Origin of the sequence: Synechococcus sp. PH41509, assembly GCF_020514285.1 — a bacterium.
Lineage (GTDB): Bacteria > Cyanobacteriota > Cyanobacteriia > PCC-6307 > Cyanobiaceae > Parasynechococcus.
In genome coordinates this window covers 1-46,880 of record NZ_VTLD01000026.1, presented here as the reverse complement: position 1 = coordinate 46,880, position 46,880 = coordinate 1, and the positions used below count along the sequence as shown (strand labels likewise).

Sequence of the window (46,880 nt, the reverse complement as noted above, 5' to 3'; positions counted from 1 at the left end):
GCGTCGGGAGAGGTGTCGGTGCAGTCACGCACGATGTCGGCCACCGCACCACCGAAGCGTTCGGCGATCGAACCATGGCTTTGGCCGGCGTCTTCGATGGCGTCGTGCAGCAACGCTGCGATCGCTTGATCTTCAGTGCCGCCGTCTTCCCACACCAAAGCGCTGACGCTGATCAAGTGGGAGATGTAGGGGATCGGTTTGCCTTTGCGGCGTTGGTTGCGATGCAGCGCGTCGGCCCACTGCAGGGCTTCGCCGTAGCGGGGGGTGATGGTCATCACTTCATCCCCAAAACGGTTTTCAACATGGCCACCAGTTGCTTCTTGCTGAAGCTCTCCAAGGGTGGCGGTGGTGATTGAACACCTCTGGCCTCCAGGGCTTGGCAAAGCTCCGCCTTCTTCAACTTGGAATAGCCAGTGATGCCATTGACTTTGCAGAGGCGCTTGAGATTCGCGACCGTTTGTTGGTGGAAGCTGCCTTCTCCGAGCAACGCTTTGGCATCCACCTGTCCTGGAAGCGACGGCGACGTTGGTTGCTCTGCATCAGAAACACGGCGCAACTCCTGATCGAGGTCGCGCAGCGCCCGAGCATCTGATTCGGCAACGGTCTTGAGGGTGGCCCGGAGGGCGTCAGTGATCCGTCCCATCGGCTCCTTCCGTGAGGGTTGCTTGCATGGCTTGCTGTTTATCGACCATCGCCGTCAGTTGCTGTTTGGTCGACGTCCAGCGGTTGATGAAGCGAATCACGGCCTTGATCAATCTGCCGATGAAGGCACCCCCTTGATAGCCGCGGCGGCCGAGTTGATAAGCGCCGAATTCATTCACCAGGGAATCGCCGGCATCCTCCAGTTCGCCCACCACATTGGTCACGATTTCGAGCATTTCATAGGCCTCTTGGCGGACGCTGGCTTCGCGTTCGGCAATTGCTCGCAGCTTGCTTTCCAGTTCCCGCATCGCCGCACGGTTCTGATCGGCTTTGCTTCGGAAGACGCCGCGGCTGATCATCACCGACTTGTAGCTGTTCCTTAGCTCGCAATAGGTCTGGTTCAGGTCGTCTCGATCCAGAGCAACCGGATCAACTGGGAAATGGCCTGTTGGCAAGAGTTCTGGCATCGATGCTTTGCAACACCACAACCTTCTTTCGATTGCTCTGGCATCACCTCCCGCATCTCAGGGATGGTTTGGTTGGGGTGTCTCCCTCAACTGAGGGATGGAAGAAGCATTGGCTTCGGTAAACCTGAAGAAGGCCTTCGCGGCTTTCGTTGCCCGGATTGAGGCCTTGCTGGATACCCCGAATCTGTTGGTCAGACCCCACATGGGCTGGAGTTCCCGCCGGGCCCGCAGCCGTTTGGTGCAGACCCTGGCGAGGCATCTGAAGGCCTACGTCTCCTACTGAGTGGCTTCAGCCTGACCCTCAGCTCGGCATAGCCAGAGGCGGATGAACAATCCCTGATAGAGCTGCAGAGGTGAACGCCAACCGGCTTGCTCCAGCACAGCCGCGACCCGGCTGGCATCAAGGGAGAACACCACCTTGTTGCGGCTGTCCCTGATTTTTTCAAGCCGGTCTTCAGGAACGCCCCGGTCGACAAGCCGTTGCCACGCCACATTGAACACTTCGCGTTGGCTCTCGCCCTCCTCCGCTTCGCTGTAGGCGCTCAGCAACAACACGCCACCATCAGCGGTGCACTGCGTCAGTTCGCGCAACATCGCGTTCTGCTCGTCGCTGGGCAGCAGGTGAAGCACGTTGTGGCACACCACCAGATCAAACCGGGCGCCGTTCAGTTCGCCCTCGAGCGCCGCGTTCAGGGTGCAGGGCATCAACCGGCAGCGGCTGCTGCCGGGTTGATCCGAAAGGGTTTTGCGGCATTGCTCCAGCATCAGCTCACTGGGCTCGAGCACCGTCAGCTCAGCATCAGCGCAGGCGTTGAGAAGGTTTGGAAGTTCATCACCGGGGCCTGGGCCCACCACCAGCACCTGCTTGGCATCGCTTGCTGTGGCCTTGATCGCTGCTCTGGCGATCTCGTGCAGAACGTCGTGGCCGGGAATGGAGTCTTGAATGCTCTTGCGATAGGTGCGGCCGTACTCGCCATCGAAATCAAGGGAGGGCATGGGCCATCGCGATGGAGCTTTCCCAATCTTGGTTGCTTTGTGCGATTCAGCCCTGGAGGTTGCCGATGCCTTTGTGCACCCCATCGGCTCCCAACCTGACAGCAGTCTTGGCAGCCAGCGCCCTCGTGTCAGCCAGCAACGGTGCCTGCTGGCGCTATCCCTCGTCTGAGGGATGGTCTCGCTGCGATTTCTCCCCCAACTGAGGGATGTGATTCTTCTACTGTTGGGGCTCAATAAGGAAGCTTGCCATTGCTTCCTATGCCCCCGGTTTACGACTTGATCCTTCAGCGCAAGGGCGAGCTGCAGACCGAAACGGTGCAGGTGGCCGATGCCGCCCAGGCCTGGCGATTGGGGCGTGAGCGCTATCCCCAATGCATTCGTGGCGTTGTCCGTCGGGATAGCTGCAGTGATGGCTCTGCAGCTGAGCCATCCAAACGCCGCTAAAAGGAGGGTATCTAAAGGTCTTGGAATGGAGCTGCGGCTCGAGTCGCGTGCGTTGCATGAAGCCATCGAAGCGACGGCGCAGTTCTTTCAGAACCAGCGGGTGGTGGTCTGCTGCGGTGACCGCCTCACCCTCACCTGTCTCTGCCTGGCGGAGCCGATTCGCCGTGCCGTGGTGGGCGCCGCCACCACCGAGGAGGAGGGCTTCGAGTTGGTGCTGCGCACCCGGCCGAGCCTGCTGATCTGCAGTGCGGATCTGGAGACCGGCTACGGCATGAACCTGCTGCGGCGCGTGAAGGCGGAGCTACCCACCTGTCAGCTCCTGATCGTGCTGGTGCGCGAAACCCAGGCTGTGGTGCAGGAGGCGATGGAGGCCTATGCCGACGCCGTGATCTTCAAATCAAGCCTCGGCACGGGCAAGGGTGATTTCGTTCAGGCCCTCCACACCCTCGCTGAAGGAGGCGTGTATTTCCCCGAGGAGATTCGTAGCCTTGGCGCGGCCCAGGCGCCGAACCCAAATCTGCCCGCGTTGATTGAAGACCTCACCGAGCGGGAGCTGGAGGTGGTGGCGGGGGTGGCCCGAGGTCTCACCAACCAGGGGGTTGGCAGCAGCCTTGGCATCTCCGTGGAAACGGTGAAGACCCATGTGATGAATGCCAAAGACAAACTTGGTGCTGCTGATCGCACCCAGCTCGCGGTGATGGCCCTGCTTTATGGCTTGATCGATCCCCTCGGCTGAACCACACGGCCGAATCCTTGTTCGGAGATCACGTCCGCGATGGCTCCCCAGACGCCATTGCCTGATCCATAGGCTCCCGACAACGAGCTTTGTTTCATGGCCGACGAATCCAGCAACCAGCAGTCCTGCGGCGGCAAGAAGCGGGCGATGCTCGCCTATGGCGTGATTCAGATTTCAGCGACGGTCGTTTCTGCCTTGTCGTTGGCCGCCATCGCCATCGGTTTGTGTGCCGTGAAGCAGGAGAGCAAGCTTTTCAATGGCTGCGTTGAAACCGTTGTGGCTGAGGGCAGGTCTCAGTCTGAAGCTGTTCGTTACTGCAACGGCGGTTGAGATTCAATTTCAACCATTGGCTGCGGTTGATCAAGAGCCCTTGGCGACGCTGCGTTTTGAGCGAGACCAGGCCTTCGTTGTGGGGTGAGTCAGCCAACGCCATTGGGGCGAGCAACCCAGCTTTTAACTATTACTAAGTTCATCTCCAACAATTAAGAGATCGCCATATCTTTGATCTGATTTCACTGTTTCCTCGGATGCCAGCCCTGAAGTACAAGCGGGATTTCACCCACGAACAGCGGGTGTCCTTCGCCTTTGCGAACTCCGTGGACGCAGCCAAAAGTGCCAGCTCCAACAAGGGCAAGGCGGCATCCACACCTGCTGAGTACAAGCAAAACCAATGCGCCGCTATGGGCATTGGCATGGGCCCTCGGATCCATGAGGAGTGCCCCTTCTCGGCGATTAACCACTCCTATGCCTCAACGGGCAGCCAGGCTCTGGAAGCTGCCATCACCGCGGGTTATAAGCAGGTGTTCGGCAACATCGGCATCTCCTCCAACCAGCGTCTCGTCTCACTGGAGGCCTTCCTTTGTGATGGCCGCATCAATGTGCAGGGCTTCATGGCCGGCCTGGTCAAATCTGAGCTCTACAAGCAGAAGTTTTTCCACGCCGTGTCTCCCATGCGCGGCATCGAGCTCACCACCAAGCACCTGCTGGGGCGTCCTCCCATCAATCAGAAGGAAGTGAGTGCTGGCATTCAGCTGATCGCTGAAGAGGGCTTCGACGCTTTCGTCGACAGCCTCGTCCGCTCTGAGGAGTATCTCGAAACCTTCGGAACTGACACGGTTCCCTACCTGCGTGGTTTTAAGTCGGAAGCACGGGCTTCCTGCTCCACCTTTGTTGGCATGGCCGAAATCACTCCGGCAAATGCCAGCTCTGAAAACGCCATGTACACCGGTCCTTCTTTGGTGAAGCGTTTCAGCATGGATCTCGGTTCCTTTGCTGCTGCTGCCGTCTACGCAGACGACAGCGATCGTGGTGGCTTCTCCTACACGAATGCAGTCAGCAACCCCCGCAACGCTGCTTACCGTCGGATGTATGGCGGCAAGTTCAACTACGGCCGCTTCTGATTCATTGCTGCTTGCAGCACTGAGCTGAGAAATAAGGGCAGGAGAGCTAACTCTCTTGCCCTTTTTTAATGGCGGCGCTGCTGAGCCGCTGGCGTGGCCTCAGGCCCATTGGGCCGCTCCTGGGTATGAATACTCATTGAAAATGATCCACGCTTCCGTAAGATCTCGTCGCTCTTGAATCGTTTGATGCATTACTTCGGGCTCTTGGTGCACGAGAGTGGCCAGGTGACTGCTCTCTTTGAAACACAATTGCTCGAAGTTGCGGTGACTAAATTTTTTCAACAATGCCTGCAGAATGGCTATGCGCCTGTTGATGTTCATCTGCGATTGATCAAGTATTCGTCGCCAAAATTTCCATTTGAGACCTGTCTTGATAAAAGTCTTTTGGTTTCTGGATATAACTTGCAAGTGGAAAATTATCAGTAGTGGATCTGTTCTCGCTCCGATGGCATGCGTTCGCCATCGGAGTTGGTGATGTTGGGCTGTTGCTTGATTCTTGAGTGGATTTCTTGCCCAGGCTTGCTTTCGGCAGTCGCTCCCTTTCTCTTTCCCGTCAGCGCCTGAAGCGGAGATGAGATCTTGGTTAATGCCCCTGCCTGATGCTCCTTGGCCAGCCCAGCCGACGCCGACGCCAATCTCAAGCGCGCTCTTGAGCAGCTCAGCGGCAATGAGGCTGCGGTCGCCGAAGCCATCAATGAAGTGCGGGCCGAGCACGCCCGAAGTGAACCGCCGCTCACTGGGCCTGCCCTGCTTGAGCGCATTGATCAGTTGGCAACCCAGCGGACTCTCGACAGTCAGGACGCCGCGATCCTCTGCCATTGGCCCGATGCCGCTTCCATTGGCCAGGCCTGGTTCGAGCTCAAGCACCCCGGCAGAAGTGTGCCCAGCCCGATGCTCGTGCTCGATGCTTATCTCGTCGGTGCTCCGCCGTTCCTCAGCAAGGCCCAGCGTGATCAGGTGGGTGACTGGTACCGCAGCAAGGTGAGTGCCAATCCTGAGTACACCGATGCCGTCACCGGGGCGGCCAAGGCTTTTGTGCTGATCGGCGATCTCAATGCCAGTGCCGCTGGCATGGCCTGGCAAACGATCATTCCCGATCTGCTCGAGCAGGGTCACGATCTTGAGTTCAGCGTCACCAAGGAACAGGTGACAGCTGCAGCGGCCCGCTGGATTGTTGCGGTAGCTGACACTTTCGCGGCACCATCGCTGGATTAACGCGAGGGATTGATGGGTCTTCAGCTGGTTTCCGCCGACTTCCTCCACGAGGACGGCATCACCTATCGGATCCGCCGCGACAGCCTCGAGCAGGACTTCACCATTGAGGAGAAGAGCGATGGTTCCTGGGTCGACTGCGGCCTCGATCAGGCGGTGAAGGATGTGAACTTCGCTGAGTTCAAGCGCCTCGGTCTCCTGATCAAGAAGGTGATGGATGCCGACCAGTGGCTGGCTTGAGCTGATCGGAGTCGCGACTCCTGGCCGGGCGCGCCAGGATGTAACGAATTCGTTACACGACTCTCATGACTGTCGGAGAAATTTTCCTCGAGAGCCTTTCCACCGGGGTGATCACCGAGCATGAGGTGAGCTGGCTGACCTCGCACCAGAGCAGTTTTGACCGTCCGGAGGAGGCCGCTGCCATTCGGCTGGGTCGCCTGATGGATCAAGGAGAGATCAACCTCGGTTGCCGTCTGCCGGAACCGATGCTGCGCCACCAGGAGGTGTTGGTGGATTGGATCGAGCCTCTGGGCCGCCGTCGTCACCGCGCTGCCGCCTGAACCAGCAGGCCGTCCTTCGGGCTGGGGCTGGGAATCAGCTGCAGCGCCAGGTCTTGATCTGGCTGCAGCTGCAGCTCCACCGCCTGGAGCAAGCCAACCGCCATTAGGCGGATCTCCAGTTCAGCGAGGGCCTTGCCAAGGCAGACCCGCTCGCCGCCGCCGAAGGGCAACAACGTTTGCCCAAAAGATCCATCCAGGTGCCGTTGCGGCCGGAATGCCGCAAGGTCGGCGTCGTCGTTGTCGGATGCCGGGCTCAGCACCACCTGAACCACGCTGCCCTGCGGAATGGCGACCCCCGCCAGGGCGATCGGCGCCAGGCTGCGCCGGAAGAACCCTCCCACCGGAGGCGTCAGCCGCATCACTTCCAGCACCGTGGCATCCAGCCGCGGCGACGTCACGCTTTCAGCTAGTCCCTCCCGCAACCAGGTTTCGATTTCCGGGTTCAGCAGCAGCGCTCGAAACAGGCAGCTCAGTGACGATGCGGTGGTTTCGTAGCCGGCGAACAGCAGCAGCAGCAGTTGCTCGGCCAGGTCGTCATCGTCCAGGGGGATGCCTGCTTCATCCAGTCCGCCACTCAGGAGATCAAGGCCCCCTGCCTTGCTGTCCCGTTGCAGCTCAGCCTTGATCCGCTGCAACAGACGCTGACGTGCGGCCACGGCTTTGGCGAAGGGTGTTCCCGGGATCGCCAGCGGAATCGAGAACAGGGCCCGAGTCCAGATCTCGAAGTCGGCGAACAGGGCATCGCGGCTAGCGCCATCCAGCCCCAGCACCGTGGTGGCAATCACCGCAAAGGCGAAGCGGCGCATCCGTGCCGCCAGCGGCAAAGGTTTCTCGGCGGTGACCAGCTCCTGGCACAGCTCTTCCACCAACTGCTGAATCGAAGGGGTGTAGCGCGCCAGAGCAGCGCTGGAGAACAGTTGCCCCACCACCCGCCGGCGCGCTTTGTGGCCTGTGCCATTGCGGTTCGCCAGCGACTTGCTGCCCAGCAGTTGCTGCACACTGTCGGGCCACCAACCCTCCAGGGCATCGCCCTGGCCCAGCAGGTCGGCGATGGCCCGTTCACCACGGATGAACACCATGCGCTGGGCCAGCAGCTTGGTTTCGAACACATCGCCGTAGGCCTGGAACCGCCGTTGGGCAAAGTCGGCTTGAGTGAAGAACGCCAGGGTTTCCCCCAGTCCGCTCATGGCGCCCGTGCTGGGGAGGGGAATGGTCGTCATCGCAGCAGTGGGGGAATGGCTGTTTTAGGGCTGACAGTGCTTCAGGTGCTGGCTACCTGAAGGTGTGTGCTGAGCCAACTACGTGGATCTCAAGTTCCTGGTCATGGTGCTGGTCTCCCATTTGATCAGCGCTGGTTTGTCCAAAACTGTTGCCGCCCAGAAGGCACGCAACAGCAACCGCTGGTTGTTGGCTGGCCTGTTGTTTGGTCCGTTGGGTCTGATTGCCGCCGTCGGGATGCCGGATCGTCATCAGATCGTCTATCTCCGTTATCTGGCCGAACAGCAGGGATACCAACCTCGCCATGTCTGTGGCGGGCAGAAAGGTGACACGGAGACTTGAAAGCTGTGATTTAGGGCGTCAGCGGCAGCGTTGAAAGCGAACAATGCTGCGGGTCAGCCCTTTTTCGGGCCAGTTGGGCATCACCCTCCAAGGGGTGCGCACTGTGAGCAGATCACCGTCTATTGAGAAAAAGCGGGTCTGTTCGGTGCCAACCCACTCGGGGTTCCAGGCCACATCCACCTGGGTGATCCAGCGATCACCCTCCAGGCGGTAAATGCCGGTGTAGGCAATCATGCTGCTCAGTAGAGACGAGCGCTCCTCGGCGCTGGAGCCTGGTTGCCGTCCTTCGGCCGAGAGCATGAAGGAGAGACGTCCTTCCGGTGTGAAGATCACATATCCGCTGGGGTGATCGCCCATTGGCGCAAAGGTGTTGCCATTGGATTGCTCTTCGACGCAGTAGCTCAACAGCTGCCAGGCGCCATGAACTGTGGGTGAAGTGATGGTTTGGGCGGGTTGAACCGAACTGACGCTCACAACTGAACCTGTTCCTGAGGAGCAACCTATCGATCGCCATCCAGCTTCTACAGACCGCATCACAGGATTCCTGTGAAATTGAAGCCATGGAATGCCAATCCAGTAACAACAACCACGAAAATGCTCGGGTTTTGATGGCGTCGTCCTTCGGTGCGCGTCGATGGCTGACTGGTGCAAGCGGACGTGGAGGTTCATGGTGATCCGTCCTGATCAACAGCCAGCAAGCATTTTCTGGGCTTGGATCTGGTCTGAAACTCATAACCTGATGTCGGTTCGTGTTGACCAACCAATCGAAGCCCACCTGATCAGGATCTGATTGGAACTGAGAGTCGGTGTCTGTCAGCTCGTTGAATCTTCGATGCCATCAGTTGGCATCTGATGGCTGTGTCAAACCATCCACCCACGGCGATCGAGGTTGTCGCTTGATTCTTGCTCGCAATCCGTTGCATCGATCGGGTTTATCGATCGGTTTTATCGATTGAGCCTGCGGTGTTGAAAGACTTCCGAGCAAAACAACTGAAATTAGCTTTTTTATCCCCTTGTGATCTTGCAAATATGGGGTCTAATACGTGGGTCTCGTTCTCACAGTCCCATGCTTACCGGAGCTGAATTGCTCAACCGCGTCAAGGAACTTGGCGATTGCGCCAAAACAGATCTGGCCAAAGGTTGTGGCTATGTCGTCACCAAGAAAGACGGCTCTGAACAGGTGAAATTCACGGCGTTCTACGAGGCTCTGCTGGAAGCCAAGGGCCTCTCCTTTTCCACCGGTGGATCCGGTGTTGGTAAGGGTGGTCGCAAGTTGTCTTACAAAGCTGTGGTTCAGGGCAATGGCAATCTGCTGATCGGTAAGGCCTACACCGCCATCCTTGAACTGCAGCCTGGTGATGAATACGAAATCAAGCTGGGACGTAAGCAGATCCGCCTGATTCCCGTCGGTGGTTCTGAAGAAGAGGATTGATTTCATTTCTGGTTCAGCAGAAACAACATTTCTCCCTGTGGCCTCTTAGGTTCCACGGGGAATTTTTTTGCTCCAATGCCCTACCAACCCACCAAGGAGCATTTGGACCATCACATTCCAGACACCTTCAAGAGCATCAACAACATGATGCGGCAGCTGAAGCAAGACATCGGCATGGATGACCGCTACATCGCTCTGATGCTTGATGCTTTGTCGCGGGAATATTCAGCCAAGCAGCCGATTGGTGATGGTTTCGGCTTCCGCTGAACGTTGAAGGGCTGTTCCAATCAATCTGTTCCAATCAACCTGTTGCTACCAACCGGTGGAATGGCGCCTCAGTTCACCGATGAAACGACTCCTGCTTGTCCACAACCTGGTGCATGGTCAGAGCGTTGTGCATGAACTGGAGGACAAAGATTTCGCCGTGGAGTTGGTGGAGGGCGATCCCGAGGTCGATGAGCAGGGGGAGATGGACGTGGAAAGTCGTTTTTTCATCCGGGTCGACACCGAATGATTCCGGTGAGCAGCTCAGCACAGAGGTGATTGGTTGCACTTGATCAGCGCTATCTCGAAGACATCAGTTGGTGGATCGTTATGTCGACGCGCTACGTGCTTCGGACGGGAGAAATCATTCTCTCCAATCGCAACCCTGAGGGGCTTGATGTCTACTGCTACCGAACGGGCTACAACCACCACACCTGTCTATTGCTCTCCGAGCAATCCGAGGCGGATTTCCTGCTCCGCTATGGATCGGAGGAGTTGAACGTGGCCTACCCAGGTTGACTGCTGCCTTGGCCCTTCCCCCAGGCCCTTGACGCTGCTCAGATCGTGGCCTGAATGGGTTGGCATCAAGGCAATTCCATGGATGACGTCAGGCTGCAACTGCTGCTTCAGGAAGCTGAGGACCATCTCCGTTCCCGCAGCTGTCGTCAGCGTTATGAGCGCGCCGTCGTTCGTCTGCCCGACAGCCGCCGGGGCATCTGGTTCGGTGATGACAAGCGTGCTGCCTGATCCTCGGTATCGGTGCTGAGCGGCTGCACATCCCGCTTGATCTTGGGGCGATCGCCCTCAGCTGACGGCTGACGGTATTCCGGCTGATGCGTTGCGGGCCGACTCCAGGGGGGCATGCAGCAAGTCGAAGACCGAATCGATGCGTTCAGCTTCCACTTGCGAAATGGAGAGCATCAAGGCCAACAGATCGAGATGGCGACGTTCTTCTGCGGAATAGGCACCATCGGAGCGCATCAGTTCCGAGGCCATGGCGTAGGCCGTGAGGGCCTGATCTGCGCTGAGCACCTTGGCCGCTTCAAGCATTAGAGCCTTATTTCCCCGCTCCATCCGCAGCGCGAGCACGGCATCCATCAAGAGCACCAGCTCGTTGTCACTCATCCGGCAGTAAGGCTCGCGGTAGTCGAGGGCGTGCCGGAATGCCCTTGCTCCGGCGCGGCTGAGGGTGTCGTCCCACGACACCGCAGTGAGGCCAACGGCCGCAAAGGCTGTGACGACATTCATCTGGGATGACGCAGGCGTTGCCCAACTGTCAACGCAATCCGCGGTTCGTGATTGTCTAAAGCGTCACAGAGCGACCCAGATGAGTTGTTTGGCCTATCTGGGGGATGGCCTCACTCCGGAAGACGCTCCACGGCCACATGCATGAACCGTTTCACCATGGCGATCGGCCAGCCTTCCCGCTGCAGCTCTTCAGCGATCTGATCAATCTGATAGACGATCTCCTCGGCGACGAGCTCTTCCAGCAGATGGTTGGAGTGTTGCGTGGTGGTCATGGCTCGATTGCACTGCTTCGGGGCTAACCCATCCAGGCTGTGTTGCGCCACTTCGATTTCGTGGCGATCGGTTGCAGGCTGGTGCCGCTGTTGCCAGCTTGAGGGCATGAAACAGCCCTCCCTGCTCCGACGCGTCGGCACCTACCTGCTCGGTCTGGTGGATGAGTATTGGGCGATGCGTCGCCCTTGGCAGTACGGCGCCAAGCAACCCCAATGCGGATTGCAATGCGATGGCGATCATTGCGAACGGATCGACTGAGTCACTCGCAAAAATGCGCCTTTACACGGGTTGCCGTTGCTCTGTGCCCTCACAACAGTGAGGTCAGCATCTGGAGATTGGATGGAGTTCAAAAGCCGCATTTTTGCCACCTCGCGAGGCTCCACCATTGATGCCATCGGTGAAGGGCGTTATCTGGTCTGCAATCCGGCTTACTGCTTCATGGTGCATGGCCTGCGTCAGGCCCATGAAGCCGTTCAACGCCAGGAGAAGTCTGCGCTTTGAGCCATGGCTGAGTACCGAATTCACTGCAAGCACTGTGGCTACGAGGGGAAGGACAACTCCCGCTGGATCCCTTTCGTGCAGGTGGAAAAGCGGGGGCAGGATTGTCCCCATTGCGGTCGCCCGACGCTGCTTGAGCCCTGGTGCACGCTGCGATCTGAGTCGTCCATGCCGGATTACTAAATTCGCTTCTGCGACGCAGCTTCCGGGTTAAAAGTTTTGCCAGGTGCTGGTCAGCCACTGGGGAGCCAAGCTCCACCAGATGGCGGTTGCCACGAAGATGGCGGCCAGGCCGATCAGGCTGGTGATCAGCTCCTCCTGCCTGCTGTCGGAGCGAAGTTTTTTGGCTTTTCCCATCGTTCCTTTGGATGCTTCCCTCGGTGTAAGGCCTCTGCTCAGAGTTGGCCATCGGTCAAAACACCCGGCCACACTCCTGGCGATGATGGAGTCAGATTCAAGGCCCGATGAGCACCGCCACGTTTGCTGAGTTCGCCGAGCGGGCCGACTATTCCCTGCTGGAAGCCCTGACTCCTGATCCGGAGGCGACAGCTGATGGGCAGGACCACCGCCCTCGCCAGGTCCTCTCCGGTCATTACGTGCCGGTGACACCCACCCCGTTGCCTGAACCCGAATACGTCGCGCATAGCCGAACGTTGTTCAAGGAGCTTGGCCTGAGTGACGACCTTGCCCAGGACGATCAGTTCCGCAGGATGTTCTCAGGCGATCTCCTTGTGGCCACCGGTCCAATGCGGCCTTGGGGCTGGGCAACGGGCTATGCCCTGTCGATCTACGGCACGGAATACACCCAGCAGTGCCCCTTTGGAAATGGCAATGGCTACGGCGATGGCCGAGCCATGTCGGTGTTTGAAGGGGTGTTTGAGGGGCGCCGCTGGGAGATGCAGCTCAAAGGGGGTGGTCCGACGCCCTATTGCCGTGGTGCCGATGGTCGAGCGGTGCTCCGCTCCAGTGTTCGTGAGTTTCTGTCGCAGGAGTTCATGCACGCCCTCGGTGTTCCCACCTCCCGTTCTCTGACCCTCTACGTCTCCCATGCTGAGACGGTGCGTCGCCCCTGGTATTCAGAGAACTCACGCTCCATGGACCCGGACGTGATGGTCGACAACCCTGCGGCCATCAGCACCCGGGTGGCGCCATCGTTTCTGCGGGTGGGTCAGCTGGAGTTGTTCGCCCGCCGTGCCCGCAGTGATACCCATCCCAAGGCGCACCAGGAGCTGTACCTGATCGTGGCGCACCTGATCGAACGCAATTACCGCCAGGAGATCGATCCCCGCCTGCCCTTCAGCGATCAGGTTGTGCTGTTGGCGCAGGTGTTCCGTGATCGCCTCACGGCCTTGGTCGCCAACTGGATCCGCGTTGGCTACTGCCAGGGCAACTTCAACAGCGACAACTGCGCCGCCGGTGGCTTCACTCTCGATTACGGCCCGTTCGGATTCTGTGAGCTGTTCGATCCGCGCTTTCAGCCCTGGACCGGTGGCGGCGCTCATTTCTGCTTTTTCAACCAGCCGGTTGCAGCTGAGGCCAACTACCGCATGTTCTGGAAATCCCTGCGCACGCTGATGGAGGGCCAGGCGGAGGCTCAGGCACAACTCGACCAGTTGCTGGAGGGTTTCCCTGTTGCCATGCAGGACGCCATGCAACGGATGTGGAGCAGCAAACTCGGCTTGTCCGGCACCGCTGAAACACTGGTGCAGGAGTTGCTGCAGCTCCTGGTGGAGTCGAGCGCCGATTATTCGATGTTCTTCCGCCGCTTGTCGGATCTGCCCGATCAGATTGATCCGCTGCGGGACTGTTTCTATCTGCCCCTCTCGGCGACCCTCGAATCCCAGTGGCAGGACTGGTTGCAACGCTGGCGTGCCCAGTGGCCCCATGGCGTCGATCCGTCCCTGATCTCCTCGGGTATGCGGCGGGTCAATCCGGCGATCACCTGGCGTGAGTGGTTGATCGCTCCGGCTTACCAGCAGGCAGCCGAAGGCAGTACCTCCCTGATGGCTGAACTTCAGCAGCTGTTCAGCGCGCCCTACGACACCCCTTCCCCCGAGCTGGCGGCCCGATACGACCGCTTGAAGCCCCGGGAGTTCTTCAGCGCTGGAGGGGTGTCCCACTACAGCTGTTCGTCTTGACCGCTGATGACGTTCTGCACTTCTGGTTTCAGCAGTGCCGTCCCTGGCAGTGGTTTCGCCGCCGCGACAGCTTCGATGCTTTGGTGCGCGATCGTTTTGGTGCTTTGGTTGAGCGTGCTCTTGCCGGTGATCTTCAGGAGTGGGCGGATCAGCCCTGCAGCGCTCTGGCTCTGGTGTTGTTGCTGGATCAATTCAGCCGTCAGATCTGGCGCGGGGAGGCCAGGGCCTTCTCAGGAGATCGACAGGCGTTGGCTGTTGCCCTGATGGGCCTCCAACAAGGATGGGTAGCGGCTGAACCGCAGCGACCGCGACGTCAGTTTTGGCTGATGCCTCTGCTGCACAGCGAAGAGGAAGGCGTGGTGGCGAAGGCCATTCCCTTGCTGGAGCAATGGGCGGATGCCGCCACAGCCGATGTGGCTCGCCGCAATTTGATGCAGCTGCAGCGCTTCAGTCGTTATCCCCAGCGCAATGCTGCCCTCGGACGCAGCAGTTCACGGGCAGAAGTCTTGTTTCTGGAAGGATGATCCCGTTGCGCGTGTGTCTCGCTCTATCTCCGCAATCGGTCCTCAGCACTCGTTGGTCTCAACGTAAAAAGTATCTCGTTAACGCTCTGTGTTTCAGGAATTCATTTCTGTTTCAAACGGTAGATCAACGAGTCAAATCTTGTTCCAGTCTCCCGATGGGCAAAATGACAAAGGCGTTGAGGTGAATGCACACCAACGCAATCATTTTTCCTCCTAACAGCATCTCTGCTTTGTTTTACAACTCTGCTTACTTCTGTTCCCCTTCATCAGCCATCAATCGAAGCGCCGCATTCATGACGGCAACTTTTACCTCCCGTCGCTCCAATCCTTGACGTTCGAAGTGACGGACGATGCGCGACAGGTCCCACCAGACAGCGACTTCGACTTCATCCATTTCATTGGCGACGTGGAGAGCCATGACTGCGCTTAGACCTATTTCAGCTGTAGCCCGCTGCCAGCTCTTCGCGAAGCTCCTCCTGAATGACTGCTGAATTCAGTTGCGATTTAGCGTTGATTGCGGCATTCCGTGGCTACGAATCAGTTGATTGCACCCTTCACCTTGCAGCACTATCTGATTGTTTGGACGTTCCCGACTGTGGAGGGGGCGTGGGAGTCATCTCCAGGCTTTGCTGAGTACATCAATGCTGGAGCCCCTGGAGATGTCTTTGATGGCTTCGCACTCAAATATCGCGTCTGCGAGCCGATCAGCGGTAGTGGTGTGGCAATTGCCGTTGCCAGTGATATCGGCAAGGTCTGGGCGCACCTCGGCCCTTGGATCAAGGATTTCGGTATTCAGTTTGATGTCACCGCTGTGGTTTCGGATGCCGAATTTGCTGCCATGTGGCCGATGGTGGAAGCTGCAGCATCCGTCGACTGAGACGGCTCTCCTTCACACCGATGTCTGGCCGTGACGCTCGCCCTGCTTGAGCCTGTGCTGCTTCTCGCTACGGCCACAGCAGCTTCAGCGGGATTGTTGATCCTTCAGTTGGGTCTGCGACGGGTGTTTGCTGTTGCACCGCGATTGAAGCCGGCCCAGGAGGTTTCCGCCCCAGACACCTCCCTGACGGTGGTCATCCCCGCCTTCAACGAAGCCCACAACATCGCTGACTGCCTGGGCAGCGTGCTGGCCAGTGCGCCCCCTTGCCGGGATTGGTCAGTGGTGGTGGTGGACGACGAGTCAACAGATGCGACCGTCGAGAACGCCATCCGGGCCGGTTCTACCGCTTCACGATTCCGCCTGATCAAGGCGGGCCCCCGACCTGCCGACGAGCGCTGGGTCGGCAAGAACTGGGCCTGCAGTAAGGCCGTCGAGCAGGTCTCCAGCGACTGGCTTTTGTTTATCGATGCAGACGTTCGACTGAAGCCGGATGCGCTTCAACGGGCCCTGGCGCAAGCTGTTGATGAGCACGCCGATCTGCTGAGCCTGGCACCGCGGCTGAGCTGCGGATGCCTGGCGGAGTGGATGGTTCAGCCGATCATGGCCAGCCTGCTGGGCCTTGGCTTCCCCATCCTTGAAACCAATAATCCGGAATCGCCGGTGGCGTTTGCGGCAGGTCCGTTCATGTTGTTTAAGGCATCCACCTACGAGTGCATTGGTGGTCACCGGGCTCTCGCGGGAGAGGTGGTGGAGGATCTCGCCCTCGCCCGGGCCATCAAGGCCGGCGGCTATCGACTTAGTTATTTGCTGGGCCTCGATGCGGTCGACCTTCGGATGTATGCCGACCTCGCTGCACTCTGGGAAGGGTGGACCAAGAATTGGTTCCTCGGGTTGGACAGGGATCCAGCCAAAGCCATCGGTGCCGCCTTGGTGGTGGTCCTGATGTTCACAGTTCCGTGGCTGTTGTTGCCGACATCGCTCGTTCTGCTCTGGCTTCAGCCCGTGCTGTCAGTCGCTTGGTTGTGGCTCATGGCTTCGGCGGGTCTAGCCATCGTTCAGCAGCTGCTGCTGCGGCTCTGGACGCGCAGCACCTTTGATGTGCCCATCAGGTACTGGTACCTGATGGGTGTGGGTGGTTTGCTGGTGGGTGCGATCGGTCCCGTTTCGATCTGGCGCACACGCACGGGTCGTGGCTGGACCTGGAAAGGACGCGCTCTCGGCTAAGGGGGTTTGGTCCTTTCAGACCATTACGAGTGGCGAGCCTGTTTATGTGCATCTTCAGCTCGACGCCGCAGCGCTGCATGCCGGAATGCCGTTTCCAGCTTGGTCAATCTGGGCTGTTTGTCTTTTAAAGCAGCCTCTCCGCGCGCTTTGGCTGCGTTGATGAAATCGTCTGATTTTGTGCCGCTGAGTCCAGTCATCTCAAGGTCCTAACTGCTTCAAGCCTGCTTTCGTTAAGGCTGAACTCGCCTCGAATAAAAGGCCTTCTATGGAATTCACGCTTGAACGATGCGTTCTGTTCTCTCTGGACCACGCCATTGCGCTGACCCATTCAGAGCCTCTTCTTGGGCCCCGCTGAGCCGATGCTGTTCCATGCGAAAAAGGAACGTTGATCGGCTTCGGTGCGCTGTGTGCGAAGGTAATCAGTGTTGAGCCAGTCTTTTTTTTGACGATCTTTATTGGAAATCTCTCCTGGGACGCTGAGCGGGAGGATTTGGTACACCTGTTCGGACAGTACGGCGAAGTGAGCAAGTGCTCCTTGCCGCTGGACCGGGAGACAGGCCGCAAGCGTGGTTTCGCTTTTGTGGATCTCAGCAATGAAGCCGATGAGCAATCGGCGATTGATGATCTTCAGAACGTCGAGTGGATGGGGCGTGCCATCTCGGTTCGTAAGGCCGAACCTCGCCGCTGATCCTCGGGATCAATCAACGGGTGATGGGGCGGTGATTGATCACCGCCCCATCACCCTTTTGTTCGCCAAGGCGTTCTGTTAATGGGATTGCTTGCCTCAACTTCCGAAGCCTCGCTCGGTAGATGAGGGTGATCCCTCCGTTTGTGCTGCGCCTGTGTTGATCTGTTGGTTTTGAGAGGCCTTGCTGAACCGGCTATCGATCAAACGCGAGACCACATAAATCCCAATGAACATGGGGATATAGATCTGGTAGGCACTCTGCTGCTCAAGCTGCAGCTGATTGACGACGGTGACGGCTGCTGTGCTGAGCACGAGGTAAATCCCGACGCGGCGAAATAGGGGGGACTTGAACAACGATTTGGAAGGCCGGGGTCTTCATCATGCTCACCCCGTTGAAATCCCTCAGCTGGGGGATGTGCCAAACGAGCTCTGGCACCTGAATGGAGAGGCCATGCAACGAATCCGATGCCTATCAACGCAGGCTTAAGATTCTTGTAAGAGTTGGGCCAGTGCTGTGATCGGTTTGATCGCCTCAGGTTTGTTCCTCATGTTTCCATCGATGCCCGGGGCAGATCTCTCTCTGTTCCGCCAGCTGAACAGCGAGCTCGGAGCCCTCTGTCAGGAACCTCCCGTTCAGGCGCTCAGGGTTTGTCGCCTGCATTCGCGGTTGGTGAACCGTTAATCGGGCGGGCCTGGCACTCTGATCCTTCAGCGATCGTCCTGCACCACGCCACAGGCAACCCGTGCCCCACCTCCGCCCAGGGGTGGTTCGTCTCGGTAGGTGTCGCCACCAGCGTGAACAATCAGTGCCTTGCCCCGGAGATCGGCTGTGCTGAGCCGCGGTGCAACAACGCTGGTGTTTGTGTTGCCGTCGTCATCCACGATCAGCTTGCTCAGGTCGCCTCGGTGGCCGTTGCCGAAGGGGCCGAGGTGCTGACCTGATCCGTCCGGGTCCCAGTGCCCACCCGCGGCAAGGCCGGCAACTGCGGTGCCATCCTCGATTTCGCCTGCATCACAGCTGCCAACGCTGTGGAGGTGAAAGCCATGCTCCCCTGGTGTCAGCCCCGACAGATCGGGATAGATCACCATGCCTTGATCGGTGTCCTGCGCTGTGATGCTGCCGATCGACTCGCCAGTGCCGTTTCCATCGATGCGTTGCAGTGTCACCTCCAAGGCTCCGCACCAGCCGGGTGTGATGGTGATCAGGCTGATGAGCAGAAGGAGCTGAGCGAGCAGGCGACGCATCACAGAACAGCATGTTCTTGAATTGTGCCCCCCTGTCGGTGCCTTCTGCGGCGAAGATGGAGCATCGTTCGGTTGATTCTTGGTGATGCGGTGGGAATACACCCAGTTGCGCTTCGTACCCCGTGGCAAGTCATGGACCGGCGAAATAGAGGAGCTCTGGCTGGATGATCGCCAGCTGATTTCCAGAAACCATCCGCAGCGTGAAGTCAGCCTGGTGGGATTGATGAATGAGTTGGGTGAGCAGGGTTGGGAGCTGGTGACCTATGCCCAACCCTTCACCGGATACCACGGTGGTTGCTACACCTTTAAGCGTCAGAAGTAACCAGATCGTTCAGAGCACGCTGGCATTGATGTGCTGAGCCATCCCCATGAAACCAATGACGAGAAGGGCGACAGCAATTGTTGAAACAAGAGATGCTACGCCAATTTGTCTTTGATGATTCAAGGTTTTCATGCCTCGTCCTCACTTTTTAGATGTACAAGAATGCATTGTTCGTAGCATCTGCCATCGTCAAGATTGCAGAGTGTTAGGCATTCGAAATAGGCATTAACTTGAGATTCAGTTACACAGGCTTGGGCTGCATTTGGTGATTCAAGAGTTCTGCTCAGCATGTCTTTCATCGGTTCGCTTGGTGACACTATGCTTGTTTTTCTTTTAAGGCAATTATTTTATTTCGGCGGGTAAATACCTAGATAAGATTACCTATGACGATGTGAATGGATTTGTTTGCACGTCTTGAATCCAAAGCCGATGTGATTGCCAGTCCAGCCTGTTTAAGGTGATTGGATGAACAACCGGAATCCCACTGAGCGGCTTGAGGACGAGCTTGATCGTGCCAAGGCTTTTGGGCGCTGGCTCAGTGAAGAGGAGCAGGCTGAGCTTGATCGTGCCGCTGACGCCGTGGCCACGCGAGTGGAAACAAGGAAACGGCGTGATCGAAAGCTGGTGATTTTGACGGGTGTCTGTCTGTTGATTCCGCCGCTCTGGCCCTTGGCTTTGGGGCTGACCTTGTTTCTTCTTTATCCAGACACCATGGCCAGGATCGGACTGGCTGCTGGTATCGCTTTCCTGGTCGGCGGACTATTGCTGGCTGGCGTGCTGGGTTTAGCCATGGTCTGGCTGGTTCAACTGTTGTTCTGATCAGTCCAAGCCCTTGGATTTCACAACTGTCATGCCGACGGGGGCCAGGGCAATCAACGCCAGTTTGATGTGTTGAATGCCGAAGGGAATGCCGATGATCGTGACAAAGCAGGCCAATGCACTGCTGAGGTGACCCAGGGCCAACCACCACCCAGCCACAAGGACCCAAATCACGTTTCCGATCAGGCCGAGGGTCCCCGTTCCCAGGTCATCTCTTCCCCTGAGATAACGGCGGTTGACCGCTTCTGAACCGAAGGGCCACAGAGAGAAAAGCCCCATCACCCAGCATGACCGTGCCCATGGCAGTCCCACGATGGTGATGGCGCAGATCAATGCGGCAACCCACCAGGCCAGAGCCATGGGTAGGCCGCCGAGAACAACCCATAGAAGGTTGAGGGCCATAGAGATCATGTCTCCATTGTCACGGCAAAGCCGATGTCCGTTCGTTAAATTCTGTAAAAGGTGTTTGACCAGGCATGCCCGGCAGTTTCGGAATTATCGGTTGTGGATACGTCGGATCTGCTGTCGCCGTCCATCTAAGACATCAGGGTCATGAGGTTGTTGGAACCACGACCAACCCCGAACGGTTGGTTGAACTTTGCGATGTGGTCGACCATCCCCGCATCTACAACGCTTGCGACTCCATGGCCGATGCCAGCTTTCTGGATCGTCTTGATGGTGTTCTGATCGCTATGGCCCCGACCACCTCCACTTTTGAGGAGGATCAATACGAAAAGGTCTATGGCCAGGCTGTTCCAGCCCTTGTTGAAGCCCTGCGTCAGCGTCAAGGCCACAGGCCGCTGCATGTCTCGTATCTGAGCAGTGCAGGGGTTTACGGGGATCAGTCCGGTGCCGTTTGCAATGAGCTGACTCCCTTGGATTCTTCCAACAGTGCCAACGCTCTTCTTGCCAGTGCCGAGACAGCTGTTCTCGCCTTAAACGATGCTTCAACCCAGGCCTGTGTTCTTCGGCTCGGTGGTATTTATGGCCCTGGGAAGGACATCCCGTCCTATATCCGCAGTGCTGCGGGTCAGTCGGTTCGTAAAAACGGCAATCACATCAATGCCTGGGTCCATCTGCAGGACATCATCAGGGGCATTGACTTCGCTTTCGGGAAACGGCTTCAAGGGATTTACAACCTTGTGGATGATCTCCAGTTCACCCGTCGTCAGCTGTCCAATGCACTGTGTGACGACCAAGGCCTCCCCCCCGTGATCTGGGACAACCACGACCGCCCCGGGGCGCGCATCTTCAATGCCCGTGTCAGTAACGCACGTCTGCGTGAAATCGGTTTCCAGCCCAGCATTTCGTCCATGCTTGAGCCTGTGGCGGCCTGAAACTCATCGCGAAATAGCGATTCCGTTCGGCCGACGCTACTGAATTGATCTTTCGAGACGCTGTGATCTTTGGTAAGAGACTGGGCGTGTTTGTGTAAAGCGAGATTGCGAGATCCACGGTCGGATCGTTGCATTGTTTAGACATTGCTCAATCGAGTTGATGTGTGGTGAAAGAAGACTCATTTTGTATCCAGTTCGCTTCGTCTCTGGCACTCATGCTGCTGGAGCTCAATGCAGAATTGCTTGATCTTGCAGAACAAGAGTCCTGCATCATTGCCGAGTCTTCTGTTGTTGAACTTGAGAACGCCTGCTGATGTTGAGCCGCATTCGTGCCGTCTTTGCTGAGGCACAAGTGGAAGGTCTGGATCAGCTTTATGACGTGATCAATGCGGCGCGCGACCTTGCGCCCGATTCAGATTTCCAAGCCTGTTATGACCTTGTGATGGCCTCCGGTGGGCCGGAAGTGGATGCATGGATCAACTTCACAGTGATCACGGCCACGCAGTTCGACATCGATGATCAACCGGATCCTGAACAGTTTCTTTCTGTTCTCCAAGAATGTTGTGATGCTCGGCGTCTAAAAGAGCTGTCTCAGCCTTCGGAGTAGCGCAGTGCTTTGAGACCCATCACCAAATGGGTTCGGAAGCTTCCAAGAGCCATCACTTGCTTTGGAGTCCTTGTATCGCTGACGGCATCACCCTGGCCTTCAATCCAACGCAGCAATTCCTGAGTTTGATCGGCCCACGCTGTGAGGGCTGCCCGAAGCAGATCGTCATCGCTGAGCTGTCCCTCAGGGAGGACGGATGTGTCCATCGCCGCTCTCAGCAAGGCGCTGAGTTGCTGATGGCTTAACGCGTCTGGAACAAAGGGATCAGAGTCGATGCTTAAGAAAACCTTTAGCCGATCCTTTGACGGTAGTTCAGCGTTGTCGATAGCGATACCCGTTGTTTGACCCATTCATTCAGTGATGGGGCTCCTGATCCGGGTCAACGCTCAGCCCGCCTGTCGCCAGAGCGATGCGCCTGGCGGCCAAAAGGGCCGGGTAGGCCAGTGCTGAGCGTTGACCATCGCAGAACAGCGATGACAGCAACCTCAGCAAAGGATCACTGGGCTCCATGCGACGGCTGAGTTCCGCAATGGCTTCACTCCCATGCCAACGATGCTCACCTTCGATCAGAACCGCGCCGTTCCTGAGAGGCAGCCCGAGGGCGTTGAGCTCATGGCGGATGCTGTGATCAGCGCGCCCGTCAACAATCCGCAGGTTGGGAATGCCAGCCTTGAGTTCACTGCGTAAGGCGAATGCCCGACAGAATGGGCATCCTCCGTCGTAGATGAGGGTTAACAGCATTGCTGAATTCTGTCGCGAAGGGCCTTGGCCTGGCGATGCTTCTGGTCTGTTGGTTGTTGGTTTCCCCCCAGCCGTTGTGGGCCGATTGGATGTGTGAAGGGGATCGGCTCAGCGTCGAAATCACCCGGGGAGCTGTTGATGTCACCGGTTTGGCGGATGGCATTCCCAATTCCGCTGCGGGAACCCTTCCCGGGGACGGTGTTCTGGTGCACTGGGGGGATCTTGTCTTGCAGCTTCCGCGCACCAACAATGCTGGAGCACCCAGTTACACCGATGGCCGTTGGTGGTGGCGTGTGGTTGACGCTTCTGAACCGGAATTTTTTGAACGTCGCGGCACAGTGATTCACCATCATTGCGAGCCGGTCTGAGTGTGAACGCAGTTACGCCCGTCGGCGTTTGCGCCGGTTCGACTTGCGTGTTCCTCCGTAGCGGTAACCAGCCTGATTTCGAAATTGCGGCCAGCAGGTTTCGCACACCAGGATCCAGCTCGTCTGCAGAGAGGTGGTGACGCGGAAATGCACATTTCCTGGCCGTCTGCAGTAGTCACAACAAAAGTGTTGGTTTTTCCACAATTTGACAGGTGATTTTTGAGTCTGATCACCGTCTCGTTGGATCTGCTGAGGAATCTGCTCTTGGGTCACAGCACAGAGCGCTTGGCTTCGAATTGATGGGGTTCCAGGATTCCTGACGCTGCAAATCGGGCAAATGGATTGCCAGCACAGCATTCTCAAGACCTGATCAGAGAATTCTGTCTGTGCTCGTAAGGCTCTGCGAGCTGTTTTCCACGCCGATTCCCGAAACCATTGGCCTGGTCGGGATTGTTTGCAGAGCCCTTGTGGAAAAGCTGTGTATAACCCTACGAATCGCTCGGCGCTTGGGCGTTGATGGAGGCTTTCAGGGCTGCCGTTTCATGGGCGCTGAGGTGAGCCTCGACGGCCTCTGGGTTGTTGTTCAGATAGTGGATCCATGCGTCGTAACACTGCTTCTGTCGTTGATCGGTGATGGAATCAGCGTCTGCAAGAAAGGTGGCGATGGTCTCCCGTTCTTTTTCTGTCCTCTTGTTGAACAGGACCTCCTCGATTTTGGAAAGCCGCGCTTCGATGCGGCTCAGACGATTGTCGAGGGAGGCATCCTGTTGCGACATTTTTTCGAGGAACGGATGGTGTCGTGATTGTTGCGGAGAGCCCCCAGGGTTGACGCAATAGTACATGCGCACTAAAACAGATGTACTGCTCTGTTGCTCATGTCTGCGAGTTCTCCCTACGCCACATTTCGCGCTGATGAGTGGATGCGTCACTCCTTGATCCGTCCGCGCAAGGCGTTCCCGTCAGCGGCGTCAGGGATGTCGCAACCTCGTGCAAGGTCTTCCACTTCTGTTCGCTGCTGCGATGCCGTCCAGGGAGAGCTGTTTCTCTTCCCCGTTGTGATGTGTTGAACGAAGGTCTCTGCGACAAACGTTTGCAGGAGTAGCTCTTTGTCTCCTGTTCTGCCAGTGTGCTCTTTGGTTTTTGTTGCCAGACCATGCTGTTGTTCGCCTCCCAGACGGCTCAAGGCGGTCCCACTGTCATCCTTCCGGCCTTGCTGATCACCGGTCTCCTCGTCGCAGCATCACAAGCTTTCGTTCCCAAAGGCGGCGATCAGGACTGAGCATTGGCGTTTCCACTCAGCGAAGGGCTGAGAGAACGTCAGCTCCAAAGTCATTGGCATCAAACCCTGGCTTTTTAGGCGTTTGTCCTAAGCGCACGATGACAGCTTGCTGAGATGGGGCTATCAGGAGCAGTTGTCCCTGATAGCCCTCCGCTGAAAAGCTGTCATTAGGAAGATCATGTCGAGATTTGCGCCGACTAAGCCACCAGTGCGCTCCGTACCCCTTCTTGGATCCTCGTGTTGCTGTTCGGGCGTGCCTGACCCAGTTCTGGGGTAAGAGCTGCTGACCGTTCCAGTTCCCGTCATCCAAGTAAAGCTGACCAAACCGCGCCCAATCTCGTGCGCTAGCCCAGACCAGTGACGAGCCAACCAAGGTTCCACTGTTGTCGGTTTCGAGAACCGCCGTCGTCATGCCTAGGGGGCGGAACAACTGTTGTGAGGGAAAGTTCCAGTAACGCTGATCGTCGTCGATGGCGTGTCTCAGGATCCGGCTGAGAATGTTTGTTGTCCCGGATGAATACCTCCACTTTCTGCCGGGTGTCTTCGCCAGGGGTTTGCTGGCGGCGAACTGTGCCATGTCTGCTTCCTGGGTCAGCATCCGCACCAGATCCGAGTTCAGCGATCCCGTCGATTCGTCAAAGGCCAGCCCGCTGTTCATTCTCAGGAGCTGATCCAGGGTGATGTCTTGTCGAGGGTCATGCGGGTCGCTCCACTCGGGCACAGTCGGTGGGCGTTTCAGATCCAGATGTCCCTCTCGGATGGCTAGTCCGATCAGGGCATGGGTGATGCTTTTGCTCATCGACCAGCCGATCAGGGGCATTTCGGGAGGGATCCCGCTGGCGTAGCGCTCAGCGATCACCCATCCGTTCTGCACCACCACCACAGCTCGGGTTCGTTTTGGAGTGAGTGGATCGTCTTCGCGAAATGCGCGATTAAGAGCCTTGCTTAGCGCCTTGCTGTCGATCGCCGGTGGCTCTGGACTGGCTGTGGCAACGAGAGGCCATGGCTCACCAGTTGCTTTCGGATCCTTTGAGACAGGGGCTGCTTGGCTTGGTGGCTGGGGGATGGGCCTGCCGTTGATCCGTTGACTGCAGCCATGTCCATCGTTTTGAACCGCTTCAGCGCGAACCAATCCGAACAGGGCACTGGCTTCAACGCGTCCACCGGCCTGGTCGATCTTGGTATGAATTAGCCCCTTGCTGGCAGCAAGGTCTTCGCTGAGCATCCGATCTGGATCAATCCCAGCCATCAACACGCCACTACACAGCTGTTTCGCGCTGAAGCTTGTTCCTGCTTTCGCAAAGATGATCAGGTGCCGCAGGGGTGGTTCCAGGCCAGCCGCTGTGCTGAAGGCCACTGCCGCAGCGGAGACCAGCACATAGCGCCAATGGTTTTTCGTCACCCAGAACGGCCATGAAAAAAGCGGGGGATCTCCCCCGCTTCAATCATGGATGGAAAGTTGGCATCAGTACACGTCGTAGCTGACGCCGCGGTAGCGCAGTTCGCGCCCACCGCTTGGGTGTTGCTGTTGGTCGATCTGTTGGTAGGTCACGCCGCGATAGCGAAGGACCTTGGCTTTGACTCCCACTGGCGTGTGCACCCGGTCGATATGGCCCTGATGGCGAAAGGCTTTCGCCATCTGTGTTCTGGCCGTCTCGATGGCCTGATTGCGCACAGTCCGTGCCTTGATCAGTTGAAGTGTGTTCATCTCTCTCTTGCCCGGTGTCCACGCCCCCGTTGCCTGGCGTGAATCTGACTGCGGCCTGCCGAAGAGGCTCAACGTGAATTCACTATAGGTCTGTTCTGTAACAACGGCTACCGTTTTGACGTTGCTTCGTGGGATTCGTTGCCAGGATGGTGGTGGATTTGGACTTCGTTTGTCCGGAGCAGTTCCCCTGTTTTGCATTTGCGGTCCATCCGCGGCTGGTAAGACAACCTTTGCTGCACATCTTGCGGAACAGCTGCGAGCTAGAGGGCGTCATCCACTTCTGATCGCCTGCGATGACTACTACCGCAGTGGGTGGTCCCCCGTCTCTCGCTATGGGTTCGACACTGTTGATGCGATTGATGCTGATCAGCTTCGACTGCAGGTGAGCGCTGTTCGCTATCGACAGCTTGATTCCCTGCGCAGTTATGACATGCGCGCCCGAAAGGTTGGCTCCAGGCCGTTGAACCAGCCCTACGACCTGATTCTTGTTGAAGGCTCCTACGGACCGCAACTGCTTTTGGAGGCTGTGCCGATCTCGCTTGTTGTGTACATCGAGGCCCCCGTTGTGCAGAGGCTGATCAGGCGGCTTTGGCGTGATGTGCGCGACCGCCATCGGCCAGCGCTCTATGTGATTCGCCAGATGTTGCGGGAGATGCTCCCGGGTGAGCGGCGCTTCATCTATCCCTTGAAACGCCGTGCCGACGTCATTATTCAAGGTATGAACAAGGGTTTGGAGAATGTTCTGGAGAGAATTGATTAATCGTGGTTCACCCATCAACCTGAGAGAGCACCTGATGTTCAGGGTCAGTTTCAATCGACTTCTTTTTTGAAGTTGCCTGATGCAAGTGAAGGGCGGCGGCCCCCTCCCTGTTCATTTCATGCTCTGCGCAGCCCCGGTGTTCAGGGAGGATGGTTCGGGCCTGAAGTGCAATTTCACTAATCCTGATGGGCCGGCACCTTGCATCTCTGACCGGAAGCGAAGGATCCACTCGATTCAGAGCACACCCCATTGCCGTGAAGCATCAAGGTGTTTCGGCTTGCAGGGGGGAGATTTGCAGAGTGGTCACTCTTGTTTCTCTTTCTTTTTGACCAAATCCATTCCATTTACTTCGGCGACCACCTGATTGGCCCAACTCGCATGGACCACGCGATATGTCCCCAATGTCGCCATTGACTTGGTGCGAGCGTTGACAAAAGCCTTGAACTCAGTCTTAAAGCAAATTTCACGCCTCCATTGACAGTCATTGTCTTGTCGTTCGATGCAATACATGCTGAGAACCTCGTTCAGCACATAAAAGCCATGCAATGTTCAAACACCGTGAATATGCGGAGTGGCTTCGGGATCGTTTCTTTGATTCCACACAGTGGCGTTTGGGTGAAGTCGGTGGTGCCTCCGGTCTCTGCAGCTCCGCGAGGGTGTGACTTCACTTCCCTTACCAGAAACTATAGAAGTCGCAGGGAATTTGTTGATGTCTGAATAGTGCTCGCCACGGCACTACAGATTCGGAACTTTCGCCCCATCATCGCTGAGTCAGGTCGCGAAGCGGGCCTGAAAGTCGGCCAGAGCGATGTCCGACGAGTTCTGTGATTTGACCTCAGTTTCGTCTTGGGTCAAGTCCGTTCTCTCTTGAAAAATATGGTCGTGTCTAGGACGTCGCGGATCGGCCTATCAATCCATTTTTGTGGTCGAATCGCTTCGGTTGTGCATCACCTTCGGTCATCCAAAATTGCAAAAAGAAACCCCTGCCAAAGGCAGGGGCAAGGACTCAAGAGGTTTCGAATTACTTGGTGTAAGAAACGCCTCGGTAGGTGAGAGTGGGGTGGTTGTCGTGCACGAGTTCCTGCCGGCAAGTGTTGTAGTGCTCGCGGCGGTAGGTGAGTTCCACGCAGGCCTTCGGAGCTGATGCCGCTCCTGCGTAGGTGTGACCTCGATAGAGAAGTGCAGTCATGGATGTTCCTCGAAGAAATCCAAGTCCCCGTTCCGTGGCTTGGAGTGTCTGCGCCCCACAGGAGCGGGGTGAACGTTTGTAGCTGTTGCTACAGAAATTATTGGTGTCTCCTTGGCGGCTGTCAATACCTGCTGGCAAAAAGAAACCCCCGCCAAGGGCAGGGGTTCCAGTTTCGGGAGACCTTATTTGTGAATCTGCCCTCGCGTGGGCTCTGCAGACTTGTCTCTTGAGCAGCCGTCAGCATTGGCGACGTTGGCAAAAGCCGCCATGACCATCACGGCGATAACGATGGTGCCACCGATAAAAGCAAGGTTCGGGGAGCGCTTCATCTGGGGTCTGGCTTTGAGCCCGCGAACCCTATCCACCTTGTTGGCTTATCGCTTTAAGGCCTGAGTCGCCCGATGCCATATCCAGTCAACAGACCAACAGCTGCCCCAACGGAACCAGCCGTTAGTTGCATTCTTTCTTTCGGGCTGAGTCGGCCTGCAAGCACCAATGCTGCTGAGACGACGAACAGCAACAGAGCTGTGACTAGAACTGCATCCAGTGATTTGTTGCCTCGCTTCCCAGGTGGACCACCATTTCTTTTGCCCGGTTTCGCAGGGGGATGTCCTCCTGGCGGGTTGGTCGCATCAAGTTCCCTCTCGATGCGCTTGATTTCCTTTTCCGGTGAGGTCGGATCCATGCACAAATTTTGTCAGGGATCAGATGTGGCGGAACGATTGATTCAACTGCGCAGCGTTGCCAAAAAGAAACCCCCGCCAAAGGCAGGGGTTTCGAAACGCTTCTCGGGAGTGTGACCTTGTTTCCACCCCGTGAGGCGTTTTTCCTCACACAACAACCATGCCAACTGGAAGCATGCAGTGGGATCGCCAATGGACACCCTCAAGGTTGGCCCCAGGTTGATATCCGCTTCGAAGCTGTTCCTGTCTTTGAGTGGAGGGCCTGGCACCTCCCTTTGGTGCGTCTGGGTTGTGGTTTTCGCTCTGATTTGATGGGATCGAATCAGAGCTCAACAGCGTCGCCCCAGGCCGGCGATCCGAGCCGTTTCCACCCTTGGGTCTGCAACGACGCCCAGAGCTGTTCTGCCTCTGCCTTCCGAAGGTGGCGGCGCTCCTTCAGCAGCGGTGGGCCCTCCGACATCCGTCGGCCTCTGTCGATGAAAACCTTCGGCTCGTTGATCCATGCCTTCTGATCACGGTGGAAGCGCCAGATCCAGTGACCGTCGCTGTCGATCAACCAACCTTCTCCCATTGCCAAACTGCTAGTACTGACGTACTAAACGCTGCGAGAGGCAATTGTCAAGTGCACCTCTGTCTCGTGGGACGCCCAAAAAGGGGGCAGGCCCCTCAGCTCATCCCCTCAGTGGCGCATAGCAACCACTTTTATGAGGCACTGTTGGTGGTCGCGGTGCTCTCAGGGATGTTGAACGAGCGCGGGTTCCATCGCCCGAATCTCCCTCTCTTTTTCAGCCTTCAGTTCAAGCCGTTAGTCCGTAATTCATCGGTTTGTTTCCAGGGCCAGTGCGCTGGCCATTCTTTTTTCTTCAGCCGTCAGAAAATCAGCCCACATCCCGACCGGGAAGCTCAGGGTTGTTAAAGCGCGCACCTGCTCTTTCGAGCCCGGTGCGGTGTATTTGAAGTCCATAAACATCCGATCGGCCGTTTGTTGCTGTTCCTTGCACCTGGCATCGATGGACATCTTCAGGCCTGGGACTGGGACTTTTTGATGACTGGCAAGTCTGTTGGCTGAGCAAGAACGTAAATGACTGCTGCAGAGAGGACTGCTGTTACGACAACAACTGCGGCGATGGCGGACGTGTAATCAGTCACGAGAGCTCAAAAAGCATCTGTGAAGATTGTAGGAGTTTTGTAACGGAATATGAATGAGTGTTTGTGCTCCCTGGCTTTGGGCCTCTGCTGCCTAGCTTTTCGAAGATTCCTGCTGGTGGATGGCCATCATCGTGCCGTCCAGCTCCCCGACATCCCGCAAGCCTTCGGCGCTGAACCAAGGTGCGTTCTCCCAGCTAAACCCTTCTCCGAAGGTGTTGTCTGGCGCCGTGATGTACCAGTGGCAATTCACGTCCGGGGTGTCGACAGAGCATTGGGACCAATCTGGTTGCCATTGCGGCACCTGGACCCACATCACGGCTGCAAAAACCAGTGAGAACAAGGCTTTCAGCATGAGGCATCTGAGACGGGGTTGAGACCCTAGGCGAATTCGCGCGACGGGCTCGATCCCGTTGATGCTCTCGGCCTTGCTCGGCTGTCCGGAACGATGTGGGTGACCAAGTCGGCGCAGACCCAGCGGATCGCCCCTGAATCCACGTCAGCCACCTGGAACAAGGTCGGAATCCTTGGATCCCTGGCGCCGCCGTCGACGTGAATCACGTCGGCCATCCACCAGTCGTCGGAGTCGGTGCTGCCGCAGATCACGGTCATTCCTGCTCTGACGGATAGAAAGATTGGCTCCTGGGCTGCGGAGCTGTGGCGCATGGAAGAGATTGAGCCCTCAGCAGGCATTGTTTTTTACTAGTTTATTTGTACTATCGCGATAGTGCTGGCGTCTGGGTTGAGGCAACAAGCCGTGGAGCGTCTCGAATTGAACTGGGGCGCTTTCTTTTTGGCACGGATCGTCTGATCCAGCTATCAAGCCTTTAGGACCTTCAGAGTCATGGCCTCTTACAACATCAGCATCGAGGGTGGAACAAGCTTTTCGTGCCCTGATGACGTCTATATCCTCGATGCGGCTGAAGAAGCCGGTGTCGATCTGCCCTATTCCTGCCGTGCCGGAGCCTGTTCCACCTGCGCCGGACGCCTGGTGAGTGGCTCGGTTGATCAGACCGATCAGAGTTTTCTGGATGATGACCAGATCGGCCAAGGGTTTGCCTTGCTTTGTGTAAGCTATCCCACCGCTGATTGTGTGATCAAGGCCAACGCCGAAGAGCATCTGTCTTGATCAAGGCTTGCGGGTGATCACCGGACGGCGCCGTTTCGGATAGAGCTCACGGCACATCGAGCAGACGGTTCCGTCGCAGCCCCGTGCCGTGCAGAACTCACGGCCCCAGAAGATGATCTGAAGGTGCAGGCGATTCCAGTGCTGCTTTGGAAATAGGCGTTTGAGATCCTGTTCCGTACGCGCAACGTTGCTTCCGTCGCTTAAGCCCCATCGCTGGGCCAGCCGGTGTATGTGGGTGTCGACGGGGAAAGCAGGAACGCCAAAGGCTTGGGCCATCACCACACTTGCTGTCTTGTGTCCCACGCCAGGTAATGCCTCAAGCTCCTCAAAACTCTGGGGGACATCGCCGTCATAGGCCGTGACCAGAATCTGCGCGAGGCGACGCACATTTTTGGCCTTGGTTTTGGCCAGACCGAGCTGACGGATGAAACCAAGGATCTGTTCCTCTTTAAGTGCCGCCATGGCTGCGGGGCTGGGGCCCGCGGCAAATAGCGCCGGTGTGACCTCATTCACTTTCTTGTCGGTGCACTGTGCACTCAGCAGCACAGCAATCAGCAGCGTGAAGGGATCGCTGTGATACAGGGGAATCGGTGTTTCCGGGTATTGCTCGTTGAGGCGTTGCAAGATCACCTCCACTCGCTCGGGCCTGCGCAAGGGTTCACCGTGGGTTCTGTGATCCTGGCGCGTTTCCTGCCGGCACCGTTCCTTTTGGCGATTGCATCGCTTCGTTGCAGCGTTTTACGGCCACTGCACCAGTTGCTTTAGGACCGGCCAATGCGATTCTTGAGCAAGCCAAGTCAGTCGTCGTTGAAGCTGTTCGACCTGAAGCGTTCGGCGGTGGTGTTGCTGGTCATGGTGAGCGTTCTGCTTGCGTCCTGTCGCAACCGAGACAAGGAGCGCGCAACCGATTCGCGGCCCCAGGTGCTCACCACCTTCACGGTGCTGGCCGATCTCGCCCGGAATGTGTCTGGTGATCGGTTGCAGGTGGCCTCAATCGTCAAGCCTGGCGCTGAAATTCACGGCTACCAACCCACCCCCAGTGACATCGAGCGAGCCAGCAAGGCCGATCTGATTGTGGAGAACGGACTCGGTCTGGAGTTGTGGGCTCGGCGCTTTACGGCCGCAGCAGGGGATGTGCCCACGATCACACTCTCGGATGGCATGGATCCTCTGCTCATTGCAGAAGATGCCTATGCGGGGAAACCCAATCCCCATGCCTGGATGTCACCCCAGCGCGCCATGCTCTATGTGGATCATCTGGAGCGGGCTTTTACGCAACTCGATCCAGCTGGTGCCGAGGTCTACGCCGCCAATGCAGCGGCCTACAAGGCCAAGCTTCAGGCTCTTGATGACGAATTGCGGACGGCGATTGCTGCGCTTCCGTCACAGCAACGTTTGCTGGTGAGTTGCGAAGGCGCCTTTACTTATCTGGCCGCTGACTACGGGCTTGAGGAGGCGTATCTCTGGCCGGTGAATGCTGAAAGCCAGATCACCCCAAAACGCATGGCACGGTTGATCAACACCGTGCGAGAACGACAGGTTCCAACCATCTTTTGTGAAAGCACCGTGAGCGATAAAGCCCAACGGGAAGTGGCTGCTGCTGCAGGTGCCCGATTCGGCGGCACCTTCTATGTGGATTCACTCTCATCCCCGGACGGGCCCGCGCCCACTTTGTTGGACCTGCAACGGCACAATGTGGGTCTGATTCGCAAGGGCCTGGACCTGTCCGAGAGCAACCGCTGATGCGTATCGAGGCCGACCAGCTGTGTGTTGACTACAACGGCACTGTTGCCCTGTACGACGCCAGCCTGCATCTCCCCGCGGGTTGCATCTGTGGTCTGGTGGGGATGAATGGTGCGGGGAAATCGACGTTCTTCAAAGCTCTGACTGGGTTTGTGCGTCCCTCGCGTGGCCGGATTCGGATCAACGGCAGCAGTGTCGCTGACGCTCAGCGCCATCAATCGGTGGCTTACGTCCCCCAGAGTGAGGGTGTGGATGCCCAGTTCCCAGTGTCGGTTTGGGACGTGGTGATGATGGGCCGTTACGGCTCGATGAATCTGCTGCGGATTCCCCGCAGCTCGGATCGCGTGGCCGTACGGGATGCCCTGACTCGGGTCGATCTGCTCGATCTGGCTGAGCGTCCGCTCGGCACCCTTTCGGGTGGACAGCGCAAGCGCACGTTTCTGGCGCGGGCGATCGCCCAGCGGGCGGATGTGCTGCTGCTGGACGAGCCATTCAATGGGGTTGATGTTCGAACCGAGCAGCTGATGGCTCAGCTGTTTCTTCAGTTCCGGGATGAAGGCCGCACGATTTTGATCTCCACCCATGACCTGGGCCACGTCCGTGATTTTTGCGACCTGGTCGTTTTGATTAATAAGACCGTCCTCGCCTATGGGGAAACCTCGGAAGTGTTCACTCCTGAGAACCTCGCCTTGACCTTCGGGGGAGTGCCGCCGGATCTGCTCACCGGAAACAGCTCCCCCGAAGAGACGTTCTGATTGAAGACCTCGCGGTTTAGTCGCTGGTGAGCACTTTCAGAGAGCAGTGTCGGGCATGACCTCGATGAGTGCCTGCTCCAGGTCCTCCATGAACAGCTGCATGGACTCACGTCGGTTCCTGAGGTACCCGTTCAGTCTTGGCCTGACCGGTAAGGCTCGCCCAAGACGCAGTTCCACGCGCTGTGGTCCGAGGCTCGGCTGCCCTTTCCAAGGCTTGTCTTCGATCCAGCCAATCGCCTCCTCCACCAGAAGCAACATTTCAGCAAAGCGGTCAAAGTCGGAGCGATCGCTGATGTAGTGACCACTCACGCTGGTGAAATGCTCCACCAGTCGCATGCGTGTGAGTTGGAGATCGGCTTCCCGAGCCTCCCAGTCCGCCACACTTCGCTCAAGGGGCGGCAGCTGATCAACCCCTTCCCTGTAGATCCGATCCCATGCGGCCTGCTCGATCCGTCGGCAACGCTCCTGCAGATTGCCAACGGCACGCAAGGCGAAATGGGCTTCGGCTTTGGCCAGGCCATGCAGGCGATAGGCCCCAATTCGTTCGCTGAAAGACTTTTCTGGATCTGGCTTCAGCCGCTCAAGTTGCTCAAGGGCTTTGAGCAGATTCATCCCGATCTCGATGAGCCGTTCTCGTCGGTTTATCTCGAGATTCCCTGGGCTGACGGCGGCGGTGGGAATGCCCAGATGGCGTTCCAGGGCATTCAACCGCGCATCGAGGGCCCCCCAGTTGTGCTTCCTCCAGCTGTACTGAATCCCCACAGGCAACACCTCCAGTTGCCTTGCGTCGCCTGCTTTCTCCAGATCCTCAGCAGCCCAGAAGGCCAGTTGGGCGACCCCCGGTTCCAAGGGCGCCATCTCGCCTGACAGGTTGTTCGTCGCCCCTTCCGGCGCCACCACCAGGGGGTAGCGCCCCTGGGCGAGAGCTGCGCGGGCCTGGGACAGGGCCGGGCGGTCCAACCGGCCGCGATGGATCGCGATGCCGCCACTGCGTTGCAGCAGCCAACCGATCACGGGGCCAGCCCAGATCGGAATGCCGCGGTCGTAGAGGAACCGCAGCTGAATGGGGCGTGCCAACGGCAACTTGAGCCGCCGTGCTGCTTCTGGAACACGGTTCCAGAACAGGTCTGCCAGAACAACCGGATCACGGGTGCTGGGGTGGCGAAAGGCAATCAGCAGATTGCTTGCTCCCGACTGCTGAGCCGCAAAGGCCCGCGCAAGGCCGTTCGCCGCATTGCCGTTGCGGATCTCCAGCCCCTGACCGCGGAAGAGCAGGGGCAGCAGGCGGCTGACCACGGCCTGAACGATCCGGCTGGCGCGGGTGGGCAGCCGGCGCAAAGCAGGACGGGCGTTCTGGGTGGAGGCGCGGGGCATCGAACCGGCTGCAGCGCGCCCATACTGATCCGATGGACCTCTTGCTGGAACCCCTTAGTCACGCCTTCATGGTCAAGGCGCTAATGATCAGTGCCCTGGTTGGGGGTGTTTGTGGGCTGCTGTCCTGCTTCATGACTCTGAAGGGATGGGCGCTGATGGGCGATGCCGTCTCCCATGCCGTCCTTCCTGGCGTTGTGGTCGCCTACGCCCTTGGCCTTCCCTTTTCACTGGGGGCGTTCGTCTTCGGTGTCGGATCTGTTGCTGCCATCGGCTTTGTCAAGCAAAAGTCGCGGGTGAAGGAAGACACCGTCATCGGCCTTGTCTTCACCGGTTTCTTCGCCCTGGGTCTGGTGCTCATTTCGAAGACCCGCAGCAATATCGATCTCACCCACATCCTGTTCGGCAATGTTTTGGGCATCTCGGCGGGGGATGTGCGCCAGACCCTTGTGATTTCCGCCCTAGTTCTGGCGTTTTTGCTGCTGTTCCGGCGGGATCTCATGCTCTTCTGCTTTGACCCCACCCATGCCCGATCCATCGGGATCAACACCGGACTCCTTCACTACATGCTGCTGGGGCTTCTTTCCCTGGCCGCTGTCGCTGGTCTGCAGACCGTTGGGATCATCTTGGTGGTGGCCATGCTCGTGACCCCAGGTGCCACGGCTTACTTGCTCACCGATCGCTTTGATCGGATGACGTTGCTGGCGGTGAGCAGCAGCATTCTTTCCAGTGTTCTGGGGGTGTTCATCAGTTACTGGACCGATAGTTCCACCGCCGGTTGCATCGTTCTGGTGCAGACCGCCCAGTTCATTCTTGCCTTCCTTCTGGCCCCTGGACAGGGGGTGCTCCGGCGCCTCTGATCTGTTGATCAGTGGTCGTCGTCGTCCCAGTCGTAGATGTCGTTGAACCGCTGGACGCCGGCTTCACGGAAGTGAAACTCCTTGGTGGCAGGACCCTCCCTGGAGGTCGCTCCCGTGGAACCAGCCTGGTCCCACGGCTCGCGGTAATCCTGATCGTCCTGCATCGTGCGGGACGATTCAGGAGGCTTCGGCGTCATCCCATTTGGCTTTGCCATCCAGAAGTTCGATCAGCTCCTGCAGCCTTCCCATGGTGACGCGCACATCTGCACCGTCGGGAAGGACACCATCAGCCACCACGTTGTAGTGGTCACGGCACTGGTTGCGCAGCTCCTGAAGGCGTTTTTTGGTGATGGTCTTTTTCTGTTCTGCCGTTGCCATGGCGGGTACAGATACTGCTACTTATGCCTAGCAGAGCAGGGTGCTGTTGTTGGGGCTATCCGGGAAGGACCTGGCGAAACCCATTGGCTTCGACCACGCTGAGCGGGGTCTTGAACAGCTCACTGAGCTCGTTCGGCCGCAGCATTTCACGGGGACTTCCGTCGCCCACGATGGTTCCCCGTGCAAGAAACAGCACGCGCTGCATCTCTGGAACGATGGTGTCCACCCGGTGGGTGACTTGAACCACGGTGGTTCCCCCTTGGATCAAGCCCTGAAGAATCGCCAGCAATTGATGACAGGCCTGTAGATCGAGGGCGCGGCTGGGTTCATCCAGCACAAGCACCTCCGGTTGGTGGACCAGTGCTCGAGCGATCAGAAGGCGGCGGCGCTGACCGTCCGACAGTTCTCCGTAACAGCGTTCACGGATGCCATTGAGCTGCAATTGATCGAGCAGATCTCGCGCTTGCTGCCATTGCGCAGGGTTTGGTCGCTGATCACGGCCGAGCCGCGTGGCACCTAAGAAACTGCTCACCACTACTTCATCAACAGCTGTCTTGGGATGAAGCCGCTGCTCCATCTCGCTGGACACCACGCCAAGCCGGCTGCGCAGCGACCAGAGGTTCACCGTTTCACTGCCGAACAGACGCAGATGGGAGTCGGGTCGAACGATCGGGTAGAGGCTGCGCTCAATCAGTTTCACCAGACTGCTCTTGCCCGCACCATTGGGGCCCAGCACAGTTGTCGATTGCCGCAGCGTCAGTTGCAGATTGAGGTCGTGCAAGACCGGGCGACCGCCAAGCCAGGCCTCGATATTGCGGAGATCGAGCCAGGTTTCAGTGGTCATGGCCCTCCTGAAGCAGCCGTTCGATCACGATCGATAAGCGTGGAGCGACGGGCCGCAGCTCCTGCTGCCGCTCACTCCAAATGGATTCACTAAGCAGTTCGCTTAGGGAGACCAGCTTCATCTCCTGACCTTCCTTCAATTGCAGCTTGTTCAACGGCACGCTGAGGGGGCCGCGGAACACATGGGCCACCCGGTTGCCGCTGTCATCGCTAAACCATGGCTCGAGCGCCACGCTGGGTGACCAGTGGATCTCCTCTTGAAGTTCCCGATGCACGGCGTCGATGGCTGTTTCGCCCGGCTCGAGGTGTCCGCCAAACAGCCCCCAGTGACCTGGATAGATGATCGTGTCGATGTCGTCACGCAGCTGGAGCAGCCATCGGCCCTCCCGCTGCAGCATGGCCAGGGCGACGGCGGGCTTCATGGGGAGTCCTGCTTGATGCGCGACCACTGAGCCAGTCCCCCACCCCGGCCACGAGCCGTCAATGTTCCCTGCTCTTCGTTCAGCTCGATCAGCGCAAAGAAGGGCAGACGTTGCGGTGGCTGTGGCGGCAGGCTTCGCCGATGCAGCACCAGACCAGAGCAGGAGAGCTCCAACGACGCAAAGCTAAACACCAGTAGTGGCCTTGAACCTTTCAGATTGGCACTACCACTGAACTGCAACTTAAAACCGGCCAAACAAACCTGATTGATGATCGTCAGCTCTTGATCGCAGCGTTTAAGAATCAGGCTGGCCTGCAGCCAACGCAGCAGTGTTGCGGTGCCAGGAGCCGGCGCATCGCCGCTGCGACTCCAGGTCTGCTGCAACATCCAGCAGCCTGGTAATGCCTCGATCTGAATGCCGCTACCTCCATGGCGAATCTGGCGCTCCCGGGCCAGGAGGGCTGCGGAAGGCTTATCAGGCACGGCTGAGATCATGGGGCTCTGCAACCTCCCCATCTTTTCGGAGTCGACCCATGGAGCGCGACAAGCGCCGGACACCTCCCCTAACGGACCTGCTTCTGCGGGGTCTACGCATCGGCTCCAGCACCATCGCCCTTGTCGAACTGCTCCGCAGCGATTGGATTGGAGGTGGTCTTGCCAGTCTGGCCTGGCTGGTCTTCGTTCAGGTGGAGCGGCGACGTGCCCCCCTCAAGCCTCCGTCCTGAGGATCGAATCAATGCAGTTCGGATGTTGACGGATGTAAGCGTTGAACTCCATGGCCAGCAGGCGCGCCTCAAAAGCGTCGGTGGCGTAGAAGCACGATTCCAGCTTTTCTCCGTTGGATGTCTTGTGGCGCACTGTGTAAGCAGCCCGTCCCTGAGCAATGCTGGCCATGGATGAATCGATCAACGGCTTCAAGCTGGCACTCCTGCTATGTGGAATTCCATAACCATTCGTTCATGTTTGCGTTTCAACGCTTCGTAAAGCTGTTTGAAGCATTTGCCCGTTGTTCCGATCCCTCTGTCCTCATGGTTTTGCCCATGGCCTCTTCCTCTCTGGCGTTCAGGCTCGCTCTGGCGTCTCTGCTGTCCTTGGGGACCGTTCCGGCCCTGGCCGATTGGCGACCTGTGGAGGAACCGGCGGTCTGGCAGTCGCGTCGGAGCCGCCTGCTGCCCGGTAGCGATTGGATCTTCATGGAAGCACTGGAGACCCCATCTCTCAAAGCGGCTGAATACATCCGCTCTCCCCAAGCCGTGGACGGTGCTGTCGAGGTGGAGGCGGGGTTGTTGATCCAGCGTGGAGGACAAGACCGGTGGACCCACCGAGTTCTGCCGATGCGTGCCAACTGCGCCAGCGGTCAGCTTGAGCAACGCGATTCCGACGGTGCGTGGAATGTCTACCCCGGTCGCGACGGAACCGTGGTTAAGGTCCGCTGGATTTGCGCATTGCGATGAGTCGGCCTGCTTTTCGTTATGAGAAACCTGAGCGCTTCGGCGAGTCGCTGACCACAGCACGTCCCTGGAACCGTTCCGCTCTGACCGATGTGGAACGCCTTAACGGCCGTGTGGCCATGCTTGGTTTCGCTGCTGCGGTGGTGCTTGAAAAGCTGACCGGATTGGGAATCTCAGGTCAGCTCGGTGCTGCTTTGCGTTGGTACCTCCAGTTGGGTTGATCGATGGCGGTTGTTTCTGTTCTTGAGGACTCCCAACGGTTCAAGTTGGATTCCTCGGATGACGCGATCTTCTACAGCGAGCCCCGCTTTGTTCATCATCTGGATGCCGGTTTTCGGGCTCGACTGACGACCCTTTATCGCGAGCGCATTCCCCCCTGCGCCCAGGTGTTGGATCTGATGAGCAGTTGGGTGAGCCATCTCCCGGAGGATGTCAGTTACGACAAGGTCATTGGCCATGGCCTCAATGGAGATGAACTGAACGCCAATCCCCGTTTGGATCAGCACTGGGTTCAGAACCTGAACCAGGAACAGACCCTTCCGGTGGAGGCTGATTCGATCGATGCCACCCTCATCGTTGCCGGTTGGCAGTATCTGCAGCAGCCGGAGCCGATCGCTGCTGAGCTGATGAGGATCACCCGCCCCCGTGGTCAGGTGATCGTCGCGTTTTCCAATCGGATGTTCTTCACTAAGGCTCCACAGGTTTGGACCGATGGTGATGACGGCGATCACCTGCGTTACATCGCTGATGTGCTGATGGCACAGGGCTGGCCCCAGCCGGAAATAATTGCCGAAGACACCCGAGCCGAAGGTGTGATGGGTTTGTTCGGTGGCAAGGGTGATCCCTTTTTCGCTGTCGTGGCTCAGAAACCTCTCTACTAATCCCTTCACTTTTCTCGGAATTGAGTGATGGACTTTGGCCTGAATTGCGGCAGCTTGAGGCGAGAACCGCAATCACCATGAGCTTCACCCTTCCGGGTCTTCTCCCCTGGCGGTTCAGGATCGTGTTGATCGGTCAGCAGATTGTTCTTGAGGCTTCTGCAGAGGGTCAACAACTGAGCACGTTTCTTGAACCTGGTGGAAGCCGAATCCGGTGTGGATACGACCTCATCGATGCCCCGCAATGTGCGTTGATCAAGTGATCAGCACGATCTGATCTTGTCCGGCACGTCTTGCCTCTCCCAGCCTGTTGTCATCCTCGGTGGTTTTCTGATTACCGATGAGGCGTATCGCCCCCTCGCTGATTGGATTCATCAAGCCACCGGCGCTCCAGTGCGCATCGTCCCTGCATCCAGATTGGATTGGTTGGCAACGAGCTGGGGGTTCGGCTGGTGTCGCCTGCTGGACCGTGTCGATTTCTGTGTGCGCGAGCTTCAGTGCCAGTCTCCGACCGAGCGCGTCACCTTGATCGGTCACAGTTCCGGTGGGGTGATGTTGCGGCCGTATTTGGTTAATCAGACCTTTCTGGGACGCTGCTTCAACGGCGCAACCCGGTGCAACCGCCTGATCACCCTGGGCAGTCCCCATCAGGCTATGCGCGCCACACCGCTACGGGCGCGTGTGGATCGTGCGTTTCCCGGTTGCCCTGAAGCTGATCATGTGGATTACGTGGCTGTTGCGGGTCGGCTTGATCCTCTGGGATCAAATGCATCAACCTTTTCAACCCGCACATCTGCCCGTAGCTATCGCCAGATCATGGGCGACCCGGATTTGGAGGGCGATGGCCTGGTTCCGGTTCAATCGGCTCTGCTGCGGGATGCCCGTTGGATCGAGCTTTCCGATACGGCCCATGGAGGCTTGTTCGGTCAGAGTTGGTATGGCTCTACGGATCGAATCGACCATTGGTGGTCGCAGCTGGGTGATTGAGCTCCCCGCGGCCTTTTCGAGGCGTCACGCGATCAGGCATTGTGGCGTGCTTCGGGGATCAAGTTGTGCAGGCATCGAAAGGCTTTGGGGGACAGGCCAGCACCTCCAAGCGCAAATCAAGCAAGAAGCGCAAGCCAGGAACGTCGAACCACCTACGTGACCAATGCCCAATGGGGCGCGATCCCGGTCTCGAAGCCATTCAGGCCCGACAGTGCCTTGCCTTGCCATTGACCGGTCGCTTGACCCTTTCACAGGTGAAGCGGGCCCACAAACTGCTGGCCGTTCAACACCACCCAGACAAAGGGGGGGATCCCGCGCTGATGACGCGGTTCAATACAGCCCGCGATGTGTTGCTTGAGCCAGAGATGGAGCTGCTTGCTGCCTGAGGCCGGTCAGTGGCTACTGCTTCGGCCGAGAACCAACCAGGTGATCAGCATGAGACCACTCAGGCTGATCACGGTGTAGATCCAATCGGCGTATGGCGTCCAGAACAGTCCCGCAACAGGGGTTGTCATCTGTCCCAGACCAGCAGGAGCACGACAAACAACGCACCGAAGACGAGGAAGGGGGTGAGCAGAGTCAGCAGAGACTGTGTTTCGATCGTTCAAGCTGCAGCAAGCGGATCATCCGGCCGTCTGTTTTGATCTGTCAAATCTCCGTCATTCACTGAGATTCAGGCCAGAGCTCGAGGTCAACCAACGTTCAACGGGATGGAGAAGTGGGATGAACAATCGTCAGCGTCAACTTCTGGTTGTTTTCCTGGCTTCGATGGGTTTTGGTTTGTTGGGTGGCTTGGCTTACAGCGTCACGTCCCAAATGATCAGGCCGGGCAAGATTGATCTGGATCGTGCGTCGCCTGATCCAAACAGCAGTCCCACGATGAAGGGGCCTCCGTTGCCTTTGCAAAACAGAGGTCCCACTGGATCCGACTGTGTCGTTCCTCCCGGCGGTGGTCCGCCTGTCACGAAGGACTTCCAGCCCTGTTGATCCCATCCTCGGGGCAGCATCTCTGCGCAATCTTCAAAAGAAAAAAACAAAAAAGTACTTCAGGGATACTCGGAATTGTTTCAGTTGTTGTCTCCGATACCGAAATCAATGCTGCTTGCAGAGAATGTTGCCCTCTGTTGTTAACCATGCATGAACAGCGACCAGCGACTCAGCTACTTGCACCTGATGAATAAAGCCGCTGAATCTGAAGACAGGCAGAGCTACTTCTACTATCTCAAGCTTGCTGAGGAAACGCTGCAGCGCCAAGATCCTGAAGCTCTCTGGAAGCCTGCAGGCTGATTCATCGAATGATGTTGGCCTTGAAAAACCCGAATCCGAGGCCAAATGATGATGACTTATCGCGATGCAGTGTGACCGCGACATCGAAATCCAGCAGATCGGATTGTTCGATGTCCTCACGTTTCAGGTCATGAGTGTTGTCGGCTTCGAATCGATCGATGATTGAATCGCGATTGGTCTCCAGAAAATCCACGACCTGCTTCAGCACATGGTCGCGCCAAGCCTCGCTCGCTTCGTTGCTGACTCGCTCAGACATGGGGGTTTTGAACCTGTCTACAGATTGAACCCAAGCCCGACGTTGACGCGAGTGCCTGGGTGATAAGGATGAATTGGCGCAATCAACGGTGCTGGTGAAACGATGATGCGCTGGGGTACAGGCGCATAGACGGGGGCATAGGTGCGGTAGTAGGAGCGGTAGTTGTTTTCGATGGCTCTCTTGTAGCCCCTCCTGTATCCCTTGTTGTAAGCCTTCTGCTTCTTATGTGAGCGGTGATGGTGGTGGTGATCGCCATGGGCCTGAGTTGCGGGACCCATGCCAATTGCTGCGACGGCAACAAGAAGTGCAGCAGTGCCGAGACGTTGGGTGAGCGACATGGCCGATCGATTAACTGAGGCGACCGTATCTCCGCTGGATTGCCCAACCTTGTCAGCTTCTCAGTCAAATGTGACTGAATGCTCCTTCTCTCTCAGGTGTGCTTATTGCGTATCCGTAGGTTGTTCAAGAACAAAACGCAAAGCCCACAGTCCGGCATAGGAGCCGGTCAGCACGAGGAGGATCAGGATCAGCACTTCACATCCTCACTGGGGCGTCTTGTTTTAGCTGAACTTCCTTTGTTCTGTGAATCCAGCCGTCACGCCACTAGGCGATCCACGTCCATAACGCTTCAAAACGCCGAATCAGGGCTCATTCTTGTTGTCGTTTAGATGGATTATTGGTTCATATCTTCCAGTACCCGTACCAGTCGGGATGTTGTTGGGCTTCTTCGATATCTGGATCAGCTGTCAGTTTCAAATGCCACTGACCATTGCCTTGAATCGGCAGGAGATCATCCAGTGCACTGTCCATCTGAACACTGTGAAGATCATCCTTGTGCACCTGTTCCTGCCCTATCAGCCAACGCTGGCGTGCCCGCGCTTTTGCTGATGCGGATGAATGAGCCACGATCACTCCGAAAGAGTGCTGTTCCGCCATGGACGTGGGGTCATAGGCCCCAAGGTTGATGAACCACAGCCGCTGCGGTTCATCAACCTTGGATGAATCCTGAGCCTGCTCAACAACCTCTACGTGGTGTCCATCGGCGTGGTCGATGCAGCGATAGCTGTCGATGTGCAAGCCACGGCGGAGACCTATCCATTCCTGACGCAGGGTCGGCAGCGTGGCGTCGATGGTTTCACCCACGACCCAGCGCACATCGTGCTGCTCGATATGGCACCCCTTGCAACGTCCCCCCAAGACCACCAGGAACAGTTTCTTTCCAGTGCTCATCACTTTGCTGTTGATGTTTTGTCTGTGTGGGCGACGACGGCGCGGCAGTGGGCGATGAACTCCTCGGCAGTCATCCCCCCCTTGGCCTCTTTGGTCTGGAGGCTCAGGATCACAAAATGGGGAATGGTGTCGTTGTCGCCTGGGCAGACTGTCGGACACCGGCTGCCATCGAGATGTCCACCGTCTAAGGGCAGTCCGTCGTAGGGATCCCTTCCGTCACAACGATGAAAGGCTGCATGGATGGCATCAATAGCCTCCTTCACCTGATAGGTCGCTCCACGTTTCTTGGCGCGCTTGGTGATTGCCACCGCTGTGCGGTTCAGCAGCCGCTTGTAGGTGTCTGAATCGATGGCCAGCCAGGTGGGTGGCGCAACAGTCATCGGATTGCTCCTCATGCCAGCCCTCAGCCCGGCCTCCACGACGCATTGAAGGCACCACTGCCTTCGCAATTACCTTGGCCCATCACTGATCCCTTTGTGGATACGACGACACCAGATCCAATATGAATTAGGCATTCCTGCGCACTGAGAACAATTTGAACTTGAGCTGATGATCCATTTGTGGTGGGCATCACTGCCCACCCTTGAGATGACGCAATGTTCGTGGGTTTCCTCACCCGCATCATCCTTGTCCAGGGTTTTTTCTTAAGTCCTGAGCATCAACTCATTCAGATCAATAGCTTTAGTGAAATCTGCTACGAAGCCTTGGCTTTTGACTCTGGAGATAAGACAGACAGGTTCATTGCAGCAGCCAAGTCACGTGCTGAAGCTGCGCTGAATGAGCCTGCACCAAAACTGACGGCCTTAGAGAAAGGCATGCTTGAGTCCATTCGACGTGGAGGTAGGCCCGTAAGGCACCGCTGATCTCAGCGCATCAGGAGCCAAACGGCCAAACCTCCTAAACGAAACCCTTTGAAGAACTGCGCCCAGGTCAGGCCGTAGGTGTCGAGTGAGAAGGTTCTCATCATCAGGTTCAGAACCTCTTTGTGCTTCCGGATCAGAGGCGAGCTGTTTGCAGTGTTCAGCTGCGGAACTTGCTTAAGTTTGATCTCCCCGAGCTTTTGCACCTTTGGTGACCCAGTTTTGAGGCGGACTTTAGGGACCTCATTTCGTTCTCACTGCCTTACCCCAGGGATCCAATGTGAGCACGCGTGCACTGGTCATGGGATGTGGAGCTAGCCACGCCATCTCCACATTCGGAGGAATAGCCCCAGAAGGCAATGAGCACGACAGCTGATTGCCTGATGCCCCACGAATGACGAGAGTGTGTGCATCGAGATCGGAGGAGCCCATGACGGCCGACACTCCACCTGAGCAAATCGCAGAAGCAGCCTGACTTTCTGGCCCCTGCTCCAACTTTTCAACCCAAACGTGAGCGCCTCGTCTGTGACGACACTGATGTGCGTCTGATCAGTCGACACTCCTCTGCACCGTCCGTCTAGGTGCCCTGTAGGAGTCCCGCTTCACACCTGGTCCAAATGGCCCCAGGGTTGCCACAAGCCAGACGCTTCGACCTTCTTCTTTCAGTTCACTGTTCTTCGATAAAGCATTTCGCTTCACGGATACAGCTTCACTGATTAGGTCGACTGCAATGCATAAACGAGCGAGTTAGGCCGTCTTTCCATCGGGAAGGGCGGCCTTCCTCTTTTTGTTCGATGATGCCTTGGAGTTTTCTGCTCAGGCAGTGATGGATCAACAGATCAAAGACAAGGACTACTGGATTGACGAGATCGCTTTTCTGGAGTCGCGTTTAAACGGCAGCCAAGGCGACATCGATAGCGATGACCGTGCTGCCTGCGAGGACGCCTTGAAAGCTGCAAGAGAAAATTTGGCCTCTTTTCGTTAGATCTGCTCCCCCTAAGGGGCTTGTCCCTGAGTTGTCCCTGGAATTTTGTGCAACTGGGTATGTTTATGAGCAACTCGCGGAAATGCGGAGGCTCGATTTAGTTCGACTCCTATGCGATTAGGGGGCTGCCGTGACGAACGATCGAGGTCACTTCGTTAGTGGTCGCGTCAACCACCATGTAGGTACACATCAGCGCCTTCGACTTTGTGCGGGCACACAGGTAAGCCTTGAATTCTGTTTGGAAGTAGAGCTCCTTGACCCAACGGTCGGGAGCTTCTTGCTTGATGACGTTGTACACGGCTATTGCCTGGACCCTTGCTCTAGCAATGCCTTTGATGCATCAGTCCAATCCAAGGAATTTCTGCTGTTTAAGCACCAACACTTATCCAACGAGTCGGTCATCCTCAGCCAGGATCGCTCTCCCTTTTGAAATCCCCCGCACATCGCCTGAAGGTCAGGGCTTTCGTAAACCACTCGATAGAGCTTGAAAGTATCCAGCGATTTAGCTCGGGCGTTTGTGAACGCTTTGAACTCAGATTCGAAGCACTGCTCCTTAAACCATATGTCGGGACCATCGCTTCGTTCAACTCAGAACATCTTCTGAACCTCTGAGGCACACAGTTTGGTGAAGGCAGATCTGCTTGCTTGCTATCTCCAAATGAGGTTCGGGATTATGTCTTCAGCTGGCGACTAGTGAAAAATGGTTCCAGTCAGCTTCTGTTGTCCAGCTCGTCGATGGCACATGATGCTCATGGGCCGAACATTCGTGTGAACCCTTACGAAATCATTGTTCAGCTGTAAGACCGCAGTCATCCTTGCGGGGATGAAGCTGGCGACATTGCTGTCGTACTTGGCCTGACCCTTGCAGGGCTTCTTCCCCAGTGGTTTCCGCACAGGGGTAAGCCTGCATCAGGCGCCCAGCTAATTTCCTTCTGCCATGTAGGAGATATGGAAGTCTCTGGCGCTGGGGCTGTTCAAACAAAACGTGATAGACCTTTAGCCGTCGTCCTCCTTAGATCTCGGATCGTTCTCTTTGTATCTCGGGAGGTCGGTGGGCTGTGCCAGCACGTAGACGACCGCTGCAGAGATCACTACGGTGACCACGATGAGAGCAGTGATGGCTGCGGAATAGTCAGTCACGCTTCGACCTCTGCCTTCTCATCAGCTTTGTTATGAGCTTCTAAGGAAGTTGCTTCAACTGATTTGTCGCGAGGGCAGCCATTAGCGTTGGAGACATTGGCAAAAGCAGCAATAACCATGATCGCGATGATCATGGCGCCTCCAAAAAAGGCCACATTTGGATGACGATTCACGTGGGGCTGACCTGTGAGTTTGCGGACCCTACTGGTTATCCAGTATTTGATGCTCAAGCCTCAGGCAGAAACACACCTTCATCGGAGAAGCGAACAGCCCAAAGCTGTTCGTTAGTCACTTCACCGTTCTCATCGAGAAGTTCTGGATGTGTGGTTTTGAGACCTGTTCGGTCATTCGACGCGCTGGCTTGAGAGGCAGACGTCGGGCGCATCATCCGAAAAGCTTGCAGAAGCAGACACGTCAAGAGAGCTGCGTAAGCGAGTGGGAAAAGACCTGCGAACACTGTTTTCTCGTCAAGATGTAATGAAACGTTAACCACTGCCATCGCTGGCTGCGGCCCCTCATTCATCCAGCTTCGGCCTCTGTTTCCTCTTATGCCTCGGCACTAAGGAAGCTCTTTTGTTGAGGTGATTCATGTCAATTACCAGGGGATGCATTCCTCTTCTGCTCATTGTTGAGTCCTCCGATGCAGATCTCGCTTTGTGGTCTTTCGGCCCCTCCTCGTGAAACGAATCTTTCACTCATATGAGAAGCCTGATACCTCTGCATGGGGATAGTCAGGTGATGAAGTAAGGATGGCCTCTTGTTGTTGAGGTCGGAACCTTGGGTCTGTAGACCCAACAAAAAGCCCCCACCTTGCGGCGAGGGCTTTCCGATTCAGTTGATCTGAATCGTTTGGTCTGTTCCAGAAGGAACAGGTTGATTCCAGATCAACCGATGGCAGGAGCCTGCAGAGCCACAGGAG

At 57.2% G+C, this 46,880-nt stretch carries 85 protein-coding genes (1 of these 85 running past the window's edge); 42 read left to right on the top strand and 43 right to left on the bottom strand.

Features of this window, described 5'->3' with window-relative positions; genetic code table 11:
- The 3 genes in view from FZZ88_RS10030 to FZZ88_RS10020 are tightly spaced (each overlapping or abutting the next) and all read right to left on the bottom strand, a layout consistent with a single transcriptional unit that may run on beyond the window.
- Positions 1-275, bottom strand: partial view of an HD domain-containing protein gene (locus FZZ88_RS10030; protein WP_166017036.1) — the start only. It extends 370 nt beyond the left edge of the window; the window shows 275 of its 645 coding nt (coding positions 1-275); its start codon is at positions 273-275; its stop codon lies beyond the left edge, outside the window.
- Positions 275-643 (bottom strand): hypothetical protein, encoded by a 369-nt coding sequence (locus tag FZZ88_RS10025; protein ID WP_166017035.1) that lies wholly within the window; start codon positions 641-643, stop codon positions 275-277. Before FZZ88_RS10025 ends, FZZ88_RS10030 begins: the two co-directional genes overlap by 1 nt.
- Positions 627-1,109: a hypothetical protein gene (locus FZZ88_RS10020; RefSeq protein ID WP_166017034.1), complete on the bottom strand. Its 483-nt coding sequence runs from the start codon at positions 1,107-1,109 to the stop codon at positions 627-629. Before FZZ88_RS10020 ends, FZZ88_RS10025 begins: the two co-directional genes overlap by 17 nt.
- 97 nt (positions 1,110-1,206) lie before the next feature.
- On the opposite strand from FZZ88_RS10020, the gene FZZ88_RS10015 reads away from it, so the two are divergent.
- Positions 1,207-1,392: a hypothetical protein gene (locus FZZ88_RS10015; protein ID WP_206339137.1), complete on the top strand. Its 186-nt coding sequence runs from the start codon at positions 1,207-1,209 to the stop codon at positions 1,390-1,392.
- Here FZZ88_RS10015 and FZZ88_RS10010 read toward each other — a convergent pair.
- Positions 1,386-2,105: a class I SAM-dependent methyltransferase gene (locus FZZ88_RS10010; RefSeq protein WP_166017033.1), complete on the bottom strand. Its 720-nt coding sequence runs from the start codon at positions 2,103-2,105 to the stop codon at positions 1,386-1,388. The two genes, FZZ88_RS10015 and FZZ88_RS10010, sit on opposite strands and share 7 nt — an antisense overlap.
- 258 nt (positions 2,106-2,363) lie before the next feature.
- Here FZZ88_RS10010 and FZZ88_RS10005 point away from each other — a divergent pair, with 258 nt between their 5' ends.
- From FZZ88_RS10005 to FZZ88_RS09975, 7 genes are all read left to right on the top strand, one after another.
- Positions 2,364-2,549, top strand: a complete 186-nt coding sequence (locus tag FZZ88_RS10005; RefSeq protein ID WP_166017340.1) for a hypothetical protein — start codon at positions 2,364-2,366, stop codon at positions 2,547-2,549.
- A gap of 25 nt (positions 2,550-2,574) precedes the next feature.
- On the top strand, positions 2,575-3,285 hold the full coding sequence (locus FZZ88_RS10000; protein WP_166017031.1) for a response regulator transcription factor: 711 nt from the start codon (positions 2,575-2,577) through the stop codon (positions 3,283-3,285).
- A 96-nt stretch (positions 3,286-3,381) separates the two neighbouring features.
- On the top strand, positions 3,382-3,615 hold the full coding sequence (locus tag FZZ88_RS09995; protein WP_166017030.1) for a hypothetical protein: 234 nt from the start codon (positions 3,382-3,384) through the stop codon (positions 3,613-3,615).
- Between the two features lie 197 nt (positions 3,616-3,812).
- Positions 3,813-4,685: a phycobilisome rod-core linker polypeptide gene (locus FZZ88_RS09990; RefSeq protein WP_166017029.1), complete on the top strand. Its 873-nt coding sequence runs from the start codon at positions 3,813-3,815 to the stop codon at positions 4,683-4,685.
- A 606-nt stretch (positions 4,686-5,291) separates the two neighbouring features.
- The gene (locus FZZ88_RS09985; protein ID WP_166017028.1) at positions 5,292-5,900 is read left to right on the top strand and encodes a hypothetical protein; all 609 of its coding nucleotides are present in this window, start codon (positions 5,292-5,294) and stop codon (positions 5,898-5,900) included.
- Between the two features lie 12 nt (positions 5,901-5,912).
- The gene (locus FZZ88_RS09980; protein ID WP_166017027.1) at positions 5,913-6,137 is read left to right on the top strand and encodes a hypothetical protein; all 225 of its coding nucleotides are present in this window, start codon (positions 5,913-5,915) and stop codon (positions 6,135-6,137) included.
- 65 nt (positions 6,138-6,202) lie between these two features.
- Positions 6,203-6,457 carry a hypothetical protein gene (locus tag FZZ88_RS09975; protein WP_115094127.1) on the top strand — a complete coding sequence of 85 codons (255 nt, stop codon included), beginning with the start codon at positions 6,203-6,205 and terminating at the stop codon, positions 6,455-6,457.
- Here the strand turns inward: FZZ88_RS09975 and FZZ88_RS09970 are convergent.
- Entirely contained in the window at positions 6,439-7,677 is a 1,239-nt protein-coding gene (locus FZZ88_RS09970) for a cytochrome P450 (RefSeq protein WP_166017026.1), read from the bottom strand. The two genes, FZZ88_RS09975 and FZZ88_RS09970, sit on opposite strands and share 19 nt — an antisense overlap.
- Positions 7,678-7,759: 82 nt before the next feature.
- Between FZZ88_RS09970 and FZZ88_RS09965 the strand changes: the two genes are divergently transcribed.
- On the top strand, positions 7,760-8,017 hold the full coding sequence (locus FZZ88_RS09965) for a hypothetical protein (protein ID WP_226423668.1): 258 nt from the start codon (positions 7,760-7,762) through the stop codon (positions 8,015-8,017).
- A gap of 18 nt (positions 8,018-8,035) precedes the next feature.
- Here FZZ88_RS09965 and FZZ88_RS09960 read toward each other — a convergent pair whose 3' ends face one another.
- Positions 8,036-8,491 (bottom strand): lipocalin-like domain-containing protein, encoded by a 456-nt coding sequence (locus FZZ88_RS09960; RefSeq protein ID WP_166017025.1) that lies wholly within the window; start codon positions 8,489-8,491, stop codon positions 8,036-8,038.
- A gap of 592 nt (positions 8,492-9,083) precedes the next feature.
- Here FZZ88_RS09960 and FZZ88_RS09955 point away from each other — a divergent pair.
- From FZZ88_RS09955 to FZZ88_RS09935, 5 genes are all read left to right on the top strand, one after another.
- Positions 9,084-9,449: an AbrB family transcriptional regulator gene (locus FZZ88_RS09955; RefSeq protein ID WP_115021855.1), complete on the top strand. Its 366-nt coding sequence runs from the start codon at positions 9,084-9,086 to the stop codon at positions 9,447-9,449.
- Positions 9,450-9,524: 75 nt separating this feature from the next.
- Positions 9,525-9,716, top strand: a complete 192-nt coding sequence (locus tag FZZ88_RS09950) for a hypothetical protein (protein ID WP_115021857.1) — start codon at positions 9,525-9,527, stop codon at positions 9,714-9,716.
- Between the two features lie 79 nt (positions 9,717-9,795).
- Complete coding sequence (locus tag FZZ88_RS09945) at positions 9,796-9,963, top strand: hypothetical protein (protein ID WP_166017024.1); 168 nt, start codon at positions 9,796-9,798, stop codon at positions 9,961-9,963.
- 29 nt (positions 9,964-9,992) lie between these two features.
- Complete coding sequence (locus tag FZZ88_RS09940) at positions 9,993-10,232, top strand: hypothetical protein (protein ID WP_166017023.1); 240 nt, start codon at positions 9,993-9,995, stop codon at positions 10,230-10,232.
- Between the two features lie 78 nt (positions 10,233-10,310).
- Positions 10,311-10,460, top strand: a complete 150-nt coding sequence (locus tag FZZ88_RS09935) for a hypothetical protein (RefSeq protein ID WP_166017022.1) — start codon at positions 10,311-10,313, stop codon at positions 10,458-10,460.
- A 57-nt stretch (positions 10,461-10,517) separates the two neighbouring features.
- Here the strand turns inward: FZZ88_RS09935 and FZZ88_RS09930 are convergent, their stop codons facing one another.
- Together FZZ88_RS09930 and FZZ88_RS09925 are read right to left on the bottom strand one after the other, a co-directional pair.
- A complete protein-coding gene (locus FZZ88_RS09930; RefSeq protein WP_166017021.1) occupies positions 10,518-10,961 on the bottom strand; it encodes a tellurite resistance TerB family protein in 444 nt (147 codons plus the stop codon).
- A 110-nt stretch (positions 10,962-11,071) separates the two neighbouring features.
- Positions 11,072-11,341, bottom strand: a complete 270-nt coding sequence (locus FZZ88_RS09925) for a hypothetical protein (RefSeq protein ID WP_166016971.1) — start codon at positions 11,339-11,341, stop codon at positions 11,072-11,074.
- On the opposite strand from FZZ88_RS09925, the gene FZZ88_RS09920 reads away from it, so the two are divergent.
- From FZZ88_RS09920 to FZZ88_RS09910, 3 genes are all read left to right on the top strand, one after another.
- Positions 11,340-11,492 carry a hypothetical protein gene (locus FZZ88_RS09920; protein WP_166017020.1) on the top strand — a complete coding sequence of 51 codons (153 nt, stop codon included), beginning with the start codon at positions 11,340-11,342 and terminating at the stop codon, positions 11,490-11,492. The two genes, FZZ88_RS09925 and FZZ88_RS09920, sit on opposite strands and share 2 nt — an antisense overlap.
- An 81-nt stretch (positions 11,493-11,573) precedes the next feature.
- Positions 11,574-11,735, top strand: coding sequence for a hypothetical protein (locus FZZ88_RS09915; RefSeq protein ID WP_166017019.1), 162 nt, complete (start codon positions 11,574-11,576; stop codon positions 11,733-11,735).
- Between the two features lie 3 nt (positions 11,736-11,738).
- Positions 11,739-11,915: a hypothetical protein gene (locus FZZ88_RS09910; protein ID WP_166017018.1), complete on the top strand. Its 177-nt coding sequence runs from the start codon at positions 11,739-11,741 to the stop codon at positions 11,913-11,915.
- A 27-nt stretch (positions 11,916-11,942) separates the two neighbouring features.
- Here the strand turns inward: FZZ88_RS09910 and FZZ88_RS09905 are convergent, their stop codons facing one another.
- Complete coding sequence (locus tag FZZ88_RS09905; RefSeq protein WP_166017017.1) at positions 11,943-12,089, bottom strand: hypothetical protein; 147 nt, start codon at positions 12,087-12,089, stop codon at positions 11,943-11,945.
- Between the two features lie 107 nt (positions 12,090-12,196).
- Here FZZ88_RS09905 and FZZ88_RS09900 point away from each other — a divergent pair, with 107 nt between their 5' ends.
- Together FZZ88_RS09900 and FZZ88_RS09895 are read left to right on the top strand one after the other, a co-directional pair.
- Positions 12,197-13,870 carry a protein adenylyltransferase SelO family protein gene (locus tag FZZ88_RS09900; RefSeq protein ID WP_166017016.1) on the top strand — a complete coding sequence of 558 codons (1,674 nt, stop codon included), beginning with the start codon at positions 12,197-12,199 and terminating at the stop codon, positions 13,868-13,870.
- The gene (locus tag FZZ88_RS09895) at positions 13,867-14,394 is read left to right on the top strand and encodes a DUF924 family protein (RefSeq protein ID WP_166017015.1); all 528 of its coding nucleotides are present in this window, start codon (positions 13,867-13,869) and stop codon (positions 14,392-14,394) included. The genes FZZ88_RS09900 and FZZ88_RS09895 overlap by 4 nt, the downstream gene beginning before the upstream one ends.
- Before the next feature lie 247 nt (positions 14,395-14,641).
- Here FZZ88_RS09895 and FZZ88_RS09890 read toward each other — a convergent pair whose 3' ends face one another.
- On the bottom strand, positions 14,642-14,812 hold the full coding sequence (locus FZZ88_RS09890; RefSeq protein ID WP_166017014.1) for a hypothetical protein: 171 nt from the start codon (positions 14,810-14,812) through the stop codon (positions 14,642-14,644).
- 141 nt (positions 14,813-14,953) lie between these two features.
- Between FZZ88_RS09890 and FZZ88_RS09885 the strand changes: the two genes are divergently transcribed.
- Together FZZ88_RS09885 and FZZ88_RS09880 are read left to right on the top strand one after the other, a co-directional pair.
- The gene (locus FZZ88_RS09885; protein ID WP_115022096.1) at positions 14,954-15,271 is read left to right on the top strand and encodes a DUF3303 domain-containing protein; all 318 of its coding nucleotides are present in this window, start codon (positions 14,954-14,956) and stop codon (positions 15,269-15,271) included.
- 30 nt (positions 15,272-15,301) lie between these two features.
- The gene (locus FZZ88_RS09880) at positions 15,302-16,495 is read left to right on the top strand and encodes a glycosyltransferase family 2 protein (RefSeq protein ID WP_166017013.1); all 1,194 of its coding nucleotides are present in this window, start codon (positions 15,302-15,304) and stop codon (positions 16,493-16,495) included.
- 23 nt (positions 16,496-16,518) lie between these two features.
- On the opposite strand, the gene FZZ88_RS09875 is transcribed toward FZZ88_RS09880, so the two are convergent.
- The gene (locus FZZ88_RS09875) at positions 16,519-16,692 is read right to left on the bottom strand and encodes a hypothetical protein (protein WP_166017012.1); all 174 of its coding nucleotides are present in this window, start codon (positions 16,690-16,692) and stop codon (positions 16,519-16,521) included.
- 245 nt (positions 16,693-16,937) lie between these two features.
- On the opposite strand from FZZ88_RS09875, the gene FZZ88_RS09870 reads away from it, so the two are divergent.
- A complete protein-coding gene (locus tag FZZ88_RS09870) occupies positions 16,938-17,183 on the top strand; it encodes an RNA-binding protein (protein WP_115022097.1) in 246 nt (81 codons plus the stop codon).
- A 96-nt stretch (positions 17,184-17,279) separates the two neighbouring features.
- Here the strand turns inward: FZZ88_RS09870 and FZZ88_RS09865 are convergent, their stop codons facing one another.
- Both FZZ88_RS09865 and sodC read right to left on the bottom strand, forming a co-directional pair.
- Positions 17,280-17,537 carry a hypothetical protein gene (locus FZZ88_RS09865; RefSeq protein ID WP_166017011.1) on the bottom strand — a complete coding sequence of 86 codons (258 nt, stop codon included), beginning with the start codon at positions 17,535-17,537 and terminating at the stop codon, positions 17,280-17,282.
- A gap of 354 nt (positions 17,538-17,891) precedes the next feature.
- Positions 17,892-18,428, bottom strand: coding sequence for a superoxide dismutase family protein (gene sodC / locus FZZ88_RS09860; protein ID WP_166017010.1), 537 nt, complete (start codon positions 18,426-18,428; stop codon positions 17,892-17,894).
- Between the two features lie 85 nt (positions 18,429-18,513).
- On the opposite strand from sodC, the gene FZZ88_RS09855 reads away from it, so the two are divergent.
- Positions 18,514-18,750 carry a hypothetical protein gene (locus FZZ88_RS09855; RefSeq protein ID WP_166017338.1) on the top strand — a complete coding sequence of 79 codons (237 nt, stop codon included), beginning with the start codon at positions 18,514-18,516 and terminating at the stop codon, positions 18,748-18,750.
- A gap of 9 nt (positions 18,751-18,759) precedes the next feature.
- Here the strand turns inward: FZZ88_RS09855 and FZZ88_RS12190 are convergent, their stop codons facing one another.
- Positions 18,760-18,882 carry a hypothetical protein gene (locus tag FZZ88_RS12190; RefSeq protein ID WP_255453064.1) on the bottom strand — a complete coding sequence of 41 codons (123 nt, stop codon included), beginning with the start codon at positions 18,880-18,882 and terminating at the stop codon, positions 18,760-18,762.
- 333 nt (positions 18,883-19,215) lie between these two features.
- Between FZZ88_RS12190 and FZZ88_RS09850 the strand changes: the two genes are divergently transcribed.
- On the top strand, positions 19,216-19,569 hold the full coding sequence (locus tag FZZ88_RS09850; RefSeq protein ID WP_166017009.1) for a hypothetical protein: 354 nt from the start codon (positions 19,216-19,218) through the stop codon (positions 19,567-19,569).
- On the opposite strand, the gene FZZ88_RS09845 is transcribed toward FZZ88_RS09850, so the two are convergent.
- Complete coding sequence (locus FZZ88_RS09845; RefSeq protein ID WP_166017008.1) at positions 19,570-19,980, bottom strand: YccF domain-containing protein; 411 nt, start codon at positions 19,978-19,980, stop codon at positions 19,570-19,572.
- 65 nt (positions 19,981-20,045) lie between these two features.
- Between FZZ88_RS09845 and FZZ88_RS09840 the strand changes: the two genes are divergently transcribed.
- Positions 20,046-20,906: an SDR family oxidoreductase gene (locus FZZ88_RS09840; protein ID WP_166017007.1), complete on the top strand. Its 861-nt coding sequence runs from the start codon at positions 20,046-20,048 to the stop codon at positions 20,904-20,906.
- Positions 20,907-21,219: 313 nt separating this feature from the next.
- Complete coding sequence (locus tag FZZ88_RS09835) at positions 21,220-21,513, top strand: hypothetical protein (protein ID WP_166017006.1); 294 nt, start codon at positions 21,220-21,222, stop codon at positions 21,511-21,513.
- Here the strand turns inward: FZZ88_RS09835 and FZZ88_RS09830 are convergent.
- Together FZZ88_RS09830 and FZZ88_RS09825 are read right to left on the bottom strand one after the other, a co-directional pair.
- A complete protein-coding gene (locus tag FZZ88_RS09830; RefSeq protein WP_226423667.1) occupies positions 21,498-21,719 on the bottom strand; it encodes a hypothetical protein in 222 nt (73 codons plus the stop codon). The two genes, FZZ88_RS09835 and FZZ88_RS09830, sit on opposite strands and share 16 nt — an antisense overlap.
- Positions 21,720-21,867: 148 nt before the next feature.
- Positions 21,868-22,254: a DCC1-like thiol-disulfide oxidoreductase family protein gene (locus tag FZZ88_RS09825; RefSeq protein WP_166017005.1), complete on the bottom strand. Its 387-nt coding sequence runs from the start codon at positions 22,252-22,254 to the stop codon at positions 21,868-21,870.
- On the opposite strand from FZZ88_RS09825, the gene FZZ88_RS09820 reads away from it, so the two are divergent.
- A complete protein-coding gene (locus FZZ88_RS09820; protein WP_226423666.1) occupies positions 22,254-22,622 on the top strand; it encodes a hypothetical protein in 369 nt (122 codons plus the stop codon). The two genes, FZZ88_RS09825 and FZZ88_RS09820, sit on opposite strands and share 1 nt — an antisense overlap.
- Positions 22,623-23,110: 488 nt before the next feature.
- Here FZZ88_RS09820 and FZZ88_RS09815 read toward each other — a convergent pair whose 3' ends face one another.
- From FZZ88_RS09815 to FZZ88_RS09805, 3 genes are all read right to left on the bottom strand, one after another.
- The gene (locus FZZ88_RS09815) at positions 23,111-23,398 is read right to left on the bottom strand and encodes a hypothetical protein (protein ID WP_166017004.1); all 288 of its coding nucleotides are present in this window, start codon (positions 23,396-23,398) and stop codon (positions 23,111-23,113) included.
- Positions 23,399-23,917: 519 nt separating this feature from the next.
- Positions 23,918-25,303 carry a serine hydrolase gene (locus tag FZZ88_RS09810; protein WP_226423665.1) on the bottom strand — a complete coding sequence of 462 codons (1,386 nt, stop codon included), beginning with the start codon at positions 25,301-25,303 and terminating at the stop codon, positions 23,918-23,920.
- Between the two features lie 63 nt (positions 25,304-25,366).
- Positions 25,367-25,609 (bottom strand): hypothetical protein, encoded by a 243-nt coding sequence (locus FZZ88_RS09805; protein WP_206339135.1) that lies wholly within the window; start codon positions 25,607-25,609, stop codon positions 25,367-25,369.
- A gap of 115 nt (positions 25,610-25,724) precedes the next feature.
- On the opposite strand from FZZ88_RS09805, the gene FZZ88_RS09800 reads away from it, so the two are divergent.
- Positions 25,725-26,369, top strand: a complete 645-nt coding sequence (locus tag FZZ88_RS09800) for a uridine kinase (RefSeq protein WP_226423664.1) — start codon at positions 25,725-25,727, stop codon at positions 26,367-26,369.
- Between the two features lie 1,021 nt (positions 26,370-27,390).
- Here FZZ88_RS09800 and FZZ88_RS09795 read toward each other — a convergent pair.
- The 6 genes from FZZ88_RS09795 to FZZ88_RS09770 all read right to left on the bottom strand — a co-directional run bounded on the left by FZZ88_RS09795 (position 27,391) and on the right by FZZ88_RS09770 (position 30,053).
- Complete coding sequence (locus FZZ88_RS09795) at positions 27,391-27,558, bottom strand: DUF4278 domain-containing protein (protein WP_166017002.1); 168 nt, start codon at positions 27,556-27,558, stop codon at positions 27,391-27,393.
- A 182-nt stretch (positions 27,559-27,740) separates the two neighbouring features.
- A complete protein-coding gene (locus tag FZZ88_RS09790) occupies positions 27,741-27,887 on the bottom strand; it encodes a hypothetical protein (protein ID WP_166017001.1) in 147 nt (48 codons plus the stop codon).
- A 676-nt stretch (positions 27,888-28,563) separates the two neighbouring features.
- On the bottom strand, positions 28,564-28,812 hold the full coding sequence (locus tag FZZ88_RS09785; RefSeq protein WP_166017000.1) for a DUF1651 domain-containing protein: 249 nt from the start codon (positions 28,810-28,812) through the stop codon (positions 28,564-28,566).
- A gap of 246 nt (positions 28,813-29,058) precedes the next feature.
- Positions 29,059-29,259 (bottom strand): hypothetical protein, encoded by a 201-nt coding sequence (locus FZZ88_RS09780; RefSeq protein WP_230332871.1) that lies wholly within the window; start codon positions 29,257-29,259, stop codon positions 29,059-29,061.
- A 222-nt stretch (positions 29,260-29,481) separates the two neighbouring features.
- Positions 29,482-29,742, bottom strand: a complete 261-nt coding sequence (locus tag FZZ88_RS09775; RefSeq protein ID WP_166016998.1) for a hypothetical protein — start codon at positions 29,740-29,742, stop codon at positions 29,482-29,484.
- A gap of 26 nt (positions 29,743-29,768) precedes the next feature.
- On the bottom strand, positions 29,769-30,053 hold the full coding sequence (locus tag FZZ88_RS09770) for a DUF3104 domain-containing protein (protein WP_166016997.1): 285 nt from the start codon (positions 30,051-30,053) through the stop codon (positions 29,769-29,771).
- A 178-nt stretch (positions 30,054-30,231) separates the two neighbouring features.
- On the opposite strand from FZZ88_RS09770, the gene FZZ88_RS09765 reads away from it, so the two are divergent.
- Entirely contained in the window at positions 30,232-30,516 is a 285-nt protein-coding gene (locus tag FZZ88_RS09765; RefSeq protein WP_115021907.1) for a 2Fe-2S iron-sulfur cluster-binding protein, read from the top strand.
- Here the strand turns inward: FZZ88_RS09765 and nth are convergent, their stop codons facing one another.
- Positions 30,517-31,170 carry an endonuclease III gene (gene nth, locus FZZ88_RS09760; protein WP_166016996.1) on the bottom strand — a complete coding sequence of 218 codons (654 nt, stop codon included), beginning with the start codon at positions 31,168-31,170 and terminating at the stop codon, positions 30,517-30,519.
- Positions 31,171-31,368: 198 nt separating this feature from the next.
- Between nth and FZZ88_RS09755 the strand changes: the two genes are divergently transcribed.
- Positions 31,369-32,259 carry a metal ABC transporter substrate-binding protein gene (locus FZZ88_RS09755; RefSeq protein ID WP_226423691.1) on the top strand — a complete coding sequence of 297 codons (891 nt, stop codon included), beginning with the start codon at positions 31,369-31,371 and terminating at the stop codon, positions 32,257-32,259.
- Entirely contained in the window at positions 32,259-33,014 is a 756-nt protein-coding gene (locus FZZ88_RS09750; protein WP_115094097.1) for a metal ABC transporter ATP-binding protein, read from the top strand. The genes FZZ88_RS09755 and FZZ88_RS09750 overlap by 1 nt, the downstream gene beginning before the upstream one ends.
- Positions 33,015-33,050: 36 nt before the next feature.
- Here FZZ88_RS09750 and FZZ88_RS09745 read toward each other — a convergent pair whose 3' ends face one another.
- Positions 33,051-34,388, bottom strand: a complete 1,338-nt coding sequence (locus tag FZZ88_RS09745; protein WP_166016994.1) for a 1-acyl-sn-glycerol-3-phosphate acyltransferase — start codon at positions 34,386-34,388, stop codon at positions 33,051-33,053.
- A gap of 32 nt (positions 34,389-34,420) precedes the next feature.
- Between FZZ88_RS09745 and FZZ88_RS09740 the strand changes: the two genes are divergently transcribed.
- Positions 34,421-35,245: a metal ABC transporter permease gene (locus FZZ88_RS09740; protein ID WP_166016993.1), complete on the top strand. Its 825-nt coding sequence runs from the start codon at positions 34,421-34,423 to the stop codon at positions 35,243-35,245.
- Positions 35,246-35,253: 8 nt separating this feature from the next.
- Here FZZ88_RS09740 and FZZ88_RS09735 read toward each other — a convergent pair whose 3' ends face one another.
- From FZZ88_RS09735 to FZZ88_RS09715, 5 genes are read right to left on the bottom strand one after another with little or no spacing between them, the layout of a single operon-like run.
- Positions 35,254-35,442, bottom strand: a complete 189-nt coding sequence (locus tag FZZ88_RS09735) for a hypothetical protein (RefSeq protein ID WP_226426153.1) — start codon at positions 35,440-35,442, stop codon at positions 35,254-35,256.
- Entirely contained in the window at positions 35,423-35,623 is a 201-nt protein-coding gene (locus FZZ88_RS09730) for a hypothetical protein (protein WP_115021918.1), read from the bottom strand. Before FZZ88_RS09730 ends, FZZ88_RS09735 begins: the two co-directional genes overlap by 20 nt.
- A gap of 55 nt (positions 35,624-35,678) precedes the next feature.
- Positions 35,679-36,467 carry an ABC transporter ATP-binding protein gene (locus tag FZZ88_RS09725; protein WP_166016991.1) on the bottom strand — a complete coding sequence of 263 codons (789 nt, stop codon included), beginning with the start codon at positions 36,465-36,467 and terminating at the stop codon, positions 35,679-35,681.
- Entirely contained in the window at positions 36,457-36,888 is a 432-nt protein-coding gene (locus tag FZZ88_RS09720) for an NUDIX hydrolase (RefSeq protein WP_166016990.1), read from the bottom strand. Before FZZ88_RS09720 ends, FZZ88_RS09725 begins: the two co-directional genes overlap by 11 nt.
- Positions 36,885-37,370 (bottom strand): hypothetical protein, encoded by a 486-nt coding sequence (locus FZZ88_RS09715; RefSeq protein WP_226423663.1) that lies wholly within the window; start codon positions 37,368-37,370, stop codon positions 36,885-36,887. Before FZZ88_RS09715 ends, FZZ88_RS09720 begins: the two co-directional genes overlap by 4 nt.
- 50 nt (positions 37,371-37,420) lie before the next feature.
- Here FZZ88_RS09715 and FZZ88_RS09710 point away from each other — a divergent pair, with 50 nt between their 5' ends.
- Complete coding sequence (locus FZZ88_RS09710) at positions 37,421-37,612, top strand: hypothetical protein (RefSeq protein WP_166016988.1); 192 nt, start codon at positions 37,421-37,423, stop codon at positions 37,610-37,612.
- Here the strand turns inward: FZZ88_RS09710 and FZZ88_RS09705 are convergent.
- Positions 37,596-37,781: a hypothetical protein gene (locus FZZ88_RS09705; RefSeq protein WP_114989374.1), complete on the bottom strand. Its 186-nt coding sequence runs from the start codon at positions 37,779-37,781 to the stop codon at positions 37,596-37,598. The two genes, FZZ88_RS09710 and FZZ88_RS09705, sit on opposite strands and share 17 nt — an antisense overlap.
- Before the next feature lie 146 nt (positions 37,782-37,927).
- Between FZZ88_RS09705 and FZZ88_RS09700 the strand changes: the two genes are divergently transcribed.
- The 6 genes from FZZ88_RS09700 (at position 37,928) to FZZ88_RS12270 (ending at position 40,589) form a co-directional block, all read left to right on the top strand.
- Positions 37,928-38,341, top strand: coding sequence for a hypothetical protein (locus tag FZZ88_RS09700; RefSeq protein ID WP_166016987.1), 414 nt, complete (start codon positions 37,928-37,930; stop codon positions 38,339-38,341).
- Positions 38,338-38,559: a chlorophyll a/b-binding protein gene (locus tag FZZ88_RS09695; RefSeq protein WP_166016986.1), complete on the top strand. Its 222-nt coding sequence runs from the start codon at positions 38,338-38,340 to the stop codon at positions 38,557-38,559. The genes FZZ88_RS09700 and FZZ88_RS09695 overlap by 4 nt, the downstream gene beginning before the upstream one ends.
- A gap of 3 nt (positions 38,560-38,562) precedes the next feature.
- Positions 38,563-39,219 (top strand): methyltransferase domain-containing protein, encoded by a 657-nt coding sequence (locus FZZ88_RS09690; protein WP_166016985.1) that lies wholly within the window; start codon positions 38,563-38,565, stop codon positions 39,217-39,219.
- 77 nt (positions 39,220-39,296) lie between these two features.
- Positions 39,297-39,479 carry a hypothetical protein gene (locus FZZ88_RS09685; protein WP_115022111.1) on the top strand — a complete coding sequence of 61 codons (183 nt, stop codon included), beginning with the start codon at positions 39,297-39,299 and terminating at the stop codon, positions 39,477-39,479.
- A gap of 16 nt (positions 39,480-39,495) precedes the next feature.
- Positions 39,496-40,203: a triacylglycerol lipase gene (locus tag FZZ88_RS09680; RefSeq protein WP_166016984.1), complete on the top strand. Its 708-nt coding sequence runs from the start codon at positions 39,496-39,498 to the stop codon at positions 40,201-40,203.
- 170 nt (positions 40,204-40,373) lie between these two features.
- Positions 40,374-40,589: a hypothetical protein gene (locus FZZ88_RS12270; RefSeq protein WP_370520003.1), complete on the top strand. Its 216-nt coding sequence runs from the start codon at positions 40,374-40,376 to the stop codon at positions 40,587-40,589.
- Between the two features lie 6 nt (positions 40,590-40,595).
- Here the strand turns inward: FZZ88_RS12270 and FZZ88_RS12185 are convergent, their stop codons facing one another.
- The gene (locus FZZ88_RS12185; protein WP_255453062.1) at positions 40,596-40,718 is read right to left on the bottom strand and encodes a hypothetical protein; all 123 of its coding nucleotides are present in this window, start codon (positions 40,716-40,718) and stop codon (positions 40,596-40,598) included.
- Between the two features lie 622 nt (positions 40,719-41,340).
- On the opposite strand from FZZ88_RS12185, the gene FZZ88_RS09670 reads away from it, so the two are divergent.
- On the top strand, positions 41,341-41,490 hold the full coding sequence (locus FZZ88_RS09670; RefSeq protein WP_166016982.1) for a hypothetical protein: 150 nt from the start codon (positions 41,341-41,343) through the stop codon (positions 41,488-41,490).
- 1 nt (position 41,491) lies between these two features.
- Here FZZ88_RS09670 and FZZ88_RS09665 read toward each other — a convergent pair whose 3' ends face one another.
- The 4 genes from FZZ88_RS09665 to FZZ88_RS09650 form a co-directional block, all read right to left on the bottom strand.
- Positions 41,492-41,746, bottom strand: coding sequence for a hypothetical protein (locus tag FZZ88_RS09665; protein WP_166016981.1), 255 nt, complete (start codon positions 41,744-41,746; stop codon positions 41,492-41,494).
- Between the two features lie 17 nt (positions 41,747-41,763).
- Positions 41,764-42,084: a hypothetical protein gene (locus FZZ88_RS09660; RefSeq protein WP_166016980.1), complete on the bottom strand. Its 321-nt coding sequence runs from the start codon at positions 42,082-42,084 to the stop codon at positions 41,764-41,766.
- A 343-nt stretch (positions 42,085-42,427) separates the two neighbouring features.
- On the bottom strand, positions 42,428-42,976 hold the full coding sequence (locus tag FZZ88_RS09655; RefSeq protein WP_166016979.1) for a DUF1543 domain-containing protein: 549 nt from the start codon (positions 42,974-42,976) through the stop codon (positions 42,428-42,430).
- Positions 42,976-43,356 carry a hypothetical protein gene (locus FZZ88_RS09650; protein ID WP_226423662.1) on the bottom strand — a complete coding sequence of 127 codons (381 nt, stop codon included), beginning with the start codon at positions 43,354-43,356 and terminating at the stop codon, positions 42,976-42,978. Before FZZ88_RS09650 ends, FZZ88_RS09655 begins: the two co-directional genes overlap by 1 nt.
- 216 nt (positions 43,357-43,572) lie before the next feature.
- Between FZZ88_RS09650 and FZZ88_RS09645 the strand changes: the two genes are divergently transcribed.
- Positions 43,573-43,839, top strand: a complete 267-nt coding sequence (locus FZZ88_RS09645; protein ID WP_230332870.1) for a hypothetical protein — start codon at positions 43,573-43,575, stop codon at positions 43,837-43,839.
- Between the two features lie 2 nt (positions 43,840-43,841).
- On the opposite strand, the gene FZZ88_RS09640 is transcribed toward FZZ88_RS09645, so the two are convergent.
- Complete coding sequence (locus tag FZZ88_RS09640; RefSeq protein ID WP_166016977.1) at positions 43,842-44,042, bottom strand: hypothetical protein; 201 nt, start codon at positions 44,040-44,042, stop codon at positions 43,842-43,844.
- Between the two features lie 620 nt (positions 44,043-44,662).
- On the opposite strand from FZZ88_RS09640, the gene FZZ88_RS09635 reads away from it, so the two are divergent.
- Complete coding sequence (locus tag FZZ88_RS09635) at positions 44,663-44,821, top strand: hypothetical protein (protein ID WP_166016976.1); 159 nt, start codon at positions 44,663-44,665, stop codon at positions 44,819-44,821.
- 996 nt (positions 44,822-45,817) lie between these two features.
- Here the strand turns inward: FZZ88_RS09635 and FZZ88_RS09630 are convergent.
- From FZZ88_RS09630 to FZZ88_RS09620, 3 genes are all read right to left on the bottom strand, one after another.
- Positions 45,818-45,961, bottom strand: coding sequence for a hypothetical protein (locus FZZ88_RS09630; RefSeq protein ID WP_166016975.1), 144 nt, complete (start codon positions 45,959-45,961; stop codon positions 45,818-45,820).
- A complete protein-coding gene (locus FZZ88_RS09625) occupies positions 45,958-46,095 on the bottom strand; it encodes a hypothetical protein (RefSeq protein ID WP_230332869.1) in 138 nt (45 codons plus the stop codon). Before FZZ88_RS09625 ends, FZZ88_RS09630 begins: the two co-directional genes overlap by 4 nt.
- Positions 46,096-46,187: 92 nt before the next feature.
- A complete protein-coding gene (locus FZZ88_RS09620; RefSeq protein ID WP_370520002.1) occupies positions 46,188-46,484 on the bottom strand; it encodes a DUF2973 domain-containing protein in 297 nt (98 codons plus the stop codon).
- Positions 46,485-46,880 lie beyond the last annotated feature (396 nt).

Bases quoted from the DNA above. Each gene is read 5' to 3' on its own strand.
- FZZ88_RS10025 (WP_166017035.1), bottom strand. From the start codon at position 643: ATGGGACGGATCACTGACGCCCTCCGGGCCACCCTCAAGACCGTTGCC.
- FZZ88_RS10020 (WP_166017034.1), bottom strand. From the start codon at position 1,109: ATGCCAGAACTCTTGCCAACAGGCCATTTCCCAGTTGATCCGGTTGCT.
- FZZ88_RS10015 (WP_206339137.1), top strand. From the start codon at position 1,207: ATGGAAGAAGCATTGGCTTCGGTAAACCTGAAGAAGGCCTTCGCGGCT.
- FZZ88_RS10010 (WP_166017033.1), bottom strand. From the start codon at position 2,105: ATGCCCTCCCTTGATTTCGATGGCGAGTACGGCCGCACCTATCGCAAG.
- FZZ88_RS10005 (WP_166017340.1), top strand. From the start codon at position 2,364: ATGCCCCCGGTTTACGACTTGATCCTTCAGCGCAAGGGCGAGCTGCAG.
- FZZ88_RS10000 (WP_166017031.1), top strand. From the start codon at position 2,575: ATGGAGCTGCGGCTCGAGTCGCGTGCGTTGCATGAAGCCATCGAAGCG.
- FZZ88_RS09995 (WP_166017030.1), top strand. From the start codon at position 3,382: ATGGCCGACGAATCCAGCAACCAGCAGTCCTGCGGCGGCAAGAAGCGG.
- FZZ88_RS09990 (WP_166017029.1), top strand. From the start codon at position 3,813: ATGCCAGCCCTGAAGTACAAGCGGGATTTCACCCACGAACAGCGGGTG.
- FZZ88_RS09980 (WP_166017027.1), top strand. From the start codon at position 5,913: ATGGGTCTTCAGCTGGTTTCCGCCGACTTCCTCCACGAGGACGGCATC.
- FZZ88_RS09975 (WP_115094127.1), top strand. From the start codon at position 6,203: ATGACTGTCGGAGAAATTTTCCTCGAGAGCCTTTCCACCGGGGTGATC.
- FZZ88_RS09970 (WP_166017026.1), bottom strand. From the start codon at position 7,677: ATGACGACCATTCCCCTCCCCAGCACGGGCGCCATGAGCGGACTGGGG.
- FZZ88_RS09955 (WP_115021855.1), top strand. From the start codon at position 9,084: ATGCTTACCGGAGCTGAATTGCTCAACCGCGTCAAGGAACTTGGCGAT.
- FZZ88_RS09950 (WP_115021857.1), top strand. From the start codon at position 9,525: ATGCCCTACCAACCCACCAAGGAGCATTTGGACCATCACATTCCAGAC.
- FZZ88_RS09945 (WP_166017024.1), top strand. From the start codon at position 9,796: ATGAAACGACTCCTGCTTGTCCACAACCTGGTGCATGGTCAGAGCGTT.
- FZZ88_RS09935 (WP_166017022.1), top strand. From the start codon at position 10,311: ATGGATGACGTCAGGCTGCAACTGCTGCTTCAGGAAGCTGAGGACCAT.
- FZZ88_RS09930 (WP_166017021.1), bottom strand. From the start codon at position 10,961: ATGAATGTCGTCACAGCCTTTGCGGCCGTTGGCCTCACTGCGGTGTCG.
- FZZ88_RS09920 (WP_166017020.1), top strand. From the start codon at position 11,340: ATGAAACAGCCCTCCCTGCTCCGACGCGTCGGCACCTACCTGCTCGGT.
- FZZ88_RS09925 (WP_166016971.1), bottom strand. From the start codon at position 11,341: ATGCCCTCAAGCTGGCAACAGCGGCACCAGCCTGCAACCGATCGCCAC.
- FZZ88_RS09915 (WP_166017019.1), top strand. From the start codon at position 11,574: ATGGAGTTCAAAAGCCGCATTTTTGCCACCTCGCGAGGCTCCACCATT.
- FZZ88_RS09910 (WP_166017018.1), top strand. From the start codon at position 11,739: ATGGCTGAGTACCGAATTCACTGCAAGCACTGTGGCTACGAGGGGAAG.
- FZZ88_RS09905 (WP_166017017.1), bottom strand. From the start codon at position 12,089: ATGGGAAAAGCCAAAAAACTTCGCTCCGACAGCAGGCAGGAGGAGCTG.
- FZZ88_RS09900 (WP_166017016.1), top strand. From the start codon at position 12,197: ATGAGCACCGCCACGTTTGCTGAGTTCGCCGAGCGGGCCGACTATTCC.
- FZZ88_RS09890 (WP_166017014.1), bottom strand. From the start codon at position 14,812: ATGGCTCTCCACGTCGCCAATGAAATGGATGAAGTCGAAGTCGCTGTC.
- FZZ88_RS09875 (WP_166017012.1), bottom strand. From the start codon at position 16,692: ATGACTGGACTCAGCGGCACAAAATCAGACGATTTCATCAACGCAGCC.
- sodC (WP_166017010.1), bottom strand. From the start codon at position 18,428: ATGCGTCGCCTGCTCGCTCAGCTCCTTCTGCTCATCAGCCTGATCACC.
- FZZ88_RS09855 (WP_166017338.1), top strand. From the start codon at position 18,514: ATGCGGTGGGAATACACCCAGTTGCGCTTCGTACCCCGTGGCAAGTCA.
- FZZ88_RS12190 (WP_255453064.1), bottom strand. From the start codon at position 18,882: ATGAAAACCTTGAATCATCAAAGACAAATTGGCGTAGCATCTCTTGTT.
- FZZ88_RS09850 (WP_166017009.1), top strand. From the start codon at position 19,216: ATGAACAACCGGAATCCCACTGAGCGGCTTGAGGACGAGCTTGATCGT.
- FZZ88_RS09845 (WP_166017008.1), bottom strand. From the start codon at position 19,980: ATGATCTCTATGGCCCTCAACCTTCTATGGGTTGTTCTCGGCGGCCTA.
- FZZ88_RS09840 (WP_166017007.1), top strand. From the start codon at position 20,046: ATGCCCGGCAGTTTCGGAATTATCGGTTGTGGATACGTCGGATCTGCT.
- FZZ88_RS09835 (WP_166017006.1), top strand. From the start codon at position 21,220: ATGTTGAGCCGCATTCGTGCCGTCTTTGCTGAGGCACAAGTGGAAGGT.
- FZZ88_RS09830 (WP_226423667.1), bottom strand. From the start codon at position 21,719: ATGGACACATCCGTCCTCCCTGAGGGACAGCTCAGCGATGACGATCTG.
- FZZ88_RS09825 (WP_166017005.1), bottom strand. From the start codon at position 22,254: ATGCTGTTAACCCTCATCTACGACGGAGGATGCCCATTCTGTCGGGCA.
- FZZ88_RS09815 (WP_166017004.1), bottom strand. From the start codon at position 23,398: ATGTCGCAACAGGATGCCTCCCTCGACAATCGTCTGAGCCGCATCGAA.
- FZZ88_RS09805 (WP_206339135.1), bottom strand. From the start codon at position 25,609: ATGAACACACTTCAACTGATCAAGGCACGGACTGTGCGCAATCAGGCC.
- FZZ88_RS09795 (WP_166017002.1), bottom strand. From the start codon at position 27,558: ATGACTGCACTTCTCTATCGAGGTCACACCTACGCAGGAGCGGCATCA.
- FZZ88_RS09790 (WP_166017001.1), bottom strand. From the start codon at position 27,887: ATGAAGCGCTCCCCGAACCTTGCTTTTATCGGTGGCACCATCGTTATC.
- FZZ88_RS09785 (WP_166017000.1), bottom strand. From the start codon at position 28,812: ATGGGAGAAGGTTGGTTGATCGACAGCGACGGTCACTGGATCTGGCGC.
- FZZ88_RS09780 (WP_230332871.1), bottom strand. From the start codon at position 29,259: ATGTCCATCGATGCCAGGTGCAAGGAACAGCAACAAACGGCCGATCGG.
- FZZ88_RS09775 (WP_166016998.1), bottom strand. From the start codon at position 29,742: ATGCTGAAAGCCTTGTTCTCACTGGTTTTTGCAGCCGTGATGTGGGTC.
- FZZ88_RS09770 (WP_166016997.1), bottom strand. From the start codon at position 30,053: ATGCGCCACAGCTCCGCAGCCCAGGAGCCAATCTTTCTATCCGTCAGA.
- FZZ88_RS09765 (WP_115021907.1), top strand. From the start codon at position 30,232: ATGGCCTCTTACAACATCAGCATCGAGGGTGGAACAAGCTTTTCGTGC.
- FZZ88_RS09755 (WP_226423691.1), top strand. From the start codon at position 31,369: ATGGTGAGCGTTCTGCTTGCGTCCTGTCGCAACCGAGACAAGGAGCGC.
- FZZ88_RS09750 (WP_115094097.1), top strand. From the start codon at position 32,259: ATGCGTATCGAGGCCGACCAGCTGTGTGTTGACTACAACGGCACTGTT.
- FZZ88_RS09745 (WP_166016994.1), bottom strand. From the start codon at position 34,388: ATGCCCCGCGCCTCCACCCAGAACGCCCGTCCTGCTTTGCGCCGGCTG.
- FZZ88_RS09740 (WP_166016993.1), top strand. From the start codon at position 34,421: ATGGACCTCTTGCTGGAACCCCTTAGTCACGCCTTCATGGTCAAGGCG.
- FZZ88_RS09735 (WP_226426153.1), bottom strand. From the start codon at position 35,442: ATGACGCCGAAGCCTCCTGAATCGTCCCGCACGATGCAGGACGATCAG.
- FZZ88_RS09730 (WP_115021918.1), bottom strand. From the start codon at position 35,623: ATGGCAACGGCAGAACAGAAAAAGACCATCACCAAAAAACGCCTTCAG.
- FZZ88_RS09725 (WP_166016991.1), bottom strand. From the start codon at position 36,467: ATGACCACTGAAACCTGGCTCGATCTCCGCAATATCGAGGCCTGGCTT.
- FZZ88_RS09720 (WP_166016990.1), bottom strand. From the start codon at position 36,888: ATGAAGCCCGCCGTCGCCCTGGCCATGCTGCAGCGGGAGGGCCGATGG.
- FZZ88_RS09710 (WP_166016988.1), top strand. From the start codon at position 37,421: ATGGAGCGCGACAAGCGCCGGACACCTCCCCTAACGGACCTGCTTCTG.
- FZZ88_RS09705 (WP_114989374.1), bottom strand. From the start codon at position 37,781: ATGGCCAGCATTGCTCAGGGACGGGCTGCTTACACAGTGCGCCACAAG.
- FZZ88_RS09700 (WP_166016987.1), top strand. From the start codon at position 37,928: ATGGCCTCTTCCTCTCTGGCGTTCAGGCTCGCTCTGGCGTCTCTGCTG.
- FZZ88_RS09695 (WP_166016986.1), top strand. From the start codon at position 38,338: ATGAGTCGGCCTGCTTTTCGTTATGAGAAACCTGAGCGCTTCGGCGAG.
- FZZ88_RS09690 (WP_166016985.1), top strand. From the start codon at position 38,563: ATGGCGGTTGTTTCTGTTCTTGAGGACTCCCAACGGTTCAAGTTGGAT.
- FZZ88_RS09685 (WP_115022111.1), top strand. From the start codon at position 39,297: ATGAGCTTCACCCTTCCGGGTCTTCTCCCCTGGCGGTTCAGGATCGTG.
- FZZ88_RS12270 (WP_370520003.1), top strand. From the start codon at position 40,374: ATGGGGCGCGATCCCGGTCTCGAAGCCATTCAGGCCCGACAGTGCCTT.
- FZZ88_RS12185 (WP_255453062.1), bottom strand. From the start codon at position 40,718: ATGACAACCCCTGTTGCGGGACTGTTCTGGACGCCATACGCCGATTGG.
- FZZ88_RS09670 (WP_166016982.1), top strand. From the start codon at position 41,341: ATGAACAGCGACCAGCGACTCAGCTACTTGCACCTGATGAATAAAGCC.
- FZZ88_RS09665 (WP_166016981.1), bottom strand. From the start codon at position 41,746: ATGTCTGAGCGAGTCAGCAACGAAGCGAGCGAGGCTTGGCGCGACCAT.
- FZZ88_RS09660 (WP_166016980.1), bottom strand. From the start codon at position 42,084: ATGTCGCTCACCCAACGTCTCGGCACTGCTGCACTTCTTGTTGCCGTC.
- FZZ88_RS09655 (WP_166016979.1), bottom strand. From the start codon at position 42,976: ATGAGCACTGGAAAGAAACTGTTCCTGGTGGTCTTGGGGGGACGTTGC.
- FZZ88_RS09650 (WP_226423662.1), bottom strand. From the start codon at position 43,356: ATGACTGTTGCGCCACCCACCTGGCTGGCCATCGATTCAGACACCTAC.
- FZZ88_RS09645 (WP_230332870.1), top strand. From the start codon at position 43,573: ATGTTCGTGGGTTTCCTCACCCGCATCATCCTTGTCCAGGGTTTTTTC.
- FZZ88_RS09635 (WP_166016976.1), top strand. From the start codon at position 44,663: ATGGATCAACAGATCAAAGACAAGGACTACTGGATTGACGAGATCGCT.
- FZZ88_RS09625 (WP_230332869.1), bottom strand. From the start codon at position 46,095: ATGATCATCGCGATCATGGTTATTGCTGCTTTTGCCAATGTCTCCAAC.
- FZZ88_RS09620 (WP_370520002.1), bottom strand. From the start codon at position 46,484: ATGAATGAGGGGCCGCAGCCAGCGATGGCAGTGGTTAACGTTTCATTA.